The following is a 57671-nucleotide window of genomic DNA, read 5'->3' as shown; positions in this document are numbered from 1 at the left end:
CGCATGTCACTTCACGCCATCACGCTTGCCTGTCTCGATGTTCATTCGCCACGTCACATTCCGGACCTTCCGCGCGACCTTGACAGTCTCTGATCGGCTCTGCGCCCGAGCGTCGGCATCGACGGCGTGCGTGCCCCCGACAGGTCCCCGTATCGCTTCGATGGCAGCAAACCCCTCGCACTCCTTCGGGGCTGCAGAAGTTGAAATCGCTCGTTTCCAGTAAACCTGACCAGCAAAAGGAATGGTCTTCAATGCTCCGTATCTTGACGACGCGCCTTGCAAGGATCGCAGCGATCGCGATCATGCCCGTGGCGCTAAGCCTGTCCGCCTTCGCCGCCGACGCCCCCCTCCGCATTGCGGCTGATCCTGTCCCCCATACGGAGATATTGGCGTTCGTCCAGAAGCTGGCGCCCGATTTCCAGTTCAAGATCGTCGAGTTGAGCCAAGGCGTGAACCCGAACGAATTGCTTGCCAGTGGCGACGTCGATGCCAACTATTTTCAGCACGTTCCCTATCTGCGGTCGCAGGAACAGGCGCTGGGCCAGAAATTCGCAGTTGCCGCGACGGTTCACATCGAGCCGCTCGGGGTTTATTCCCGCAAGCACAAGAGCTTCGATGCGGTACCGGACGGTGCATCCGTGGCCGTGCCCAACAACGCCACCAATCTCAGCCGGGCGCTCTATCTGCTGCAGGCGCAGGGGCTAATCAAGCTGAAAGCAGGCTTCGATGCGCCGGACAAGCAGGCCGCCACGCCGCAGGACATCGCCGACAATCCAAAGCATCTCAAGATTCTCGAAATCGAGGCGGCGCAGTTGCCCCGCTCGCTTGACGACGTCGATCTTGCGGTCATCAACGGCAACTATGCCCTGGAGGCTGGCCTCAGTCCGGCCAAAGACTCTCTCGGGCTGGAAAAGGCAGATGGCAATCCCTACGCCAACGTCCTGGTCACCACCCCAAAGCTTGCCGATGATCCCAGGATCGCTCGCTTGTCCAAGCTGCTGACCTCACCGGAAGTCGCCAAATTCATCCGCGAGCACTATCAGGGCTCCGTCATTCCCGTGAACAATTGACACGGTCTGGCCCTGGTGGGCCGAGGCCCCGCCGGATTGCGGCGGGGCTTTGCCGTGGCGATCGGAAACCGTCATGATCCGTATTGAGAAGCTGCGTAAAGTCTACACGCAGGGCAGCCGCGAATTCGTCGCGCTGGACGACGTCACGCTCGATATTCCGAAGGGGGCAGTCTTCGGGGTGCTCGGACGCAGCGGGGCCGGCAAGAGCACGCTGATCCGGTGCCTCAATCTGCTCGAGCGGCCGACCGTTGGCCGCATCATCGTCGGTGGCCGCGACCTGACGGCCTTGCCGCCCAGCGAGTTGCGGCGCCAACGCCGGCGCATCGGCACGATCTTCCAGCACTTTCATTTGCTGCACTCGCGCAACGTTGCCGACAATGTCGCGGTGCCGCTGGAAATTCTTGGCGTCAAGCGCGAGGCTCGTCGACGCAGGGTCGAGGAACTTCTCGATCTGGTCGGTTTGGCGGAGAAGGCCCGGGCATTCCCGTCCCAGCTTTCCGGAGGGCAGAAGCAACGCGTCGGGATCGCGCGGGCCTTGGCCGCCGAGCCGGATGTCCTGCTGTCGGACGAGGCGACCAGCGCGCTCGATACCGAGACCACAGGCTCCATCCTGAACCTGCTGCGAGACGTCAACGCAAGACTTGGCGTCACCATCGTGCTGATTACCCATGAGCTCGGTGTCGTGAAGGCCATCTGCGATTCCGCTGCGCTGCTGAATGCGGGGCGGGTCGTCGAGGCAGGCCCGCTCACCACGCTCGTCGCCGATCCCACGTCGTTGCTGGGCCGCGCCCTGCTGCCCGACTGCGCGCTGACCGACAGGAGCGACGAAGCCATTGCGGAACTGACCTTCATCGATGCAGTCGAGGCCTCGCCGGTGCTCAGTACCTTGGCTCAGCAGCATTCCATCGGCGTGACATTGCTGGGTGGCGGGGTCGAAACCATCGCGGGACAGCGGGTGGGCCGCCTTCGGGTTGGCTTCCGTCGCCCCGAAGGAGGGCTCGATCTTGCGGGGGTCCTCGACTTCCTGAATGACCGCGGCGTTCGGGCGGAGCTGATATGACACCCCAGAGTTGGACCGAACTGTTGATGCTGGTGGCGAACGCGACCGGCGAAACCCTCTACATGGTCGCACTGTCCGCTCTGGTAACCATAGCGGTCGGACTGCCGCTCGGCGTGTTGTTGTTCGTGACCCGGCAGGGCGGGCTTGTGATTGCACCGTGGCTCAGCAGCTTGATCGGCCTTGTGGTCAATGTCGGGCGCTCGCTGCCTTTCGTCATTCTGCTGATCGCCCTGATACCGCTGACCCGATTGATCGTCGGCACCAGCCTGGGCAGCACGGCGGCGGTCGTGCCGCTGACCATTGGCGCCGTGCCGTTCTTCGCCCGCATCGTCGAGGCGGCGCTGGCGGAGGTGGAGAAAGGCAGGATCGAGGCGGTGCTCGCAATGGGGGGCACCTTGCGGCACGTGATCGAGAAGGTCCTCCTGCCGGAAGCATTGCCGGCGATCCTGGCAGGGGTGACCTTGACCGTGGTCATGCTGGTCGGTTTTTCGGCCATGGCCGGCGTCGTCGGCGGAGGCGGCCTTGGTGACCTCGCCATCCGTTACGGCTACCAGCGTTTCAACAATCAGGTGATGTTTGCCACCATCGTCGTGCTCGTCGTTCTGGTGCAGCTGCTCCAGACGCTCGGCGACCGTCTGGTCCGGGCTCTCGAACATCGCCGATGACCGCCTCGTCGAAACCGATCCGGACGAGAGCGGCATAAGGCCGCTGTCGTTCCCGGATCGTCATTCTTGTTCCCCTTATCGTTCAATCCCGCACATCGCCGACATGACGATCCGTCCAACGACGGCTATCGTATAGGCCATTGCCACTACGTCCATTACTGCCTCCAGGAGTTATGACATGACGACCCGCGTCCATGGGGCCCATTTGCCGACAGTCGATTTCTCGCGCTTCTATGGTGCTCCGCCCGAACGAGAGGCCTTCATCAAGGAATTGACCGGCGTTCTGCATGACCATGGCTTCTTCTACATGACCGGTCATGGCGTGCCCCAGAGCCTGATCGACGACGTGCTCGCTGCCTCGAAGCGTTTCTTTGCACTGCCCGAAGACGAGAAGCTGAAAATCGAGATGGTGAGATCGCCGCATTTCCGCGGCTATAACCGGGCCGGCTACGAGCGCACGCGAGGCGAACAGGATTGGCGCGAGCAGCTCGACATCAACACCGAAGGCGAGCCTGTCGAGGCGGGGCCGGATACGCCCTGGAACAGGCTGTACGGCCCGAACCAATGGCCGGAAGCCCTGCCGGAGCTGAGGCCGCTGCTCTTGCGCTATCAGGCGGAAGTCACGCGCATCGGCATCGACGTGCTGAGGGCCATTGCGCTTGCGCTCGGCCAGCCTGAGAATGCCTTTGCCGAGATCTACGAGCCCTCGCCCTCGCAGCTTCTCAAGATCATCCGCTACCCCGGCCGCGATGCCGCCGGCAGCGACCAGGGGGTCGGTGCGCACAAGGATGGCGGCTTCGTCACCGTCCTGCTGCAGGATACGACGCCGGGCCTGCGTATTCGCACCGAAGAAGGCGTCTGGATCGATGCGCCGCCCGTACCCGGCACCTTCGTCATCAACAGCGGCGAGCTCCTGGAAATGGCGACGAACGGCTTCGTGCGCGCCGACGTTCACGACGTCGTCACGCCGCCGCGCGGCACGGAACGCTTTTCGGTCGCCTTCTTCCTCGGTGCCCGCTATCACGCCAGGATACCGGTTATCCCGTTGCCGGACCAGCTTCGGGGCAGCGAGCGGGGCGTAACGGTCGATCCACTCAACCCGATCTTCCGGGAGGTGGGCATCAACCATCTCAAGAGCCGCCTGCGTTCCCATCCGGATGTTGCCGCCAAACATCATCCGGACCTGCTTCACCTCCTGGAAAAGGCGGGAACTGCGTAGCCCGCCGGCCTTTCGTGTGAGACTCCCCTCGGCTCTCCTGCACGGTACCCATGATCGGCAGGAGCCTGAGGCCGATAACAAGGGCCGCCTGGCCAACTCATCGCCGGTGGGGTGCCGCCGGCTTACAGTGACGCGGCCGGGCGGATGGCCTTCATCGCGACAAGTGGCGTGGCGACTATCGCACCGCTACGCTGCGTGAGAAATTGGGTGGTCGCCCGCGTCTGCACGCCAGCCATCCCGCGGCACGCTTTCGTCAGGGGAATTGATCCGCCAAATCTTCTGTTGCCAAAGCGGCGTCTCCTTCAAAGGCGTTTTAAAGTACGGATATCCGCCAGCGGAGTGCCGTCATTGCTTCGATTGATGCGGCAGCAAAGAAGTCGCAGGTCACGCCGGACATGCAAGGTGCCGAGGTGGACCGTGATCGCCTCGCCCGGATCGAGGTTCGCGAAGTAGGTGATGTCGCGTCGCGCAACGTTGCAGATCCGTGTTGGCGGCGGCGTGAGGGCCCACTCCGTCCTGTCGGCGAAGGCCAGAAAGCTCGTGAAATACAGAAAGCCGGCTCCGTTGAAATCTTGGCTCGGGCACGGCGTGAACTCCAAGCGCTCGAAGGTTATCCGAGGGTCATGGTCGGGGATGCGCGGCGCAAGTTGGGGCGGCGTCACGGCAGCAAATGGGGGCAGGCCTGCAACCTCAATGCGGGCAATCGAATGGTTGGAGGTCCCCGCCTTTCGATGCACGAAGACCGAGGTCAGGATGACCGAGCCGATGGAAGCGCCATCGATCGCCAGTTCATGGCAGCTGCGCATCTGCGTGCGCGAGATCCGCGACAGCGCGCTGCGGATATGCAGGACATCATTCTCCCGAGCCTTTTCGAAGGCCGCCTCGCAGACTTCCACCGAACGAAAGGCGGCATAGACGGGTGCACCGGCTGCGTCCCTGAAGTCGGGTACCGGCCGGCCGGCCATCTGCGCCAGCATCAGCCAGTGCCGATGCCCCAGTTCCTTGAGCAGCCAGGTCTCCGACAGGCCGTTCAAGGCCAGATGCGGCATGCCGAGGAGCACCGGGCCAAGGCCGGCCTGCGCCTTTTGCGGTTCGTGTGCGAGCGGTCGGTCGATCAGAATCGGAGCGTTCATGGGGAAGTGCCTTCAGACGGCCATTCGGGCAGGCGTCGAGCCCATCTCGTTCGCCCGTAGCGCCGCGAGATGATCGACTACGAAGCCGGCGTCCCGGCCGACGCTCAGGAAGCGCCCCGAACCCCAGGTCCAGAGCCAGGGCATGCCGACCACGTAAAGGCCTTGCACATCCGTCACGCCGCGCCGGTGGGCGGGATAGCCGGTCTCGTCGAGGAAGGGCAGGTCCACCCACGACCAATCCGAACGGAAGCCGGTGCTCCATATGATGCCGGTAATGCCGGCGGCTTCCAGGTCGAGGCTGCGTACCGGCTCGCCGGGTTGCCAGACGGGGCTGTAATGCGCCCCTTCCGGCGCGATGATGGCCTTCTCGGCGATGTGTCGGTCGATCAGCGCGCAGATGCCGTTATAAACCGCATCGGCGGCATCGAGGTTGCGGGCGAGGTCGTCGGCGAGTGTCAACCGCCCGTTCTCGATGCCGGTGAGACGGCCATGCAGGACCATGCCTTCGTTCGCAAAGCGGCGCAGGTCGATGTCGCGGCCGCCGCCTCGTCCGGTGAGGTAATGGTTGGCATTGCCTCGGACTTTCTCTCCGAGCGGATGGTCTTCGACCGTCATCTCGTACTGGCCGAGGTCATCGAGCCAGTCCACCGCATCGCGCCCGCGATAGAAGCGAGGGCAGCGCGGTGCACTGCCGACGACGAGATGCACGGTGCGGCCCGCCAGATGGAGATCCTCCGCGATCTGACAACCTGATTGGCCGGAACCGATGACCAGGATCTTGCCGGACGGCAACTGGTCGGGGTTCTTGTAGGCAGAGGAATGAATCTGGACGATACCCTTGGGGGCGCCGGCGGCCATGGCCGGGATTTTGGGAATGTGGTAGGCGCTGACGGCGAGGATGACGGCGTCCGCGGTGACATGGCCCTCGCTCGTCTCGACCAGGAACCCTTCGTCTCTCCGGGCCACGCGCGTGACGGCGACGCCCTCCCGGACCGGCACACCGGTCCGCCGTGCAAAGGCCTCGACATAGGCGACGATCTCTTCGCGCGGCATGAAACCGTGCGGCTCGGGGCCAGCATAGGGAAAGTCGGGCAGCTGGCATTGCCAGTTCGGGGTCACCAGACAGAAGGCATCCCAGCGCTGGCTGCGCCAGGTGTGGGCAATGCGGTTCTTCTCGAAGACGACATGGTCGATGCCATGCCGCTTGAGATGATAGCTCGCAGACAGGCCAGCCTGTCCGCCGCCGATCACGACGACGCTGTGATGGATGGGAAGAGGGGCACGCATGGGCAGCTCCTTCATTCGATAAAGGTGATGCAGGTGACGAAGGGGGCGCGGTTGTCGGCGAAGCGGCGGGCGCGGACCTCGATGTCGTGCAACTGCCCGAGCGCCCGCGCGCAGGGCACGCCGTATCGGGCTTCCACACGGCCGCTGGCGATGTTGAGGGCGGTGCGGCTGCGTTCGAGAAAGTCGGTGAGCGGATAGGAGCCACCTGGCGCGAAATAGTCCTTGATGACGAGGGAGGGGGAGTAGCAACTCACCTCCTCGCCATCAGGCCAGCGTATGACAAAGCGCATCTCAGGCATGCTGGCGGGCTCCAAGGGTTCGATAGACGGGTAGGTGGGCGCGTGCGGTATCGGCCCAGTTGTGCCGCGCGGCGATCGCCAGGCCACGCTGGACCAGCCTTTCGCGTTGAGGAGAACGCATGGCCGCGACCATCGCGTCCGCGATCGAGCCCGTTGACAGGGGATCGCACCAGATCACGTCGTCATCGGCGAGGTAGTCGGTGAAGGGCGCGATGTGCGAGGCGATGACCGGGATCCCGCATGCCATGGCCTCGATGACGGCAAGGCCGAATCCTTCCTTGAGGGAGGGAAAAGCCAGGGCCGAGGAGATCCTGTAGAGAGCAGCCATCTCCGCCTGGGGTATCGGTCCCGCCAGCACGACGGAGCCTGGCAGCAGGCGGGACTGGCCGAGGGCCAACCTGAATTCGGCCTGATAGGCGGCATGGTCGAGAACCGAGGCACCGCCCGCCAGCACGAGCTGGGAACCCGGCAAGACGGTCTGTGCCTGGCTGAATGCCTGCAGGATGCGGAGTGTGTTCTTGCGTTCCTCCACCCCGCCGACGCTCAGGAAGACGGGGCCTCGTCCAAGTCCGAGGCGACGCACCAGGCCTGATTCCGAGCCGTCCCTCTCAGGCTGGAAGAAGGCGGCATTGACGCCATTGCCGACCATTGTCGCGGCGATCCCCATGTCGCGGTCGAGCTTGCGGCGCCAATGCTCGCTGACGACGAAATGGCGGTCTGCGCCATGGATGGAGCGGGCCTGCAGCGCTGCGACGCGGGGATCCTCGAACCTGTCGACATGGTGCACGGTGCGGGCGAAAGAGTTAATCAGACGTTCCTTGCGCAGCGTCGCCAAGGCGTTGCCCGAAATGCCGTCATGCGCATGGAACACATCGAAGCGTCGGTGGGCATGGTCGCTGAAATAACGCAGATAGTCGGCAATGCGTGTTTCCACCATTCCGAAGGTATCCCCCTCGAAGGGGGAGGCGGGGACACAGGCGGTTTCGCACTGCGCCTTCCGGAAGAAGCCCGCTGCCCTCGCGTCCGGCGCATGTACGACCGCCTCATGACCGAGGGCCGCCAGGGCTTCTCCCAGAGCCAGGGCGTGCACGACTCCTCCGCGCGGATTGGTCGAGTGGGTGAGGATCGCGATGCGGAGCGGACCAGGGATGCTCACGCCGCAGCCTCCTGTCGTGGCAGGCCGAGCAGCGGATGGGCTGCATGGTTGCGGATGACTTCGCGGCGACCCTCCAGCGAGATAGCAACTTCGCGAGAGCCGTCGAAACATCCGACTGCAGCTGCAGCAATGTCGTGCTCGGCGAAGCGGTCGACGACGGCCTGCGCATCCGCCGGCCTGGTGGCGATCAGATAGCCGAAGCTCGGAAAGGTGGTAAGCCAACGTTCCATCGGGACATCGGGCGGCATGGGGACCGCGCCGAGATCGATATCGATGCCCACACCCGAACATTCGGCCAGCATGATCGTGGTACCCACGATGCCGCCCTGGCTGATGTCCTTGGCCGCATGGGCAAGACCGGCTTCGGCGAGGGCTGGCAGGATTTCAAGGTCAGTTCGTAGCCGAGCGGGCGGCGCATCCGTCGCTGCTTCCCAGTTGGAGAAGGGCTCGCGATAGCGTCCCCTCAAGTCGATGGCGACAATGAGCATGTCGCCCAGCCGCGCGCCGAAGCTCGTCAGGAGCTTGTCGGCGCGTCCGAGTATGGCGACGGAAAGTTGCCCACGGTCCGTCCTCACATTGGTATGGCCGCCGACGATCGGCACGCCATAGGCCCGCGCCGCTGCCCTCAGACCAGCCAGGACCGGAGCCGCGCCTTCCTCTCCGTCGGCCCACACGGCATCGACCACGGCGATAGGGCGTCCCCCCATTGCAGCCACGTCGGAGACGTTGACCATCACCCCACACCAGCCGGCGAACCAGGGGTCGTGCGCGACGAATTCGTTCATGAAACCTTCTATGGCGAAGAGGAGATGGCCGTCTTCGGCAGCTATGGCGGCACAATCGTCGCCGACGGGGACGGGCATGTCGGCAGAGAGGCCAAGGCTGGCCGCCACCGCGGCGATATCCTGCTTGCCGTTGATCCCCTTGTTGTCGCGAAGGGATGCTGCAAGCTCGGCGAGATCGATCGTCATCGCTACCTCCTCAAGCAGCCTTGCGGGCAAGGGCGCGAAAGCCCTGCTCGGCGTTTTCGAAGGGGCGATAGTGATCGAGGTCGGCCATCATCAGATGATGCCGGCGACCCAGGAGTTCGATCTCCTCGATGCTGCGCCAATGCAGCCGGCGAAAGAACAGCACATTCTGCTCCTGCACACGGGCAAGAAAGCGCCGGCACCCTCTCGCATGGGCTGATGAGACCGCGAGGCGGATGAGAGAGGCACCAAGGGCACCGACCTTGCGATAGTCGGCAGCGACGGCAAGGCGTGAGCCCCACCAGACACCGTCCGTCTCCTCGTGGATGCGGACCGTGCCGACGACCCGGTCGGCGGTGACTGCCAGCATCGAGAGTGCCACGATGGGAATGGCACATGCGTCGACGGCGTCGGTGTCATCCTCCCCGAACAGGCCCTGTTCCTCGCAAAAGACGGCGCGCCGCAGCGCCTTGGCCCCTACACGTTCCCAGCCCTGCGTGGCGAACTTGACCTGGAACTCGCTGGCGACGAACGGCTTGAATGGCTCGAAGATCATTTCGCCAGTCCCTTCTCATAGGCGGAAAGCGCCGAGCAGGCGCCACAGCGCCCGCAGCCGGCCTTGATGTCGGCGGCCTTCAGGCCGGCCTTCACGAGCATCGCCGACAGGGGGGCGAGGATGGCGTGCATGAAGGCGGGCGGCGGCGTGGGGTGGCTTTCGAGCGGGGTGCCGGAAATCGGCACGAAGGGCACCACGAAAGGATAGACGCCGATCGCCACCAGCTTCTCGCAGGTCGAGAGGACAGCCTCCGGCGTGTCGCCGAGCCCGGCCAGGATATAGGTCGAGACCTGGCCACGGCCGAAGACCGGCACGGCGGCGGCGAAGGACGACATGTATTTATCGATCGATACCTGCGCCTTGCCGGGCATGATGCGTGCGCGGACTTCCGGGGTGACCGCTTCAAGATGCATGCCGAGCGCGTCGACACCCGCTTCGCGCAGCCTGGCGAGCCAGGCGTCGTCCTCCGGTGGTTCGCACTGGGCCTGTATCGCGAGGTCGACGGCAGCCTTGATCGCTCGCGCGCTGTCGGCGAGGACTGCAGCACCGCGGTCCTCACCGCGCGGAGTGCCCGTCGTCATTACCATATGCCTGACACCGTCGAGTTCGACGGCTGCCTTCGCCACTTCCGCCAGCTGGGCCGGCGTCTTATGCGCGATGGTGCGACCGGCGGCGAGGGACTGGCCGATGGCGCAGAATTGGCAGGTCTTGGTGCGGCTCTGATAGCGAATGCAGGTCTGCAGCACGGTCGTAGCCAGCACATCTCGGCCGTGGAGTACCGCGATCTTGGAATAGGGGATACCGTCGGCCGTGGTCAGGTCATAGAAGCGCGGCCGCAGCGGGAAAGTGACCTGCCCGACAGGCCGACCCTCCCGGCTGATGCGGCTTCGGCCCAAGGCATCGGGCTTTTCCACGAGATAAGGGCTTTCGAAGGCCGGAGCGGTGTGGACGGGTACCATCACGGTCATGCCGTCGATGGTCATGGCCTTGTGGTCGGATGGTCCGGCGCCGCCCCTGCGGCTTTCATGTCCGGCCTTCGGATCAACCAGCCGCGCTCCGAAGGACTGCAATTCGTTGATCAGCTGCGTCGCCGGCAGGGTTGCTCGGTTCTCCATCGGACAGGCTCCTCGGATCGGGTTGTTCGGCAAGGGGGGCGGCGAATTCGAGGGGGCTGGCGGCGCGGCCGTCGAGCACAAGGTGCAGGAGCTCGGGGCGCGCATAGTGGCCGACCGAGTCCATCATTCGCTTGCGCTTGAGGATCAGGCTCATGTCGAGGTCGGCCAGGAGAATGCCCTCGCCCTCGGTAAGGGGCGGCACGACATGCCGGCCCTCGGGCGAGACGATTGCCGTCATGCAGCCGCCAGTGAGGCCGCGCTGCAGGCCCTCGTCCGGCGTGATCGAGGCGATCTGGGCCTGCGTCAGCCAGCCGGTGGCATTGACGACGAAGCAGCCGCTTTCAAGCGCGTGGTGGCGGATGGTGACTTCGATCTGCTCGGCGAAGATCGGTCCCACCAGCGAGCCGGGAAACTGCGCGATATGGATTTCCTCATGCTGGGCCATCAGGGCGTAGCGGGCGAGGGGATTGTAATGTTCCCAGCAGGCGAGGGCGCCGATGCGCCCGGCAGCAGTGTCGACCACCGCCAGGCCCGATCCGTCGCCCTGGCCCCAGATCATGCGCTCGTGGAAGGTTGGCGTGATCTTGCGCCGCTTGAGGCGCAGGGTGCCGTCGGCATCGAAGACGAGCTGGGTGTTGTAGAGCGAGCCGCGATCGCGCTCGTTGATGCCGAGGACCACGACGACGCCGTGCTGCCGGGCAGAGGCCGCCACGGCGTCGGTGGCCGGGCTAGGGACGGTGACGGCGTGCTCATAGAGGCGCAAATGCTCCTTGCCGGTGAGCACAGGGGGGAGCACGAAGGAGAAATAGGGATACCAGGGCACGAAGGTCTCGGGAAATACCACGAGTTCCGCGCCCTTGCCGGCCGCCTCCGCGATGGCGTTCAGTACCTTCGCGATGGTGCCTTCTCGCGAGGCGAGGTCAGGCGCGATCTGCACGGCAGCTGCCCTTATCGATGTCTTTGCGGTCATTCCTGATCCTCCGCTCGATTGGTCGGGCGGCGGGGCGGGCCCGCCGGCGCGGTGCCTCACAACGTCCAGGTGTCGAGGATGAAGGCGTTGTCCTTGCGGTGGAGCAGGATGAGGTCGAGCACGTCGAGCGGGCTGATCGGCTGGATGCCGGGAATGAGGGAGGGTTCGCCATGGCCATAGAGGGCCTGCAGGGCAAAGCGGCAGGCATAGGCCTTGCCGCCCTCGGCCAGGAACTTCTCGATCTGGTTGTTGAAGTTGAGATGCCCCGGAAAAGCCTCGTCCCCGAGCTTGGGAAAGCCACGCTGGACGCCCAGCGTCACGCCGGGCCCATAGAGGAGGACGGAGGTATCGAAGCCCTTGCGCTTGAGGCGCGTGGCCTGCAGCAGGTTGACGAAGCCGATGGAGCCTTCGAAGGCCACGGTGTGGAAGGTCACGAGGGCCTTCTCGCCCGGTCCGGCTTTGACGTCTTCGAAAAGCTTCTGCTCGTAGTCGACGAAATAATCGCCCTTCTGGTGCGCGGGCTTGGTGACGGCTGGCATGCTGAACTCCTCTATGGGCAGGACGCGCCCCTCGGCGGTCGCTCTCCCTGCAAGGCAATCATCGTGCCAACATTGAAACAGTCAATTATTTGCAGAAAGGCAATAAAATGCATTCAATTTTACTATCAATTTTCTCTTGATATGCCTGAATGAAACTGAAATCTGTGCGTATATTCGGTTCAAAATGCCTCGGATTCCAACAGGAGCCTTTCCTGCTAAGATGCAGTCAATTTTTTCTAAATTGACAGATGACAAGTAAGGAGGCATTCAATATACAGTCAATTTGTCAGGCGACTGGAGACTTGCATGAAGGATTGGCGACCCGACCTGGTTCGCGGCGACGGCCCGCTCTATCTTGCGATTGCCGACGCCATCGCGCAGGACATCGCACAGGGAATCCTCGCGGTGGGCGCGCGGCTCCCGCCTCAGCGCAAGCTCGCCGCAGCATTGGATATTGACTTTACCACCGTAGCGCGCGGCTATGTCGAGGCAGGCAAACGCGGGCTGATCGAGTCGATCGTCGGGCGCGGAAGCTTCGTGCGCAGCAATGCCACCCTGCGGGACGATGGCGACCCGCGGCGCCAGCAGCTTGCCGATTTCTCGATGAACATGCCGCCCGAGCCCGACGATCCCGAACTCGTCGCCCGCATGCAGGATGGTTTCGTCAGCGTCGCCCGGGATCTGTTGCCGCTGCTGCGCTATCAGGGGTTCGGGGGCGCGCCGATGGACAAGGATGCGGCGTCCGCCTGGCTCGGCCGTCGTGCCCTGGTACCTGCCCAAGAGCGAATCTTCGTCACGCCAGGTGCACATGCCGCCCTCGTCGGCATCTTCAGCCTGCTCGCGAGAACGGGAGATACGGTACTGTCCGAGGCGATCACCTATCCTGGCGTGCGCTCCATCACCGCACAGCTTGGCCTCAATCTCGTCGGCCTCGAAACCGATGGAGACGGCATCCTGCCCGAGGCTCTCGAGGAGGCCGTACAGCGTCATCGCCCCAAGGCGCTCTATCTCAATCCGACATTGCAGAATCCCACGACGATTACGATTCCCGAAAGGCGGCGTTCCGAGATTTGCGCCGTGGCGCGCCGGCATCGGCTGCCGATCATCGAAGACGATGCCTATGGCTTCATTCCAACCCACGGGCCGCCGCCCTTGGCCGCGATTGCGCCGGACATCTGCTGGCACATAGCGGGACTGGCCAAATGCATCGGTGCAGGTCTGCGCCTTGCTTATGTGGTGGCGCCCGATGCGCGCGCCGGCTGGTCCTTCAGCGCGGCGCTGCGAGCCCTCTCCGTCATGGCCTCGCCGGTGACGGTCGCCGTGGCTACGCGCTGGATCGAGGATGGCACGGCCGACACTATCCTGCGCTTCATCCGCGCGGAAGCCGCCGCTCGCGAGAGGCTGGCATCGCAATTCTTCGAACCGGGCACTTATCTCTCCGATCCCCTGAGCTTCAACATCTGGTTGCCGCTGGGCAATGGCTGGACGCGATCGGCTTTTGCCAGCTATGTCCGCCGCACCGGTATCGGCGTGGTCGTGAGCGATGTCTTCACCGTCGCAGGTGAGCCAAGCGAGATCGTGCGCGTCGGTCTGGGCGGACCGATAGGCCGCGAGCGGCTGCGTGCTGGATTGGAGTTCATGGCTCACGCGCTCGAGGGATCGCCGCAAACTGCCGCAGCTTTCTTCTAGCATTCCATCCAATGGAGAAATGCCGTCGATTTGGCTGACCGATTGGCTTTCGGCTGCGACAGTTGCAGTTTTGGGGCACGCTGCGAATAGCGCCGTCTACATTCCGGTGTACGTCCTGGGAATTGTCCAGGCGCTATACGAGATCGAGATAATGATGGGGGAGGCGCATTGCCATCATATCCTTACGTCGTACCACATTGGTCGGGTAACGGCTGTCCAGATTGCTGGTGTCGATATCTGCGCAGACGAGCGAAGTGCCCGGCCCCGCATTCGCTTCGCGTCGGGGGAATTCGAATGTGTCGGGACCAAATACGCCACTTCTGCCGGGGAAGCCGTTGAGTTCATCGGCAATGTTGGCAAAGGCGAAGAAGACATTGTTCTCACCGGCCCGCACCCGGAAATGATGCCAGTGGCTGGGGTCTGCCCCTGTCGGGATCGGATAGCTCTGACGTATCGCCGAACCAGGGTGACCGGCGTAGAAGCGCTCCCGCATTGCAGCTGGACATGCGATCAGATCACAGCCGCGCAGTGACAGAATGCGCGCTGCCTCGGGGAACATCGCGTCATGGCCGATCAGGAGGCCCAGCCGTCCCAGCCGCGTGTCGAAGACCCGCCAGTCCTCCCCTGGCGTTGCCCAGCCATGGTCCTCGGATGTCAGATGGATCTGGCGATAGCTGCCGATGAGCCCTTCGGGACCGGCGAGCACCGCCGCATTGTGGATGCGCCCGCCTGCCCTCTCTGCCATACCCGCTACGATGTAGATGTTCTCCCGTGCCGCTATCGAGAGCAGACGCTCCACGGCAGGCCCGGAGACGCTCTCGGCGAGGCCGTGCCCCAGTCCGGTGATCGAGCGCTCGGGAAAAACGATGAGGTCTGCATCGCGATCGTGCCTGGCGGCGACGACCATCGCCTCGATGCGTGCCAGATTATCTCCCACATCGTCGGAGGGAGCGAATTGCGCGACTGCAACACGGGATTTGCGGCCAGGCGGGAGAGGACGATGGCCATAGAGGCCGAAGAAATCCAGCGGGTTCCAGGCATAGGTGGTTGTTGGCAGTTCCTTGTAGAATTCGGGTCGGCGCTGTTCGAGCACTTTCCGCCCCAGCACGTCGTGGTCGCGCGCCAGTTCGAGGTCGATCGTTGTGTAGGCAATGCCGTCGCCCGCATCGATGATTGCGGCTATCGAGCCGTCAGGCCCGATCACGCAACTCCCTCCGCTGAACTGGACGGTGCGCTCCAGTCCCCAGCGGTTCGACTCGATCAGATAGCATCCGTTCTCGAAGGCGCGGCTGATCCAGTAAGGTGCCGGTGTGCGCTCGGCCAGCCAGTTGGAGACGTGACAGATGACGTCGGCTCCTTTCAGTGCGACGATGCGCGCGGTCTCGATGAAATGGATATCCATGCAGATCAGGAGTGCGATGCGTCCGATCGGCGTTTCGAAGACCTGGTGCCCGAGATCGCCGGGCGCGGACCATTTGGGTTCCGCGATGTAGGGATGCGTCTTGCGGTGCTTGCCGATCACACCGTCCGGTCCGATCAGCACCGCAGCGTTGTAGTAGAGCCTGTTCGAAGGCTCGATTTCTGGCATGCCGATCACGATGTAGCAGTCATGGGCCTGGGCGATGGCCTCGAAACGCGCGGTGGTGGCGCCGGGAATGGTTTCGACGAAGGGGGCGACCTCGGCCCGGTCGAACCAGCAATATCCGGTAGTCCCCATTTCCGGCGTGACGATCAGGCGGGCCCCTGCCTCGGCCGCCTCGGTCACGAGGGCAATCAGGCCAGCGATATTGCGCTCCTTCTCGAACATCGTCGGCTCGAACTGGACGGTGGCAACCTTGTGGAGGATGGGCATCTGGCACCTTCGGGCAGGACTATGGCGTCCGGCGCGCGGATACGCGCCGCGCAACCGGTTGGGATCTGGCAGGATGGGGAGGGCGTCAGCCCAGGAAGGACTTCTTGATGGAAGCGCCCAGCGTATATTTGGGATCGACCATGTTGCCGAGACGAACGCGCCCAGCCTGGGTCAGCAGCATATAGGCATCGATGTCTTCGAAGCCGTAGTCGGTCGCCATCCAGCGAACCAACTCGCGATAGGCGATGCGCGCGGCATCTTCCATTGGCCGGGAGGAGCCGATGGTCATGATGAAATCCCTGGTCTCGAGGCGCGGCCACTTGATGGTCCAGTTCTTGATCAGGTCGACCTGCACGGTGGTGACGGTCGGATGCTCGATCGCGACACCGCAGAGCTCGCCATCACCTTGCGCGGCGTGGCAGTCGCCGAGATAGAGAAGGGCGCCCTTTGTGTTGACGGGCAGATAGATCACCGCATCTACGCCGACATCGGGCAGATCCATGTTGCCACCGTAATAATCGGGTTGCAGGGCCGATATCGCCTCGATCTCCGGTGAAGTGCCGATCGTGCCGATGAAAGGTTCATAGGGCAGGGTGATCTTGTCGTTCCACTTCGTGCCCGTCTCGGCATCGATGTGGAGTTTCTTGACGCGCTCGGGCAGGGGCGGGTTGAGTAGCGCGGTGTCGGCCGTCCCCACCAGCCCGCCGAATTCGGGCATGATCAGCGTCGTACCGCATGGCTGGGGACCTCGCGGCACGATGCTCTTGATGTAGACGGCGAGCGTATCGCCCTTTTCCGCGCCATTCACGAAGATCGGCCCATTCTGCGGATTCAGATAGGGAAAATTGAGGATCTGCGTGGGTTTGTCGGTCTCATGCCGGATACGTCCCTCGAAGGCGTCGTGTGTCTCCGCGGAAATGACGGCGCCGGGATCAACCGAGAGCACGGGATCGACATAGGGACCGTAGACGTAATGGTATTTGCCCTGGTCGGTTTCGGTGATGGTGTGGGACGCTCCCGTCTTGCCTTTGGCGACGCCCTTGCGCGCCATGATGGATTGGTCGAGCCACGGCGTCTGGGTCGATGACATAGTCTTCTCCTTTTCGAGGTGTGGATCACACGGCGAGATGGCGGCGCATGGCCTCGCCGTCCGCGAGGGATTCCCGATCGAGCGCCGCGACGATGCGGCCCTTGTCCATGACGTAGCAGCGCTGTGCCATGGCCCGGATCATGTCGATGTTCTGCTCGACCAGGACGATGGTGACGCCGGTCGCCCGGTTGAGTTCGACCATGATGCTGGCGATGTCCTGGACGATGTTGGGCTGGATGCCCTCGGAGGGTTCGTCCAGGAGGATCAGGGAAGGTTCCGCTATCAGCACGCGGCCGATGGCCAATTGCTGTTGCTGCCCTCCCGACATGGTCCCTGCACGCTGGCTCCAGCGCTCGCGCAGGATCGGGAAATAGTCGAGTACGCGCCCGCTGCCGGCGTTGGCTGGTTTGCGCATCGCACCCACTGCCATGTTCTCGGCGACCGTCAGGCGGGGAAAGACATCCCGCCCTTGGGGCACATAGCCGATGCCCAGTCGCGCTCTTTTGTGGGCAGGCAGATCGTTGATGGGCGTACCGCGATAGATGATCGAGCCGTCCATGACGGGGACCAGGCCGATCAGGCTCTTCATCAGCGTGGACTTGCCCACGCCGTTGCGGCCGATGACGGCGACGATCTCGCCCTCGTGCACTTCGAGATCGAGGCCCTGCAGGACGGGCTTGCCGCCATAGCCGGCACGAAGTCCGAGAGTGGAGAGCAGGACTTCCTTACGCATGAGCTTGTCCCAGATAGATGGCCGCCACTCGCTCGTCTGCGACAATCGCGTCGATCGAGCCCTGGGCAAAGACCTGCCCCAGATGGAGAACGGTGACCTTGTGGGCGACCTGGCGGACGAAAGCCATGTCGTGTTCGACTGCCAGAACGGTCATGCCGTCGGCATTCAGGCGCTTGACCATCTCGCCGGTGGCGTGGGTCTCCTCCGGCGACATGCCTGCCGTCGGTTCGTCCAGGAGCAGGAGCCGGGGCTTGAGACTGATGGCCATGCCGATCTCCAGCCATTGCTTCTGGCCGTGGCTGAGATTGCCGGCGGCCTGGGCCGCCTCCGAGCCGAGATTAAGGAATTCCAGGAGGCGGTCGATCTCACCGGCCAGGGCGGACGGATCGAAATGATGCTGCATGGCGATCTGGAGATTCTGGCGGACACTCAGTGCCTTGAAGATGCCGGGCACCTGGAATTTCACGCTCATGCCGCGGCGGATCCGCTGGAACGGCTTGAGGGTCGTGATGTCCTCTCCCGCCAGCAATATGTGTCCATCGCTCGGAACATGCTCGCCGAGGATCAAGCGGAACAATGTGCTCTTGCCGGCACCGTTCGGGCCGATCAGGCAATGCACCTCGCCGGTTTCCAGGCGAAGATCGACATTGTTGGTGACGTGCAGGCCACCGAAATGTTTGTTGAGGGCCCGCGTTTCGAGCATCGGCATCAGGCTCCTCCTTCCTTGCGTCCGCGCAGGAGGCGCCCCAGCAGATCGGCGCCGGACAGGACGAGACCTCGCGGTGCGATCAGGACAGTGAGAACGAGCAGCAAGCCCATGACGACCAGGGCATACTGGCTGCCGTAGATCGTGAGAGTCTGGAATGCCGACAGCACGACCAGGGTGCCCACGAGAGTGGCGGTCAGATCGGAGCGTCCGCCGACGGCTACCCAGATCACGGGCAGTGCAGCCGCCGTCATGCCCATGCTGGATGGCGTGATGTACTGGCCCCAACTGGTATAGAGGACGCCGGAGAGCCCTGCGAGACCCGCCCCTATCACAAAGGCGCCCAGCTGATACTTGCGGATGTCGTAGCCGAGCATTTCCGCCCGTTCGGGGTTCTCCCGGATCGCGACGAGCACGTTGCCAAAGCGCGAATTCACCAGGATGCGCAGGCCCAGATAGGTCACGACGAGCAGGCCAAGCACGACATAATAGAGGCCGATGTCGGGAAACAGCACGATATTGCCGCCAGGCCAGGGAATGGTCAGAGCAGGCATGTTGCTCATGCCGTTGAAGCCGTTGAGGCGAGCCTTGCCGATGTGCCATTCCGGGCCGGCCGTCTGTGCCATGAAGCGCTCGAGCACCAACGTTACCGAAAGCGTGACGATGCCCAGGAAGACCCCTGTAATGCGGCCGAAATAGAGGAAATAGCCAAGCAAGGCAGCAAAGAAGGCCGCGAGGGCGACTGCCAGTACGACCGCAATCAGGGTAAAGCCGTAGTTCGCTCCGAAATTGATGGTGAGAATGCCATAGCTGTAGCCGGCTATGCCGAAGAAGGCCGTCTGTCCGAAGCTCAAGGCACCGCCATAGCCCCAGATGAGGCTGAGGCCGAGGGCCATGAAGGCCCAGGTGAAGAAATAGACCGTGTTACCGACCGTGTAGCCATCGCTGAAGGCCGGGTAGGCGCATGCCGCGGCCAACACCATGAGGAAGCCGATCCAGAATGACGGACCCCTTCCCATCGTCTGTGGACCTTCGAGGCAGCCCAGGAAACGCAGGAGACTGTTCATATGCCCGTCTCCCGGTCTCAGGCTCGTTCGCGCAGGATGAAGCCGGAAATGCCCTTGGGCAGAACCCGGATCACGATGATGACGGCGATCAGCAGCCCGATTTGCCCGAAGAGCTGGCCCTGCCAGGAGGTCATGCCCGACTTGACGATGGCAAGGATGGCCGCGGCCGGAGCCGTTCCAAGAAAGACGTCAGCGCCGCCGGCGACCACCGTGACGAAGGCCTCCATGATGAAGGTCGTGCCCATGGTCGGCACCAGCGTCATCGTCGGCGCATAGAGCCCGCCGGCCAGTCCGGCCAGGCCTGCTCCCAAAGCGAACGTCAGGCTGTAGACCAGACGCGTATCGATACCGAGAGCGGCCGCCATGTGCGGTACCTGGATCGTGGCCCGGGCCATCACCCCGAAACGTGTCCAGTTGAACAGGGCATAGAGGCCGACAAGCACCCCGATCGCCATGAAGAAGAGCACGACGCGATAGAGGGAATAGGAATAGCTCGCCATCTGAAAGCTGCCGAGAGGCGTCCCGACTCCCATCATCGTCGACCCAAGCACGATCAGCGTGCCTTGCGTGGCGATCAGGCTCAGGCCCCACGTCGCGACGATGGTGTCGAGCGGCCGGTGGTAGAGATGGCGGATGATGACGATTTCCACCAAGGCCCCCACGGCCGCCGACACCAGGGTACCCACGCAGATGGCCAAGGGAAGGGGAAGCCCCGCATGAGCCGCGGAAACCGTGACATAGGCGCCGCACATGATGAATTCGCCGTGGGCGAGATTGATCACGCCCATCATGCCGAAGATGACGGCGAGGCCGCAGGCGGAGAGAACCAGGAAGGCGAATGCGTCGCCGAACTGGTAGAGCGAGGAAAAGACAAATGTGCCGACATCCATCGGGAGGAACAACCCTGATTTCGAGATCCAGGCCGCCTGCAAGGCGGACGAGGGACCTGGAATGGGCGCCGCTACGGGAGCGGCGCTTCTTCCAGGCCAGACAGTTGCTGCCTAGCTTCAAGATTTCGGAGGGGGATTGGACGGGGTGTACTGCGCCTGCGGATCGTTCTTGGTGAGATCGCAGCCGGCATCGCCCAGCCAGTAGGGCTTGATGTCCTGCCAAACCTTGGGGAAGGTGATGGAATGGTCCGCCCCGACCTTCGCCAGATAGATCGTGTGGGACATGTGCTGGCTCTTGGGGTCGAGGCACACCTTGCCCTCCGGCGCATCCATGCACACGTCCCCCTGCGCAATGATCTTGCGCAAGTCGTCACGCTTGGTGGAGCCGTTGGCCCGTTCAACCATCTGCTTGTAGAGATAGACCGCCAGGTAGGAGTTTTCGGCCTCCTGGTTCACATAGGGCTCGCTCGGGAACTTCGCCTTGAACTTGGCGACGAAATCCTTGCTCGAAGGCGAGTCGATCTCCTCGATGTAGTTGGTGGTGACATACATGTCCTTCAGGCTCGGCGGCTTGAAGCGCTTGTGCTCATAGCCTTGGCCTACATTCACCGAGGACGCCATCGGCAAGCCGACATTCGCTGCCGCAGCCTGCTCGTAGTAGGAGGCCTGGGCCGTGCCGACCAGGAGTGTCACCACGAAATCGGGCTTGACCTTCTGGATGTTCTGGATCGACTGCGAGAACTGCGAGACGCCGAGCGGAATGAACTCCTCGCCGACCATCTCGCCGCCATTCTCCTTGACGATGTTGCGCACCCATTCGGCGGAGATCTGACCGAAATTGTAGTCGGCGGCGAGGGTGTAGACCTTCTTGCCGTACTTCTCCATCATCCAGGGGATGAGTGTGGAGAACTGCTGCTCGGGGACCGCCCCGGTAACGATCATATGGGCGTCGCAAACCCCGCCTTCATACTGGTTGTTGTAGAAGGCGAATCCGTCCAGTTGGTCGACGATCGGCCGATAGGCTTCGCGGGAAGCCGACGAGAAGCCGGCAAAGACAGCGTCGACTTTGTCTCGCTGCAGCACCCGGCGCATGAATTCCTGGTAGCGGGTGTTGTCGGACTGCGTATCGTAGACGACCAGTTCCAGCGGGCGCCCCGCGATGCCGCCCTTGGCGTTGATCTCGTCGGTGGCCAGTTGGATCGCGTGAACCTTGCCGATGGTGGCGACGGCGAAGTCGCCTGATTGATCTTCCAGTACGCCGAGCTTTATCGGGTCGGCTGCGAGCGCTTGGGACATGCCGAGCAAAAGTGTCCCTGTGAGGGTTGCGGCTCGCAGCCCCCTTTTGGTCTTCCCAGTCATGTGAGTTCTCCTCTGTCGACGCTTATTTTGTCTCGGCCCGCCGGCCGGAGGGCCCTTCGCGCACCGTTATTTTGGGCGTTGTCGCCCATCTGCCGAGGAACTCCTCGCAGTATTCTTCCAGGCTGATCCGCAAACGCATGCTTTCGCGCCGCAGCCGGTTGTAGGCTTCATCGTCATCGATGCCGGTCTGTGTCGTTAGCGTCAGCACGGCCTTGATCACCGAGCGGCGGCCACGCCGTCGTCGCTCCATGTCGTCGAGGCGGTTCTGCATATCATTGCGCAGCAGGAACTGATTCACGCCCAGGAACAGTGCGGTGTAGATGGCTGCGCTGTGCACCGGCTTGCGCAGGAAGGCCGTCGCACCGAGATTGACAAGACGCTTGAGCCGGCTCGGTGCCTCCACGCCCACCAGCCCGATGACTGGCACCGGTGGCAGGCGTGGATCACCCTCGGTCTCCAGGGGAAGAGTGCCGTCCAGATCGCCGTCCACGAAGAGGATATCCCGCTCCTGCTTCAAGCTTGTCATGTCGAAGTCGACGCGGCCATCGGCGACGATGAGGAACTCGCTGGTCACTCCCAATTTCGCGAGCGTTGTTTCGAGAGCTTCGACCGCGGTGCGGTTGGCGGTAACGATCAGGGCCCTGCTGCCGTTGAAGTTCTGGAGGAGGCGAGCAACCATCACTTTGCGATCCTCAAATTTGGCGTGTGGGAGACAACGGCATATCGTGGCGAGGACTGAACGAGGTAGGGGTCGGGCTGAATGGGGCCGGCCTCCTCGACGATCACATCAAGGCGCGCCTTTCGGTTCGAGCGGCCGATGCGTGGCGTGAGCCAGGCATGGAATGTCTGAGGATCGATCCAGACTTCGCCTTGCGGTGCTGTAAACCTCTGGCGAGCGACGGCGTTCTTGACGGCGAACACCTCGTCCGTACCTGCCGCCGACAATGCGCGTGCCAGCAACTGCACGGCGATATAGGAGGCCTCGGCATCGGCCGATGTGGCCGGGCCATTTGGGAAGGACCGGTCATAGGCCTTGGTGAATGCCTTGTTCGCTTGAGTCTCCAGTGAGGAGAAATAGACAGACGAACTCAGATGACCATCGACCATTTCTTGGCCGATCTCCTCCAGTTCCGGTTCGGAGAGCGTGCAGCTGGCGATGGGGATCTGCGCGGCCTGATCGATGCCGCGGGCTTGGCAAGCTGATCGAAACGCACGGAAGAAAGCATAGGCGCTCTCACCGATGAGGTTGTTGAACACGAAATCGGGACGGGCCGAGAGGATCGCGTCGACGACCTGGCCGAATTCGGTGTCGCCGATGGCGACATAGCGTTCCGCCAGAACTCTGCCGCCCTGTGCCGTCATGGCCTCGCGAAAGATGCGGTTGTTTTCCCAGGCCCAGATGTAGTTCGATCCGACGCAGAAGGCGTTCGAGCCGATATTGGCCAGCATGTAGCGTACGAGCGGAAGCACGTGCTGGTTGGGTGAAGCGCCCGTGTAGATGACATTGTTCGAGGTCTCGAACCCCTCATAGTGTGAGGGATACCACAGCAGGGCATCGTATTTTTCAAAACAGGGGATCACTTCCTTGCGGCTCGATGACGTATAGCACCCGATCACATGACGTATGCCGTCGCTGGTCATTTGCCGGCTATGCTCGGCATAGCGTGCCAGGTCACCTCCGGGGTTCACCACGACAGGCTCGAGCCGGAGATCCGGAAAGGACCGGGAGATTTCCTCGAAGGCCAGCAAGGCGCCGTTCAGCATGGAGCGCGCGACCACGCTATAGGAGCCGGTCGTCGAGAACATTACTCCGATGCGATGCCTTGTTGCCGACATAAGCCCATTCCAAAACAAAAAACGCCCAGCGGCTGGTCTGCCGTGGGCGTCCGTGCCACCAACCATACGCGTGCAGAGCGCACTCGCCTGTTGGAAATGTAATCAGATGTGGCGCGTAAATAGGCAGCTCTGCCCAGCGCTCTAAAATTAGGCTCCTCTAGATTTGATCATTTGTCAAGTCGTTAAATGTCGGCGCGGCTTCTTATCTGCCGGATTGGTTCCGGCACTTGCCGCCCGATCTGCCGGCGGCGATGAGCCGCTCGGGATCGGAACGCCAGACAAAGGGCTGGGACGGCTGACTATGCTCGCTGATGAAGTGCTTGATGGCGACGTGGGGAGAGGCGGCGGATTGGAAGGCGTCGTTCTTCAGGCGGTAGCGGCGCGGCTTGGTGACGAGGTCATCGACCTTGTTCGGTCGCGAATATACAGTAATTGCCACGGATTTTTATGAATAAAACCGCTGTGCGACTTTATGCGTTGCAGGAACCGGGCCTGAAAATAATATATTATATCGGCGTTTAGGAAGTTTTGATGAGTTCTTCGATTAAGAAAGCATGTAAAAACAAATAATTAAAGAAAAATGGCGATTCGGGGAAAGGTCATTTTTCTCTAATGTGCAAGAAAAAGGAAGCGCTTGCGATCATAGGTTCAAATCCGAGTACCCATGCCGCGCAACCAATTGCGGAAGTCAACTTCCTGTGCGGCATATGACGGAGCGGACTTCTTCACACCTCAAACAACCGTCCCGGACTCATGATGCCCTTGGGGTCAAAGAGACGCTTAACGCCTTCCGTCAGGGCTTTCTCCTCAGGTGCCAGGCCTTTGAGGTAGGAGCCAAGCTTGGCGCGGCCAATCCCGTGCTCGGCGCTGATCGAGCCTGCGAATTCAGGCAGGGCGGCGTAGACCACCTGCTCGCACCGCTTGAGAAAAGCTGGCTTGTCGCCCTCTGCCATGTGAGGCGGCGGGAGCACATTGTAGTGGAGGTTGCCATCGCCGACATGTCCATAGGCTACGGGAATGGCGTTGGGCTCGACCTGCGCCAGCGCAGCATCCGTTTTGGCGAGGAAGGCGGCGATGTCCGAAATCGGCACCGAGACATCTGTGCGCAGATGACGGCCGCGGCGGGCCTGCCCCTCCACCAGGTCCTCGCGGATGCGCCAGAGCGCACCGGCCTGCGCGCTGTTGGCAGCAACCGTGCCGTCGAGGACATGGCCTGCTTCCATCGCGCTCTCAAGAAAGCGTTGCATCAGGGCAGAGAGGTCGACCAGGCCGCTGGCCGAGGCCTCCATCAGCACATAGTGCGAGGATCTGGTTTCCAGGGGATGGCGCAAATCCGGCGTTGCCTCCTGCGCGAGTTCCACGCCGACATGGCCGATGAGCTCGAACGCCGAGAGCAGGTCGCTGAGATCTCGCCGGGCAAGTCCGTAGAGCGCGACGGCAGCTGCGGGGTTCTCTACCGCGAGGAAGGCCGTCTCCACTTGCGTCGGTTTGGGGAAGAGGCGCAGGCTCACCGCCGTGACGATGCCGAGTGTGCCTTCCGAACCGATGAGAAGCTGCTTGAGGTCGTAGCCGGTGTTGTTCTTGTGCAGCTTCCTCAGGCCGTTCCAGATCTGCCCGTCCGGCAGCACGGCCTCGATGCCGAGCACGAGATTGCGCGTCATGCCATAGCGCAGCACATTGAGGCCGCCGGCATTGGTGGCGACGTTGCCGCCGATCTGACAACTTCCCTGGGCGCCGAGCGCCAGGGGGAAGAGGCGCTCATGCTCGGAGGCGACGGCATGGAGATTGGCGAGGATGCAGCCTGCCTCCACCGTCATCGAGAAGTTGGCCGGGTCGATTTCGCGGATATGGTTCAGCCGTTCCAGGCTGACGACCACTTCTGTGCCGTCAGCCGAAGGCACCCCACCTGCGACAAGCCCGGTATGGCCGCCCTGGGGTACGACAGGAATGGCGGCGGCAGCGCATAGACGCACAATCTGCGCAACCTCCTCGACGGTGCGTGGGCGCAGGATAGCGCGAGCCCGTCCCTTCGCATCGCGCGGCCAGTCGGTGAGATAGCGCTCGGCCTGGTCGGGATCGGTGACAGGATCGAAAATGGCCAGATGGTCATCGATGGGGGGCATGGCTGGTTCGCCTGGGAGAGGGGGTGTCAGGTGGTCTACGTCGCGCTGCGCATAGTCGCCATCGCGTTTGGGATTTCCGGTGGTTCCACGGCGTTGCGGTTCGACCGATGCCGGCAGGGCGGCAGGCAGGACAAGGGTATCGAGCTGCGTGAGGAAGGTTCATCCGGGCCAGCGCCAAGGCAACGAGTTCTCAAATGCATGTATAGCCCCCATCGGCGTTGATGATTGAGCCCGTCAGCAAGCTCGATGCATCCGAGGCCAGGAACTGAACGACGGAGGCTATTTCACAAGGTTGCCCCAATCGCCCGGCAGGCGTCATGTCGAGCCAGCGCGACACCAAGCCAGGCTGGTTCTCGAGACCATGCAGGAGCGGCGTCTCGATATAGGTGGGTGCGACCGCATTCACCCGCACGCTGCGCTTGGCCCATTCGACCGCCAATGATTTTGTCAGGTGGTGCACGCCTGCCTTCGAGGCATTGTAGTGACATTGCGGCTGCGGGATGTTGACGATCTGGGCGGACATCGAGCCGATATTGATGATTGAGCCCGTCCCGGCCTCCAGCATCCGCCGGCCGAACCCGCGGCAGGTGCGAAACACGCCTGTCAGGTTGACGGCAATGACCTGGTCCCATTCCGCGTCGGTCATGTCCTCGGCGGGCGTGTTGGTCACGATCCCCGCGTTGCAGACCAATATGTCAAGCGGGGGCAAGGCGCTCGCCAATGCGTCGATCGACGCGCTGTCGGTGACATCCAGAACCTCCGCCCGTGCTTTGTGGCCCCTGGAACTCAGATCGAGTGCGGTGGCTTGTGCCCGCTCGCGCTTGATGTCGGTGCAGATCACTTCGGCTCCGGTCGCCGCGAGCGCCTCGGCGATAGCGGCTCCGATCCCTTGTCCTGCGCCGGTGACCAGCGCAAGCTTGCCCATCAGATCGTACTTCGCCCTATAGTCCATTCGTTCCTCCATCGGCTTGGCAGACAGGGTGACGGCTTGCTGCCATCAGCGTGCGAGGCAGCAGGGCAGCGCGGTTCGGCATGGCTATAACCCGCAGACTCGCAGCGCGGGTTTCCTCCGAACGGCAGCCCTGACATTCAGCAAAGAGGGCGTGACGGCCCTCGTTCACGCTGGGAGTTTCCAAGGGCCCGGGGTGTCGGACAGTCTGGCTCGCCCGCGGCTCAAAGCAGTCCTCGCCCTGCCAGATTGCGCATGAGCGAACGCGTGCCGAAGGTCCATGGTGCTGCTTCGTCGGAGTAGACGACAGTGTTTTGCAGCGTGCCCAGAAGCGGCGTCGAGATTGCCACGACATCGCCCTTTGCGTGCGTGAAGCCCGAACCCTTTTCTGCGCGATCCTGCGTGGGCGCGAACATGGTCCCCAGAAACAGCATGAAGCCGTCCGGATATTGGTGGGACTTGTTCAATGTCTGCGAGACCAGACTGGCGGGCTTGCGGCTGATTTCCGCCATGTTGGAATGTGCCGACATGCGGAAGCCGTCTGTTCCCGCAACCGACATGGTCAGGGTCGCAGTCTCGATATCGGCGAGCGTAAAGTTGTCGTCGAACAGCCGGATGAATGGACCGATGGCGCAGGAGGCGTTGTTGTCCTTGGCTTTGCCGAGAAGGAGGGCAGACCGTCCCTCGACGTCGCGCAGGTTCACGTCATTGCCGAGCGTCGCGCCGCGGATAGTGCCCTTGCTGTCGACGGCCAGCACTATTTCGGGTTCGGGGTTGTTCCAGTTCGAGATCCGGTTCACCCCGATCTGTGCGCCCGGGCCCACGGCCGACATTGACTGTGACTTGGTGAAGACTTCGGCGTCCGGGCCTATGCCCACCTCGAGATATTGCGACCACAGCCCTTCGGCGATCAGCGCGGCCTTTACCTCCGCGGCCTTCGCCGAACCCGCCTCGATGTTCGACAGGCTCCCGCCGATTGCCGCTCCTATCCGCCGGCGCAGTTCGTCCGCGCGGCCCGGATCGCCGGACGTACGCTCATCGATCACGCGCTCCACCATGCTTTGCGCGAAGGTCACCCCGCAGGCCTTCAGGGCCTGGAAGTCGGCCGGGGCGAGGAGGCAAGGGCGGTTCGAATGATAGCCCATCTCGGCCGGATCGAGGAGCAGGTCCTGCGGCACTCCGATCGCCTCGCCGGTGAGAGCATCGAAGCGACCCGCAGGATCGGTATCAAGAAAATCGGCCATGGAGACCACGCTCTCGGTCACATCGATGAGGGTACCGTCGCGCAGTATGACGATCGAAGGGCCCTTGCCTGGCCGCCATACGCGGCCAACGAGTTTCCCGGCTTCGGGCGAAGTGGGCAGCATTGAACGTTTCCTCGTTATATCTAGCAAAACTACATATAGCGGAAGACATTGGTCAAGCGCTTTGAGAGAGGTGCCCGGCGTTCTCCCCTTCCTTCGGCTATACGGGTAAATGAATTTAATCTAATATAATCAATTATTTGTATAAAATATCTGTTTCTGCTCTTCGCCATTTTGTCAGCCCCTCCTCCAAGATTTCTCTTGCCAATATGTAGTGATGCTATATCACTCTGGGCACGGGCAGCGATAGCTCACAGCGGGAGGTGGCGAAGATACGTCATGACAAACCAGAGCCCCTACGACCTGATTTCCCAGATGGATGGCATGCTCTTCATTGAAGGTGCGTTCCGAAAAGGCGGGGGCGGGCGTCTTCCCGTCGAGAACCCGGCGACAGGCGAGATCATCGGCCAGATCGCCGCGGCAACGAAGGCCGAGGTCGAGGAAGCCGTCCTCGCCGCACGCCGTGCTTTCCGTCCCTGGGCGAGGCAGCTGCCCAAGGTGCGCGCGGCCGCGCTTCATCGGCTTGGGGATGCGATCGCAGCCGATGCTCTGGCGATGGCAAGGATCATGACGGCCGAGCAGGGAAAGCCCGTCAACGAGGCAAAAGGCGAGATCCTCAAGCTCGCCGAGGCCTGTCATTTCTATGCCGAGGAAGCCACTCGCGTTCATGGCGAGATCATCCCGAACGACCAGCCTGGATTCCAGAGCCTCGTCGTACGCGAGCCGATCGGCGTGGTTGGCGCCATCACTCCGTGGAACTATCCGGCCGAGCTCGTGGGCTGGAAGCTTTGCGCGAGCCTGGCGTCGGGCTGTACGATCGTCATCAAGCCCGCCGAGATTACGCCGTTCACCGCGCTCGCCATTGCCGCCAAATGCGCCGAGGCGGGAATCCCGGCAGGGGTGGTCAATGTGCTGACGGGCAAGGGGTCGCAGGTCGGACAGGCGCTGGTGGAGCACCCTCAGGTCGACAAGATCGCCTTCACCGGATCGAGTGCGGTTGGCCTGCATATCCAGCAAAGCTGCCCGCAGGTGAAGCGCCTGTCCCTGGAACTCGGCGGCAACTGTCCGATGGTCGTGACGGCAAGCGCCGATGTCGCGGCAGCGGTCAAGGGCGCGGCGCGGCGCAGCTTCCGAAACTGCGGCCAGATCTGCATCGCGATCAACCGCATCTATGTCCACCGCTCCGTCTATGAGGACTTCCTCACGGGACTGGGCAGGGCGGCCGAGGCGCTCAGCGTCCACAATGGGCTCGAACGGCCCGACGCCGATCTGGGGGCGATGGCTTCGGGCGAGCCGCTGGCCAAGACGCGGGCACATCTGGACGACGCACTGGCCAGGGGCGCACGACTGGTCGCGGGCGGCAAGGCGCCCGAGGGCGCCGACTATGCCAAGGGGCATTTCTTCCGTCCGTCCGTGGTGGCCGACTGCACGCACCAGATGCTGGTGATGACCGAGGAGACCTTCGGCCCGCTGGTCGGTGTTGCCGTTTACGACGAGCTGTCCGAGGCGATCGCCTTGGCCAATGACACGCCCTACGGATTGGCTTCCTATGTCTATGCACGCGACCTGACCGAGATCCAGACCCTGTCTGCGGGCCTGGATTACGGCAATGTAGCGATCAACAATGTCGATGCCGGGATCATGAACGCTCCCTATGGGGGACGTAAGCAGAGCGGTGTCGGTTATGAACATGGTCGCGAGGGGCTGCTTGAATACTTCAATTTCAAGCATGTCCGGCTGCATCACGGTGTGGGGGCTTGAGCGATGCAGGCGCTGTTGGGAATCGACATCGGCACCTCCGGGTGCAAGGCGTTGTTGATTGCGGCCGATGGCGCCGTCATCGCGGCGCAAACCGAGACTTATCCGCTATCGCAACCGCATCCGGGATGGTCGGAACAGGATCCTGAACTCTGGGTCGAAGGTGCGCGCAAGGCGGTTGCCGGCGCGCTGGCCAAGGCGCCAGAGATCGAGATCTCGTGCATCGGCCTTTCCGGCCAGATGCACGGGCTCACGCCGCTGGACGAGGGACATCGGGTGCTGCGGCCGGCAATCCTCTGGAATGACCAGCGCAACGGCGCCGAATGCGCCGCGATCACCGAGGCGGCTGGGGGGCTCGAAGGGGTACTGGCCGCCACGAACAACCGGATGCTGGTCGGCTATACCGGGGGCAAGATCCTGTGGATGCGCAATCACGAGCCGGAGCTGTTCGCGCGCATGAAGGTGATGCTCAATCCCAAGGATTATCTGCGTCTGCGGCTGACGGGGGAGGTCGCGTCGGAGGTCTCGGATGCTTCCGGCACGGGGCTCTTCGATGTGCGGCGGCGCCAGTGGGCCAAGGGCTTGATCGAAGTGGCAGGGATCGATCCGGCCCTGCTGCCGCCGGTCTTTGAATCGCAGGTGATCACCGGGCGGGTCTCGGCCGTCGGTGCCGATCTGTTCGGGTTGCCCGAAGGCATACCGGTCGCCGGTGGCGGGGGCGATGCCGTCATTCAGACGATCGGATCCGGCGTGATTGCCCCCGGCGAATTGCAGTCGACGATCGGAACGGCCGGCATTCTTGCCGCGGCACTCGACTCGCCGCAGGACAACCCGGACGGCAGGTTGCAGGTATTCTGCAATGTTGCGCCGGACAAATGGCATTGCATGGGCGTTTCGCTGAACGCCGGCGGGGCGATGGGCTGGTTTCGCGAGACGCTGTGGGCTGGGGCAGACCGTGCGCTGACCTCGTTTGATCAGATCGTGGCGGAGGCGGCACAGAGTCCCGCCGGCGGGCGCGGCCTGCTATTCCTGCCTTATCTCAACGGGGAACGCTGCCCGCACCCCGATCCGGGGGCAAGAGGTGCCTTTGTCGGGCTGACCGCTCGGCATAGGCGTGGCGATCTTGCGCGTGCTGTGATGGAAGGCGTTGTCCACGCTTTTGCCGATATGCACGCGCTGATGAAGCCGATGGGCATCGACGGGCAAATTGTGAAGGCATCGGGAGGCGGTGCGCGCTCGCCACTCTGGCGTCAGATTCAGGCCGACATGTTCGGCTGCGATGTGGTGACGACCGACGGCGCAGCCGAGGGGGCCGCCTTCGGAGCGGCGCTTGTCGCGGGCCTGGCGATTGGCGTGTGGTCCGATGCGGCAAGTGCGGCGCGCAGTTGCCGCGACCTGACGCGGGAACGGCCAGATCCGGGCACTGCCCAGGTCTATGCCCGCGCCCACCGCGCCTATCGCAACCTGTATCCAGCATTGAGCGAAACCTTCGGTGCGCTCGGCGAAGCCATTTTTGACCAGTAGCCGTAGGAACTCGCGACATGCCGATTTACGCCGCATTCATTTTCGATCTCGATGGCACTTTGATCGACAGTGCGCCCGACATAGCCGCGGCCCTCAGCAAAGGCTTTGCCGCCAATGGCTGGCCGGAACTCGATCCGCGCTATGTGGAGCAATTCATCGGCAACGGACCGAGGCGCCTGATCCTCGATATCCTTGAGGACAAGGGCATCGCCTATGACGGGGAGGCGGTCGAGCGGGCGTTCGAAGGATATCTGCAGGCCTATCTTGACGATCCCGCAGGCAGGACGCAGTTTTTCTCACATGTCCCGGAGGATCTGGCGGCCTTGCGCCAGGCGGGCGCGCGGCTTGGCATCTGCACCAACAAGAACCACGCAGTGACCGGCAAGGTCCTGGAGCAGCTTGGCTTGGCGGACCTCTTCGATGCGGCGATTGGTGCGGATGCGGTGCCTGCTTCCAAGCCGGATCCGGGCCATCTCATGGCTGTCGCCGAAGCGATGGCGCTCAAGCCCGGTAGCTGGGCCTATGTCGGCGACACGAATGTCGATCGCGCGACGGCTGAGGCGGCGGGTGTGCCATTCTACGTTGTTCCGTGGGGAGCTGGCGCCTCGGTCGACGTTCCCACCGGTCATCGGTTGACCCGCCTGGCCGATCTGTTGCAGCACGATCCAAGACCCACCGCCGCCGAATAGCGGCAAGGAGAGTGCCAGATGACCGTCAGCCTGCTGCAACGTATCCTACAAGAACGCGAGGAGATGCATCCGGCTGAGCGGCGGGTCGCCGCCTTCGTCAGCGCCTCACCCTCGGAGGTGCTGCACATGAGCATGGCGCGCTTGTCCGAGACCTGCTCGGTGAGCGACCCGACGATCATGCGGTTTTGCCGCCGCTTCGGCTTCGAAGGCTATCAGGAATTCAAGCTGCATTTGGCGCAGAGCCTCGTGCCTTCGGCACCCTTCGCCTACGAACAGATCATTCCTGATGACAGCATCGACAACATCGTGCGCAAGACCTGCCGGAACTCGCTGAACGCGATCCAGAGACTGGCCGAGGATCTGGTGCCCGAACAGGTGGCGGAAGCCGCGCGTGTGCTTCAGGCAGCAAACTGGACCGGAATCTATGCAGCCGGAATTTCCGAGGTGAACGCGCTCGACGCCGAGCACAAGTTCCAACGCCTCGGCATGCGGTGCCAGGCCCTCCTGGGCAGGCAACGCCAATGGATGCATGCCGAAAGGGCCAGGCCCGGCGAAGTCGCGCTGATCTTCTCGCAATCGGGACATACCAAGCAGATGGTCGAAGTCGCCATCGCTGCGCGGGCACGCGGCGCACGCGTGGTCTCGATCGCCGCCGGCGAGAGCCCGCTGGCACGGGTCACGGATGCCATGGTCGCCGTCCTGCCCTACGACCGGACGGAACTGATGACGCCGCTGGCATCGCGTCTCAACCACCATCTGGTCACCAACATGCTGGTGACCGCCATTGCCATTTCGAGCGGCAGCCAGTTCCCCGACCAGCTGCCTGCACTCGACAATTGGCTGACAGACAAGATTTGAAACCCTGAAGAGGCGCGGCGAAACCTTGCGCCAGAGGAGGAAGAATGAGCGCGCAGGACGAAGCCAAGAAGGTCGCGGGCCGACGCGTGATCCAGGAATTCGTGCGCGACGGCATGAAGCTGGGCCTGGGATCGGGCACGACGTCGCATTTCTTCGTGCGCGAGCTTGGCAAGCATGTTGCCGCAGGAATGAAACTGACCTGCACAACGACGTCCCGTTCGACGATCGACGTCGCGCGTGGGGTGGGTATCGAGATCACCGATCCCAACGATATCGGCGAACTCGATCTGACCATCGATGGGCCGGACGAAATCGATCACAAGTTCAATATGATCAAAGGCGGTGGGGCCTGCCTCCTGTGGGAAAAAATCGTCGCCCACGCCTCCAGGCGAATGATCTGCATCTGCGACGAGACCAAGATCGTCGATTGCCTGGGAGGGTTTCCCCTGCCGGTGGAAGTGGTGCAGTTCGCCTGGAAGCAGACCGAGCGCATGGTGGGGCGTATGCTCGCCGATCACGGGATTAAAGATGTCAGGATTGAGCGCCGCGTACGGGACGGGCAGCCCGTCGTGACGGACAGCGGCAACTTCATTCTCGATTGCCATTGCGGTCCGATCATAGCCGATCCCGCACCATTGGAGCTCGAGTTGAACCGCATACCCGGCGTGGTCGAGAACGGTCTTTTCACCCGCGAGGCAGTAGGAATGGTCGTGGGCTGTTTCGATGGAACATCCTACGTGAAGATGCGGTGATCTAGTAAAACTCCGCATAGGAAAGGGATCGGTGTTATCCGCTCTTTTTCGAAGCGAAACCAAAAACCCTTACATCCTATTGTAATAAAATAGGAAAATCTAAAAACTTCAAAATTTCATGGCACAAGTTGCGCGGCAGCTATCACGGCGCGTCGCGCGACCAGTTGACAGTTGAACTCAATATCTAGTAATACTACATGCGCCAAAAAACAGCATCAGGGAGAGCAAAATGGAGATCCGAGGGGGAATTAGCCGGCGTAACGTGCTTGCGGGCGGAGCGGCGATCGGGCTGGGGATGATGACGGGGCAGGGCGCATTCGCCGCGCAAAGCCGCCTGTCGATCCCCTATTCGAACAAGAGCCTCGACTACTACTTCTTCGTGATCCAGGAAGAAGCGGTGAAGCGCGCCGTCAAGGAAAGCTCCGGCGAGTTCCAGGCGACCAACGCGAATTTCGACAACACCCGGCAGCTCGAGCAATGGCAGAGCCTGCTGCTTTCACGCCCGTCGGCGATCATCTCCGATCCGATCGACAGCCAGGCCATCGTCTCCGCCATCCGGCGCTACAACCAGCAATCGATCCCGGTCGGCATCATCGATACGCCGGCGGATGGCGGGAAAGTTGCCATCACCGTGAGCTTCGACAATTTCCAGGGTGGCGTCATGGCCGCCGAGGAGATCGTCAAGCGCCTGGTCAAGAAACACGGAAGCCCCAAGGGCACGGTGCTGAACTGCTATGGCGCGCTCGCTTCGGTCGCCTGGCGCCTGCGCAAGGAAGGCATGGACTCGGTCTTTGCGAAATATCCTGACATCAAATATCTGGCGCGCCCCACCGAGGGGCAGCTCGAGCAGATGCTGTCCGTGACGCTCTCCACGCTTTCCGAGCATCCCGACCTCGACGCCGTGCATGCGCCCTCCGACTCGCCTTCCCGTGGCATCGTCACCGCGCTGCAGCAGAAGGGACGCTGGAAGAAGGTGGGCGAGGACGGCCATGTCATCTTCATCAATATCGACGGCGAGCCGGTCGCGCTCAAATGGATCCAGGAAGGCTATATGGATGCCTGCGTGTCGCAGGATCCGATCGCCTATGGCGAAATCGCGGTCGAGATGATCGTGAAGCATGCCCTGAAGGGCGAGGATGTGCCGCTCGGCACTTATGAGAACAAGAAATATTTCTGGGAGAAGGGCGATCTCGTCGCCGGCAAGACCGGCCCCACCTTGATCATCCCGGCTTTCGTCATCAATGGCGACAACGCCAACGACCGGCGCCACTGGGGAGCGGTTGCCGAAAAGGACTGGGGTATCGCCTACCGATAGTTCCCGAATCTGGTTTTCCGGGGCGCAAATAGCCGCCCCGGCTCACACAATGATCTGGGAGGGGCGATATGACGGCGCATGATTTGCGTGGGTCCACAACTGCGCAAGACGAGATCCTGCGGATCGACAACGTCACGAAGAGCTATGGACCGGTCAGGGCACTGCGCGGAGTGTCGCTCAGCATCCGCCGCGGTACGATCCATGGCCTTCTTGGCGAGAACGGTGCCGGCAAGTCCACGCTGGTCGGGATCATTTCCGGCCAGCGCTCGCCAACCTCCGGACAAATCGTCATGGACGGCCGGCCGCTCCACCATGTCGACGTCAAGACGATGGAGCAGGCCGGTGTTTTCCTGGTGACCCAGGAGCCCATGATCATCGACAACCTGACCGCCGCCGAGAATCTGATGCTGGGCATCTGGCCGGTGAAGAACGGCTTTGTCGACTGGAAGGCCCTGCGTCAGGACGCGTTACGAATACTCGAAGGCTCCGGCATCGACGCCAATGCGCCGGCCGGCCGCCTGGATGCCGTCGCAAGGCGCAAGCTCAATATCCTGCGGGCGATGTTTTCGGGCGGCAAGGTCATCATCCTTGACGAACCGACGGCTGCGCTGACCGTCGCCGACAGGCGCGTGCTTTTCGACTTCATGCGTCGTTTGAAGAGCGATGGCGTCACCTTCATCTTCATCTCCCACTACAATGACGAGATCCTGGAGATCTGCGATGCGGTGTCGGTGCTTCGGGACGGTGGTCTTGCCGGCGGTTCCGAGGACGTCGCCTCCCTCTCCTCCGAGCAACTGACCGAGCTCGTGCTGGGCCGTGGACTGACCCTGTTCCAGCGGGACCGACGCGATCATGCCGGCAAGGCGCCTCACGTGTCGCTGCGCGACGTCAAGGGCCGGTACCTGTCCCTCAAGGCAATGGATATCGCGGCGGGCGAGGTCGTGGGCTTGACCGGCCTGCCGGGGGCGGGGGCGAAAGAACTGGCCCGGGCGATATTCGGTTTGCACCCGGCCAGTGGCACGATCGCCATCGATGGCACACAGCGCAGGCTGCCCCGAACCCCTCGCGCCGCTCTCGATGCGGGGATCGCCTTTCTGTCGGATGACCGCCGCAGGGACGGTGCCGTCGGAAAAATGTCGATCGGACAGAATATTGCCTTGTCCTCGCTGCCGGCGCGCGCGCGCATGGGCTACATCGATCGCGCCGCCGAAGCCGAGATCATCGACCGCTATTTCAAGGCAATGGATGTCAAGGCACCCAATCCGGACTATGCGGTCGATACACTCAGCGGCGGCAACCAGCAAAAGGTCTGCCTTGGCCGCGTGCTTGCCACCGAGCCGCGTCTGTTGATCGTCGACGAACCCACCCGAGGCATCGATGTGGGCGTCAAGCAGGACGTGCTGCGGATCATCGACGAACTCAGTGCCGCCGGTGTTTCGGTCATCATCGTCTCGACCGACACCGACGAATTGGTACGTGCCGTCGACCGCGTCTGCATCTTCGAGCACGGCCAGATCAAGGAAACCCTCACGGGAGAAGCCATCACCGTCGAACGCCTGCGTTCTTCGGTGCAGGCCTGACGCGTCCGGAGAACAGGAGAGTTTGGTATGAGCAAGGCAACTGTCAATGGTACGGTCACCCCGCCTGCCGCCAAGTTGAACCGTGACGCAATTCTGGGGTGGGTCCTCCACAATATCGTCTGGATCTGGCTCATCGCGCTGGTCGCCATTTTCGGTGCGTTCAACGACTACTTCCTGACCGTCATGAATCTTCAGAACGTGATGGTGCAGGCAACCGTCCTGGGAATGCTCGGGCTTGCGGTGGCCCTGCCGCTTCTGGTGGCGGAGATCGACCTGTCCATTCCCGCCAATGCAGGCTTTTCGGCGGCCGTGGGGGCTCTTGCCTATTCCGATCTCGGGATGCCATGGCTGATCGCCGCGCTGATGGGCCTGGCGGTCGCCACCCTGATCGGTTTTTTCAATGGCATCTGCATCACGCGCCTGAAAATGGTGTCGCTGATCGAGACCTTGTCGATGATGATCATCCTGCAAGGGGCCCTGCTCGCGCTGACACAAGGCAAGACGCTGACCAACATGTCGGACGGGTATGTCTGGATCGGGCAGGCCATGGTGGGCGGCTGGCCAATCATGCCGGTCGTGTTCGTAATGGCGCTGGTCATGATCGCCGTCGTCCTGCACCGCACGGTGCTGGGGCGTTCGATCTATGCGGTTGGCGGCAATCCTGTCGCGTCGAATTCGGCGGGAATTCGGGTCGGCCGTGTCAAGGTCATCACCTACACGATGTCGGGGTTCCTTGCCGGTCTGGCTGGGTTCTTGCTGGCATCATGGCAGATGGCGATCACCTCGAACCAGGGATCGAGCTATCTGCTCTATGCCATCGCGGCGCCGATCATCGGCGGCGTCAGCGTCTTCGGTGGACGCGGCAATGTGCGTGGTGTTCTGGGCGGCGTCCTGCTGTTGACCGTCATCCAAGTGGGCCTCGCCATCATCAACGTTCCCTCCTTCTATGTGGGCATGATCGGAGGCGTGATGATCTTCATCGCCGTGGCTATCGATGCCTTCCGCGTTCGTTATTTTGGCTGACATTGCGCGATCACGAGCGAGCACCATGATCTTTGTCCCACATGGCAGGCACCTGATCGCAGGCGAAGGGATAGCCGCGGAGGCCATCTTCGAAAACGAGCCTCTTGCCGACGCTGGAACGCCAGGCAGGCCGCTTGTTGATGAACGGCTATCCGACCGGGGTCGACGCTACGGACGCGATGATGCATGGCCGGCCTTATCCGGCCAGCACGAATTTCGGGACCATCTCGGTTGGCGCGATGTCGATCCGCCGCTTTCTCGGACCGGTCTGCCATCAGAATGTCTGGCGCGACATCATGCCGTTGGACCTCGTCTGGAGATCTCGTTCAACAGTTCAACCTTCCTTTGAAGAAACGATACGAGGAAACGCAATGCCTGATCGCGAGCATTCAGATTCGGTGGCTGAAGTGACCCACGGCTCCCAAGGTTCTCTTGATGCCGTCGACAAACAGATCGGTAAAGACGAGTCCCTGGCGATCCTGGAACGCCTGGATCGCATCGAGCGCCATCTTGCGTTTCTTGTGGCCCGTCAGCCCGGCAGTTTTGGCGACACGGATCGCGGTGAGCGAAAATGACTTCCGGTTCGGGAAGCTGACGGCGATAGAGAATGTAGTGGTGGCGGGCCTGGTGCGGGACATACCCGTAAGGCAGCGGCGGCGCTCGAGGCCTTGAAACGGATGGGCCTGGAGCCGGTGGCCAGCGGAGCGGCCGTCGGGAGGCCAGCACAAGCGGATCGATTTTGCCCGCCCCATCGCGGCGTGCCCGCAAGTGGCTTTGCTTTAGGCTGACTGCCTAGGAGGCCTTCTCTCATCAGAATTCCTATTCATATGAATTCGAATGCCCCGGCAATGGCTTGCGAGGTGGGATTCAGGGTCGCGCTCTTCGCGCCGTCGAGGCGAAAGGTGAGGGGGGCTGCCGATACAGGGTGGAAAGATCGATATGGAAGCTCGTGCGATCATCCCCCTTTTCCAGATCGCGAAGGCTCGGATTGCAGGCCGGGTTCAGGCGCACACAGAGCGGGATCGCCGAACGATCGAATGCCGGTGCGAAAACATCAACACCCCTTGATGGAAGTGGGGGGACTTCTGGGCCTCAGTTCGGTTTGACAGTATATTCTCATAAAAATCAGAATAATTTCCAGAAATGCTTCATAATTTATTGTAATTCTTCGATTTTTCGAGTCTCAAAAATGATGTGCCAAATTTGCAACATGAAGTTGTTAAAATTCGCCATAGTGACGATAAATTGCCATATTTTGTTGTCTCGAGACCCAAAGTGCGATCACCTTAAGGAATGGTTCTTTGGAATCTTTTCGGGGGCGCAAAAACGCGCTCACGGTCTCGCAATCGATTGAAGTGCTGCAAAGCGCTTCTAATCAGAAATCGCACTATCTCGGAGGTCATCAAATGACCATAAGGTCTCTTCTCCTCGGCGCATCTGCCGGACTCGCTATAATCGGTGCCGCTCAGGCCGCTGATTTGCCCATGACCAAGGGTGAAGCCGTCGAATATGTGAAGGTCTGCACGGCCTTCGGTCCGGGCTTTTTCTATATTCCCGGCACCGATACCTGCCTGAAGATCGGCGGCGAAATTCGCGCCGATTATCGCGCTTTTGCCGGTAATGGTTTCAGCCGCAACGACGATCGTTCGGCCTTCAACACCCAGGCCCGCATCTGGTTCGATGCCCGTACGGAGACCGACTGGGGTCTGCTGCGTTCCTATTTTCAGATCAATGCCGACTCGCATCCGATCAGCAATCAGGGCCGCGGCGGCATCTATAACGACAACCGTTTCACCATCGACAAGGCCTTCATCCAGTTCGGTGGTCTGACCGCTGGTTACGCCCATTCCTTCTTCGGCTTCTACGACAACGAGTATGGCGACACCATCTGGGCGCCGTATTATGCAGAGCAGAACACAGTCAACTTGATCGCCTACACCGCTCAGTTCGGCGGTGGCTTCAGCGCCACGCTGTCGATCGAAGACGGCCGCGATCATCGCGTCGGCGGGACGAGTACGCCGGTTGATATCAACGGGACGCTCTATGGTTACCGTGAAGGTGGTCAGCAGGTTCCCGATGTCGTCGCCCAGTTGCGTTGGGATCAATCCTGGGGCTCCATCGCCGTTCAGGCGGCTGGTCATCAGTCTCGTTCGGGAACGAACTACGAGGACGATGACGGCAATGAGGTGATCGTTCGTCGCAGCAACAAGTACGGCTATGCCGTCGGTGCCACCGGCTTGATCAAGATCCCTGCGATCGACAACGGTCACTTCATCGTTGAAGGTCAGTATGCGGATGGTGCGCTCGACTATCTGGGCGCAGGCGCCACTTGGATTGCAAACTCCGATTCCTTCGTGAACAGCCGTGGTCGAATTGACCGTGGCAAGGGCTGGTCGATCACGGCGGAACTCGGCGGCAATATCACCCCGGTTCTGGGTGCCAACCTCGTCGGTTCTTACATCGATACGCAGTATGACCGCTATCTGGGCAACGGCCAATACGGCCTGAAGGAATACACGATCGCAGGTAACCTGACCTACACGATCGTCAAGGGCCTGACCGTTGCCGGTGAAGTGGCCTGGACCCACGGCAAGTTGGACAATGGCGTCATCGACGATGGCGAATTGAGCGGCCGCAGCAAGTACAATGTCTTGCAGGGCGGTGTTCGCCTCAAGCGGACTTTCTGAGTCTAGTTAGCTAGGTTCTGATTGAAGGCCCAATGTAAATTGGGCCTTCTTTGCATCTATACTAGATAATTCTCCGTGGTGAATGGTCATGTTCATTCGTGACGCTAGGAGCTATGTGAGCCATTTAATGATCTAAACGTTGATTGAGTTCTGGCGTAACGGAACAATTTGTGTATCAATGGGGTTCTGGTTCGCGAGACCAGAAAACCATATCTGACTTCCAAACTTTCCTTTCGAAATGGCCCGGCTTTGTCCGGGCCATTTTTTGTTATGGGAACGCGCAACCGTGAAACATGCGGACTATTGCTCAGTACCGAAATGTGATGGCGCATGTTTGTCATCGTCGATCGGCCTTGGATGTTTGATCCCAGGTTTTGATGGAGCATCCTTTCGCTCGAAACGAGACGGTCCGTCGAGCGATATGGACTGGTCAAGCGAGCTCAAGGGCACTGGCCAAGCGCTAGGGACCGACCAAAAGACCATCGCAAGTGGAAAAAGAGATCCTTGTCGCTGGCCTGCCAGCGGGTCCGAAGGCGTCTGAATTGACGGTATTGTCGGCCTTATCAAGTGCAGTACGGACATACTGCGTCGTCCGCGAAGCGGTGGCCATTTCGCGTCGCGATATAGGTCGTCGATATGTTCAGCTGGGGCGGGAAGGGGGCGATGAAAGGTGCAGCACTCCGGCACTGTTCGCCATAAGGCGCCTGCGTTTTCACCCGATCTGCGAAGCTTATTGCCTAGCCGGGACGATCACAACGCGCCCGAGAATGGAATTGCCTTCGGCATAGGCGTGGGCCTCAGGGGCGGCTGCAAGTGGAAACGTCCTGTCCACGATCACCTTGAGATCCCCCGTTGTTGCCAACTCCAGCATCCTGGAAACTGTGAGGTAGACATCCGGCTTTTCCAATTGCGTTCCCATGAAGACGCCGAAAAGCGATTGGTTCGCCTGTAGTGCTGACCACAGATCAATACTGAGTTGCGAACCGCCGGCGTTACCCACGAATATCAGACGCCCTTCGGGCCGGAGCGCCGCCAGGGAACCTTGCAGGGTGGCTCCCACCGGGTCCAGGACGAGATCCACGCCACGACCTTGTGTCAGACGCATGACCGTATCGACGACGTCGGCCGAGCGATGATCGATCGCATGATCGAGACCGAGCTCGACAAGGCGTTCGGCCCTCTCGAGCCCGGAGACCGTTGCAAGCACGGTCGCGCCTGCCAGATGGGCGAGCTGGATGGCGGCAAGCCCGACGCCGCCGGCGCCTGCCTGGACGAGGACAGTTTCGCCACGCTTCAAACCGCCCCGCGCGAAGAGGCAGTGATGAGCGGTCCCGAATGCGATAGGCAGGGCTGCGGCAGCGGCCACATCGAGTCCCTCCGGCACAGGCCAGGTCCGGCTGGCGACAACGGCACGCAGCTCCGCATGCGATCCGGCGAGGTCGAAGCTCGTCACCTTTTGGCCCACCTTGCGATTCTTCACGTCTTCCCCGATCGCGATAATTTCGCCGGCGGCGGCGTAGCCGACGACGAAGGCCGGGTGGGGTGGAGGCGTGGATGCGCGATTGATCAGGTCGCCGCCCTCGATAGCGGCGGCTTCGACGCGGATCAGGACGCCATCGTTTGGACAAACCGGATCGGGCACATCCGCATAGCGAAGGACGTCGGGCGGGCCGGGGTGGTCATAGATGGCTGCTTTCATGGTTCCCTCGCTGCTCCGCAGCCCGCTTGGCGGGTGGTTGGCGCATAAGCCGCATCGATCCATGCCTCCGCTCGCCGGAACGAGCATCCGGGCATAGCATTCATCGCTGACGTCACAAGGCTTCCCTGTGAGGTGGAGGTGGCGAGATTCCAGATACGGATCGCTCTGGATTCGAAGCGAAACTCGCCATCCCGGCTCCGGATCAGCCTTTGCTCGGCACAGGCGTTTTGAGCAGTTGCTGCTCCCAGAGGAAGGCAATGCCGCTGCCGGCAGCATGCTGTACCAGCACCTCCGAAAGCTCCGCGGCATGCTCTGTACGGGCCCAGTCGCGCTGCCATTCCGAAGCCACTGCCAGCCAGGTCATCATATTCGCACCGGCCATGATCATGCGCTGGATAGCGACCTCGTGGGCCTCGACCGAAGTGCCGCCGGACGCATCAGTGACAACCGTCACGTCCCAGCCTTCGCCGAGCGCCTGGATCGTCGGCATCGCAACGCAGATCTCGGTCCACAAGCCCGCGATGATCAACTGCTTGCGGCCGGTGGCCTTGACGGCGTCGACTACCTTCCGGTCTTCCCAGGTGTTGATGAACGTCCTGTCGATCACTTCCTGGCCGGGGAAGACGTCGGTGATCTGGGGGAAGATGACACCGCCCCGGTCTGCGATCACACTCGTTAGGATGGTAGGAACGCCAAAGGCCTTGGCTGCCTTGGCCAGAGCCGTCGAATTGTTGACCACCATGTGAGGATCGTGGCTGTTCAGGTTCGCGAGCTGGTACGGCTGATGGTCGATCAGAACGAGGACTGAATCTTCGGGCCGAAGAAGCGAGTCAAGGCCGTTACGAAAGGTCATTATTGCGTCCTTTGCTGCCGCTTTGTGCGGCATTGGTTTTGCGGGAGACACGCGCCGGCGGGCGATATTTGCCGGCCGCAATTTGCCGTTCCTCTTCGTGATGCGGTAGTGCCATAGTCCGCCACGCCGTGTCGCGAAATGAGGAACGCCGAGTTGGACATCGAAGATCTACGGACATTCGTCGCAGTGGCCGATGCAGGGGGCGTATCGGCGGCCGCGCGCCGGCTCGGCGTCTCCAAGTCGATCGTCAGCCGGCGTCTCTTCCGGATTGAAGCGGAGCTTGGCGTCCAGCTTCTTTCACGAACGACCCGCGGCGCGGCACTCACGGAAGCGGGAACCACGTTCAGAGACCATGCGGCCAGAGCCAGCGCTGAAATCGATACGGCCAGGGAGGCGATCCTCCCCACCGGTGAGTTGCGCGGCGGCCTGAGGGTTGCCATGCCGCTTACTTTCGGCGCCACCCATTTCGCTCCTGTGCTCGCGGAAATGGCGCGCCTGCACCCGAAGCTTCAGATCCATACTTCCTACAGCGATCGCTTCGTCGATCTCATCGCAGAGGGTTTCGATTGCGCGATCCGGGGCGCCTACCTTCAGGACTCCAACCTGGTCGCGAAGCGTGTCGGGCCGATCCATGGCAAGCTTGTCGCAAGCCCGGATTATATCGAGTTGCATGGATCACCCGAGACTCCGGGCGAGCTCGTCGCCCATCAGGCCCTCATGCAGGGAACTGAGGCCTGGCAGTTCATGGATGGCGACAAGATCGTCACGGTTCAGCCGCAAGGCAGGTTCAAGGCCGACAGCGCCATAGCACTTGCCGCCGCGGCAGCAGCAGGTCTCGGCATCGCCTGGCTCCCCGATTGCATCACATATGAATATGTGGCGTCCGGCGCTCTGGTTCCGATCATGACACGCTATCCGGTACCGCCGGGCGCCGCCTATGTCGTCCGCCCGCCGGGGCAGTATCCCACGCGGAAAGTACGGGTGCTCACGCAGATGCTGATCGAGTATTTCAAACGCAACCCCGATCTTTGGGGCCTTGACGGTTAGGTCTCGATGGTTCGGCCAACCGCTCCTATCGTACCATGTCGAGGGACGTCGCGGTTTCGGTCATTGTCGTGCGCCACGGCATGAGACCTGGCTGCGGATCCCTACTCAATAGAATCAGGATTTTACGAGCGCAGGTTCAAATCGGGGAGCCCCCTGCAACCGGTTGCAATTCGTGAAACCGACTCCGATCGCCGCCTCAACTTCATCAAAAGTGAGTCGGAAACCCTATTCACATCGTCCGGTACCTGCGGATAGCTTCTGACGAAATTGCACGACAATCCCAACCCACGTAGTCTGACAAGGTTGCGATGCGTCGTCTCACACATGGGGACATCTGTGGAATTGCGTCATTTGCGTTACTTTGTGGCAGTCGCCGAAGAGCTCAGCTTCACAGCAGCAGCCACGCGCCTAGGTGTCTCCCAACCGCCTCTGAGCACACAGATCCAGGACCTGGAATATGAACTGAAGACGCAACTCTTCGTCCGCAACAAGCGACGCGTGGAACTGACGGCGGCCGGCGTGGCTTTTCGCAACTATGCTGGGGCCATTCTCGCGCAGGTCGACGAGGCCGTGGAGAAAACCTATGCCATTGGCCGTGGCCAGGTCGGAGAGCTTGACCTTGCTACGACAGGTTCCGTGCTTCTCGGGCCTCTTGCGGGATTGATTGCTCGGTTCCAGGCGGGCATGCCCCATGTCCTCGTGCGTATCCAGGAAATGCCGCCGCTCGAGCAGGAGCTCGCGCTCCATGCCCGCAAGATCGATATCAGCTTTCTGCGCGGACCAACGGGCGATCCCGCCCTTGTGACGGAGCTTGCCTGGCCCGAAAAGGTTGGCCTTGCCTTGCCCCAATCGCATCCACTGGCGGGCAATGGCGAAATTGCACTTGCCGACTTGCGGGACGAAAAATTCGTGTTCCTGCGCCTGAAAGATTCCCGATTTGCGCGATATCTCAGGGATTGCTGTGTCGAAGCGGGCTTTGCTCCCAATATTTCCCAGCAAGTGGTCGAGTCCCATTCCTTGCTGAGCTTGGTCGCAGCGGGCCTTGGCATTGCGCTTGTGCCGGAGGCGGTACGGGAATTGGCGCGCCCGGGTATCATCTACAGGCGCCTCGTCGAGCCTGCGCCGGTTGCCGATGTCATGATGCTCTATCGTGACGACCGCAGTGCCGCTGTCGATCGCTTCCTGAACGAAACGCGCGACTATTTCCGGCAGTGACGACAGGCCATTACCCGGGTCGGTTCGGCTCCTTGTTCGGCCCTCCGTCCGGCGTGCAAGAGCGGCATCGGGATTCCAGATAACATGCCGATAAATATGTTCGGAGTATAATTCTATCCGAAGGATATATTGGACGTATAAATATTCTCTCGACATAACGCGCCTGCATCTCGGGAAATCAGGGAGGTCGCAGTGGACTCGATCGCTGGGACGGCGCAGCGCCTGTGGGAACTCGGCGGTCACGAAAACGGTGACGCGGGGCGGGGAACGCCTGCGCTCTTGAACGGCGGCTATGAGATCTCAGCTGGCCATGGTTGCGTGCAGGCGGTCCTCCGAGCCGTGTCGATCCTCAAATGCATCGCGCAGGATCCCCATGGCATGACGCTGCGCGAAATTGTTCGAGGCACGAATTTGGCGCCCTCGACCGCCCATCGTCTGCTGACGACGCTGCAAAGTGAGGGTTTCGTGCAGTTCAAGCCGGAAGCATCGCGCTGGCTGGTCGGTCATGGTGCTCATCTGGTCGGCGTCGCCTTTCTTGCGCAATGATGCTGGCCGCCTGCCTGACGTCGCGCGCTGATATGATCGAGGGTTGCGCGGAGCGATACTTCTGCATTCCACGATGTGAAAACACCCGGCCAATCATTGGCTTTTGTGCTCTAACTTGCTGGCAAGCAGTCGCTTCCTTGCACGATGGTGCTCCTGATGCGGTTCGCTCGCGCAAGTTCGGCAAGGCCATTCACAGGCCTTCTGCCCCGAACGGTTGAGGCGGGGCGGGTTTGATCGGGGGAATCCCGCGGGCCGAAGCAAGGGAGGCGGTGTCATGAAGCTGGACGTCATTGGACTGGGATCATGGGAGCGCCCATGGCGGGCCATCTGATCGAGGGCGGGCACGAGCTTCATCGGGGTACCGGCAGGAAGGTTCCCCAACGCCTGGTCGAGCTGGGCGCTGCTGGCTGTGAGCTGGCCGAGAAGGCCGGCATCGTTTTCATCGTGGCGTCGAGCCGGATCGCCGGTAAGATCGTTGCCGACATGAGTTCGATTTCATCGCTCGCAATCTCGGAAGATGGTCGACTGGTCACCGAGGCTTTCGTGTCGGCTTGCGTCCGGAAAGAAACGCAGCAGCCGCGCGAAAAAATCGACTCCGATGCCTACCGGAGCGGACAAATCCCGCTGCGATCAGATTGTTCGAACAGCCCTGCCTGCCTTCAGAGTTTCCCGAGTTTCCGACACTTCCCGCCTATCAGCTTATCCAGACAGTAGGGATCGCGCATGAGCGACGAGATTAAGGACACCAATCCGGCCGAAACCCGAGAGTGGCTCGAGTCGCTTGACGGCGTCATCGAGGTCGAGGGCCCGGACCGAGCCCATTTTCTGCTCGACCAGGTCATGGCAGGCGCCCGCCGACGTGGGACGCCGGTGCCCTATTCGGCCAACACGCCCTATCTCAACACCATCCCGGCCGACAAGCAGCCCGCCCATCCCGGTGACCGCGCCATCGAGCACCACATTCGCTCGATCATCCGCTGGAACGCGATGGCGATCGTGCTGCGCGCCAACAAGACCTCGTCCGAGCTCGGCGGCCATATCGCCAGCTTCCAGTCGTCGGCGCTGCTCTACGACACCGGCTACATGCATTTCTGGCACGCGCCGACCAAGGATCACGGCGGCGACCTCATCTATGTGCAGGGCCATGTCTCGCCCGGCATCTATGCCCGCTCCTTCGTGGAGGGGCGCCTCAGCGAGGAGCAGCTGCTTGCCTTCCGCCAGGAGGTCGACGGCAAGGGGCTGTCGTCCTATCCCCACCCCTGGCTGATGCCCGACTACTGGCAGTTCCCCACGGTCTCCATGGGGCTGGGGCCGCTGATGGCGATCTATCAGGCGCGCTTCCTGAAATATCTCCATAATCGCGGCTTTGCCGACACCGCTCCGCGCAAGGTCTGGGCCTTCCTCGGCGACGGCGAGATGGACGAGCCGGAATCGACCGGCGCCATCTCCCTCGCCGCGCGCGAAAAACTCGACAACCTCATCTTCGTCATCAACTGCAACCTGCAGCGCCTCGACGGGCCGGTGCGCGGCAACGGCAAGGTGATCCAGGAGCTGGAAGCCCAGTTCAAGGGCGCCGGCTGGAACGTGATCAAGGTGATCTGGGGCTCGGGCTGGGACGATCTTCTCGCCCGGGATAGCAGCGGCGCGCTGCTCAAGATCATGAGCGAGACGGTCGACGGCGAATATCAGGACTACAAGTCCAAGAACGGCGCCTATGTCCGCGAGCATTTCTTCGGCAAGTCGCCGGAAACCGCCGCCATGGTCAAGGACTGGACGGACGACCAGATCTGGGCGCTGGTGCGCGGCGGCCACGACCCCCTCAAGGTCTATGCCGCCTACAAGGCCGCCAGCGAGCACAAGGGCCAGCCGACGCTGATCCTGGCCAAGACCGTCAAGGGCTATGGCATGGGCGAGGCGGGTGAAGGCCAGAACATCACCCATCAGCAAAAGAAGATGGGCGAGCATTCCCTCAAGGAGTTCCGCGACCGTTTCGGCCTCACCGAGATCACCGACGAGAAGCTCGCCGAGATCCCCTTCATCCGCTTCGAGGAGGGCAGCAAGGAGCTTGCCTATCTCAGCCAGCGCCGCGCCGCGCTCGGCGGTTTGCTGCCCTCGCGCCGGGCAAAATCGACGGCGCTGGAAGTGCCGCCGCTCTCGGCCTTCGATGCACAGCTCAAATCCACCGAAGGCCGCGAGATCTCGACCACCATGGCCTTCGTGCGCGTGCTCAACACGCTGCTGCGCGACAAGCAGATTGGCAAGCGCGTCGTGCCGATCGTGCCCGACGAGAGCCGCACCTTCGGCATGGAGGGCATGTTCCGGCAATTCGGCATCTTCAGCCAGGTCGGCCAGCTCTACCGGCCCGAGGATGCCAATCAGCTGATGTTCTACAAGGAGGACAAATCGGGCCAGCTCCTGCAGGAGGGCATCAACGAGGCCGGTGCGATGTCGTCATGGATCGCGGCCGCGACGTCCTATTCGACCTCGGACGCGCCGATGATCCCCTTCTACATCTATTATTCGATGTTCGGCTTCCAGCGCATCGGGGACTTGGCCTGGGCGGCCGGCGACATGCGGGCCCGCGGCTTCCTGGTGGGCGGCACCGCCGGGCGCACCACGCTGAACGGCGAAGGCCTGCAGCATGAGGACGGCCATTCGCACCTGATCTCAGGCACGATCCCCAACTGCCTCTCCTATGATCCGACCTTCGCCTATGAGGTCGCCGTCATCGTCCAGGACGGCTTGCGGCGCATGTATGCCGAGCAGGAAGACGTCTTCTACTACCTCACCGTGATGAACGAGAACTACGAGCATCCGGCCATGCCTGCCGGCGCCGAGGAGGGCATCGTCAAGGGGATGTACCTGTTCAGGCAGGCTCAGAAGCAGACGACCCTGCGCGTCCAGCTCCTGGGCTCGGGCACGATCCTGCGGGAAGTCATCGCTGCGGCCGAGCTGCTTGCCACCGATTTCGGCGTCGAAGCCGACATCTGGAGCTGCCCGAGCTTCACCGAGCTGCGCCGCGAGGCCGTCGCGGTCGAGCGCTGGAACCTGCTCAATCCCGAGGCGGCGCCGAGGAAGAGCTATGTCGAAACCTGTCTGGGGGGCCGGCAGGGACCGGTAATCGCCGCCACCGACTATATGCGCCTGTACGCCGACCAGATCCGGACCTGGGTGCCCGGCCGCTACCGCGTCCTGGGCACGGACGGCTTCGGCCGCTCGGATTATCGCCGCCGCCTGCGGCATTTCTTCGAGGTCGACCGGCACTGGGTCGCAGTCGCCGCGCTCAAGAGCCTGGCCGAGGAGGGGGCGGTGAAGCCTGCGCTCGTCGCCGAGGCCATCCGCAAATACGGGCTCGATCCGTCCAAGGCCAATCCCGCCACCGTCTGAACCGGTCGCGCCCCGGGACCTGGCAGCCGCACAGGTGGCCGTCAGGTCCCGGCGCACCGCACACCATTTTGCCGATCCATCACGCGCCATCAGCCCAAACGGGCCAACCGTCTTCAGGAGGAACTCCCGTGCCCACCGAGATCAAAGTTCCAGATATCGGCGACTTCAAGGACGTCCCTGTCATCGAAATCCTCGTCAATGTGGGCGACAAGGTGAATGTCGACGACCCGCTGGTGTCGCTCGAATCCGATAAGGCGACCATGGAGGTCCCCTCGACCGCAGCCGGCATCGTCGAGCAGATCCTGGTCAAGCTCGGCGACAAGGTCAGCGAGGGCGCGCCTCTGGTCGTGGTCCAGGCCGGGGAAGGCGGCATGGCCCAGCCGCCGTCCCTCGTCGAACAGCAGGAGCCGGCCCCCGCCGCTGCGCCTGCGCCCGCAGCGGCGGCTCCGGCGTCCGCTCCCGCACCGACCCGCGGCGCCATCGCCGATTTCTCCGGCGTGCATGCCAGCCCGTCGGTGCGCCGCCTGGCGCGCGAGCTCTCGGTGGACCTCAACCAGCTCAAGGGCACCGGCGAGAAAGGGCGCATCACCCTCGAGGATGTGCGCGCCTTCCTCAAGGGACCGGCTCCGGCCGCTTCGGCACCGGCTGCGGCGGGTGCGGGCATTCCCGAAATTCCCGCCGTCGATTTCTCCAAGTTCGGCCCGATCGAGACCAAGCCGCTCTCGCGCATCAAGCGGCTCTCCGGCCCCCATCTGCACCGGGCCTGGCTCAACGTGCCTCACGTCACCCACAATGACGAGGCTGACATCACCGACATCGAGGCCTACCGCAAGGAGCTGGATGCCGCAGCCAAGGAGAAGGGCTTCCGCGTCACCCTGCTCGCCTTCCTGATCAAGGCCTCGGTTTCGGCCCTGCGTGCCTTCCCGGAATTCAACGCCTCGCTCTCGCCGGAAAAGGACGCCCTGATCTACAAGAAGTTCTACAATATCGGCATCGCCGTCGACACGCCCGACGGCCTCGTCGTTCCAGTGATCAAGGATGCCGACCGCAAGGGCATCCACGAGATCAGCAGGGAGATGGGCGACATCTCCAAGAAGGCGCGCGACGGCAAGCTCGGTCCCGCCGACATGAGCGGCGGCACCTTCTCGATCTCCTCGCTGGGCGGGATCGGCGGCACCGCCTTCACCCCGATCGTGAATGCGCCCGAGGTGGCCATCCTGGGCGTGGTGCGCTCGAAGATGGCGCCGGTCTGGGATGGCACCGAGTTCAAGCCGCGCCTGATGCTGCCGGTTTCCCTTTCCTATGATCACCGGGTGATCGACGGGGCGCTCGCGGCCCGCTTCGCCCGGCATTTGTGCACCTCGCTCGAGGATGTTCGGCGGCTGATCCTCTGACCGGCCGGATTTCGCAACACTCGGGAGAGACACAATGAGCAATGGAAACCAAGTCCGCGTCCCCGATATCGGCGACTTCAAGGGCGTGCCCGTTATCGAGATCCATGTGAAGCCGGGCGACCAGGTCCAGGCCGACGATCCCCTGGTCTCGCTGGAATCCGACAAGGCGACGATGGAAGTGCCCGCGCCGGCGGCGGGCACGATCGCCGAGGTCACGGTCAAGATCGGCGACAAGGTCAGCGAAGGCGACGTCATCGTGACGATGGCCGGCGCGGCGGCAGCTGCTGCCCCGGCGGCGGCTCCCAGCGAGGCGCCTAAGGCGGCAGCGCCCGCACCCGCTTCCCAACCCGCCAGCGGCGGCAAGGGCGACATCCATGGCGAAGTCGTGGTGCTGGGCGGTGGTCCCGGCGGCTACACGGCCGCATTCCGGGCCGCTGACCTCGGCAAGCAGGTGGTGCTGATCGAGCGCTGGCCGCAGCTCGGCGGCGTCTGCCTGAATGTCGGCTGCATTCCCTCCAAGGCGCTGCTCCATGCCGCAAAGGTGATTTCCGAAAGCCAGGACATGGGGGCCCACGGTATTACCTTCGCGGCGCCCGAGGTCGACATCGACAAGCTGCGCGGCTGGAAGGACAGCGTGATCAGGAAGCTGACGGGCGGCCTCGGCGGCCTCGCCAAGCAGCGCAAGGTCACCGTCGTCACCGGCACCGGCCGCTTCACCGCGCCCGACCGTATCGAGGTGCAGGGCGAGGACGGTACCAAGTCGGTCAGCTTCGAGCATGCCATCATCGCAGCCGGTTCGGAGCCGGTGGTGCTGCCCTTCATCCCGCAGGACGATCCGCGGGTGATCGATTCCACCGGTGCCCTGGCGCTTGATAACGTTCCCAAGCGCCTGCTCGTCGTCGGCGGCGGCATCATCGGGCTCGAAATGGCCACGGTCTACCAGGCATTGGGATCCAAGGTCACTATCGTCGAACTGATGGACCAGATCATCCCCGGCGCCGACAAGGACATCGTCACGCCGCTGATGAAGCGCGTCTCCAAGCAATTCGAGGCGATCCATCTCAAGGCCAAGGTCACCAAGGTCGAGGCCGGGCCGGACGGGCTGACCGTCTCGTTCGAGGGCGGCAGCGCCCCGGCGACCGATCGCTTCGACAAGATCCTGGTCGCGGTCGGCCGCCGCCCCAACGGGCGCCTGATCGGAGCGGAAAATGCCGGCGTCGCCGTCGACGAACGCGGTTTCATTGCCGTCGACAAGCAGATGCGCACCAACGTCCCGCACATCTTCGCCATCGGCGATGTGGTCGGCCAGCCGATGCTCGCCCACAAGGCCGTGCATGAAGGCAAGGTCGCGGCCGAGAACGCGGCGGGACACAAGGCCTTCTTCGACGCCAAGGTGATCCCCTCGGTGGCCTATACCGACCCCGAGGTCGCCTGGGTCGGCCTGACCGAGAACGAGGCCAAGGCGCGCGGCGTCAAATATGGCAAGGGCGTCTTCCCCTGGGCCGCCTCTGGCCGCGCCCTCTCGCTTGGGCGGGACGAGGGCATGACCAAGGTGCTGTTCGAGGAGGGCTCGGAGCGCATCATCGGCTGCGGCATCGTCGGCACCAATGCGGGCGACCTCATTGCCGAGGCGGCGCTCGCCATCGAGATGGGTGCGGATGCGGTCGATATCGGCGCGACGATCCATCCCCATCCAACCCTGTCGGAAACGATCGGGATGGCCGCCGAGGCCTTCGAAGGCACGATTACCGATCTCTACATGCCTAGGAAGCGTTGAGAGCATCGCCGTTGAAGCATAGCCGGGCGTCCTGACCTTGTCCTGACGGCCCGGCCCCCGCGCAACAGCCTGCCTGCAAGGCGCCCGCTTGGGCGTCGATGGTGGAGTGCGCCCTGAAGACAAGGGCGGGAGCGAGCCGGAAGGCCCTTCCCGCCGAACACATCGAGTTCAATCAATCGGAGGACGTCGTGGACGAGCAACTGGTCAAAGCTGCCCTGGATTACCATCGCTATCCCATTGCTGGAAAAATCACCGTCCTGCCGACCAAGGACATGACGACACAGCGCGATCTCGCTTTGGCTTATTCGCCCGGCGTCGCCGCCGCGTGCCTCGCCATCAAGGACAATCCGCAGGAAGCCTCCAGCCTGACGGCGCGCGCCAATCTGGTGGCCGTCATCTCCAACGGCACGGCCGTGCTCGGCCTCGGCAACATAGGAGCGCTCGCCGGCAAGCCGGTGATGGAGGGCAAGGGCTGCCTGTTCAAGAAGTTCGCCGGTATCGACGTGTTCGACATCGAGATCGACGAAACCGATCCCGACAAGCTGGTCGACATCATTGCCAGCCTCGAACCGACCTTCGGCGGCATCAATCTGGAGGATATCAAGGCGCCCGAATGCTTCATCGTCGAGACGAAGCTGCGCGAGCGCATGGGGATTCCGGTCTTCCATGACGACCAGCATGGCACGGCCATCGTCGCGGCGGCCGCGATCCTCAACGGCCTGGAAGTGGTCGGCAAGAAGATCGAGGAGGCCAGGCTGGTCTGTTCGGGCGCCGGGGCTGCGGCTCTCGCCTGCCTCGATCTGCTCGTCCATCTCGGGCTGCGTAAGGAAAACGTCTTCGTCACCGACAGCAAGGGCGTCGTCTACAAGGGACGCACCGCCTCGATGGATGAGAGCAAGGCCCGCTATGCCCGCGAGACGCAGGCACGCACCCTCGCCGACATCGTGGCAGGCGCCGACATCTTCCTCGGTCTCTCGATGGCCGGCGTCCTCAAGCCGGAAATGGTGGCGGGCATGGCCGAACGGCCGCTCATCCTGGCACTTGCCAATCCCGAGCCCGAAATCCGGCCCGAACTGGCCCGGCAGGTGAGGCCGGACGCCATCGTGGCGACCGGACGGTCGGACTACCCCAACCAGGTCAACAACGTCCTGTGCTTCCCCTTCATTTTCCGGGGCGCGCTGGATGTGGGCGCAAGCACCATCAACGAGGCGATGAAGCTGGCGGCCGTCCGCGCCATCGCCGAACTCGCGCGGGTCGAGCAGTCCGATGTCGTGGCCGCTGCCTATGGCACCCATGATCTCAGCTTCGGTCCGGACTATCTCATTCCCAAGCCGTTCGATCCGCGGCTGATCGTCAAGGTGGCCTCGGCGGTGGCCGAGGCCGCCGTCGCCAGCGGCGTCGCGGCCAGGCCGATCGAGGATTTCGACGCCTATCGGCGTTCCCTCGAGCGTTTCGTCTATACCTCAGGCACGGTGATGCAGCCGGTGTTCGCGGCGGCGGTCGAGGCCGGTGCCAAACGCATCGCCTATGCCGAGGGCGAGGACGATCGGGTGCTGCGCGCAGCCCAGATCGCCCTCGACGAGCGTATCGCCTCGCCCGTCCTGATCGGGCGACCCGATGTCATTGCCCGCCGCGTGCGGGAACTGGGCCTGCGCATCCGGCCCGGCAAGGATGTCGAGGTCGTCGAGGTCGGCGACGATGCAGCCATGGGCGGCACCTCGACGGCAGCGCGGCTGCTGGCCGCAGGCGAGGTCGAGGGCATGCTGTGCGGCATGGCCGGCGCCTATGCCGATCACCTTGGCCCGATCGGCAGGATCGTCGGCCTGCGGGCGGATGCGCATGCCTTCGCCGCCATGGGCCTGCTGCAACTGCCGCGCCACACGGTGTTCGTCTGCGACCCCTTCATTCATCGCGATCCCTCGGCGGACGAAATCGCCGAGATGACGGTGCTCGCGGCTATGGAACTGCGCCGTTTCGGCCAGGTGCCTCGCGCGGCCTTGTTGTCCCATGCCGATGACGACGGCAGCGACGATCCATCGGTGCGCAAGATGCGCGCTGCGCTCGCGCGCATTCTGGAACTCGCGCCGGAGCTGGAGGTGGAGGGCGGATTGCAAGCCGATACGGCTCTCAGCCGTGCCGCCCTGGCCAGGGTCCGGCCCGGCACGAGGCTGACGGACGCTGCCAACCTCCTGGTCATGCCGAACCGGGATGCGGCCAACATCACCTTTAACGCCTTGAAGGTGATTGCGGGGCAGGGCGTCTCGGTCGGCCCCATCCTGCTGGGCGCGGCCAAGCCCGCCCATATCCTCACGCCGGCGACGACGGTGCGCGGCATCGTGAACATGACCACGCTGGCGGCGGCGGCAGGGTAGGGCGCCGCACGGTCATCGCAGTCGTTCACTCTCTTGATTTTTCAGAGTTTGTGCTGCCCCTCGCCCCGCTCCTTGCGGGGAGAGGGGCAAGGGTAAGGGACGACGCACCCCTTCAAAAACGAAGCCTCCCGTCGCGGGTAGCGGCGGGAGGCCTGGAATTCAGCCGATCCACGAAAGACCAATCAGGGCAGGCGGATCTCGTAAGGCTCGGGGAAGTGGAATTCCTCGAGATTGTTGCCGTCCCCCGCCCGGTCGACGACGAGGAAATCCTGCGACTCGCCGAGCGGCGTCAGCACGCCATGCCAGAGATTGGCCGGATAGTTCACGCCCTGGCCCGGGCTGGTCAAGAAGACGCGGGGCGTTCCCGGTCGGCCGCCCTCATCCGGCGCGACCACCACCAGGAAGGGGCGCGGTGACAGGGGGAAGAAGGCCTGGCTGCCGAAAGGATGACGTTCCACCATCGTAAGCTTCAAGGGCAGGGCATAGGGCGTGCCCTTGAAGATGTTGATGATGACATGGCCGCCCGGCCCCTTGGCTTCGGCCCGGGCGAGGGCGTGGTAACGCTCGCAGCGCCCGCCATTGATCGGATAATGAGCGGCACCGTCGGTCTCGATCACCTCGCCGAAAGGCGCGAAGGCCTCGCGCGTGAGGGGCTCGACGAGAAGGATGCTCATCGCCGCAATTCCCCGCCGAGCTTCATGTGGCGGTTGACGTCCTTGTAGAGCAAATAACGGAAATTGCTGGGGCCGCCTGCATAGCAGGCCTGCGGGCAGAAGGCGCGCAGCCACATGAAATCGCCGGCCTCGACCTCGACCCAGTCCTGGTTGAGCCGATAGACTGCCTTGCCTTCCAGGACATAGAGCCCGTGCTCCATGACGTGGGTCTCGGCGAACGGAATGACCGCGCCCGGCGCCAGCGTCACGATGGTCACATGCATGTCATGGCGCATGTCCTCGGGATCGACGAAGCGCGTGGTCGCCCAGCGGCCCTCGGTATCCGGCATCGGGCTGGGCGCAATGTCGCGCTCATTGGCAAAGATCGGCTCGGGCTTTGCTATGCCGGCTACGTGCTCGTAGCTCTTGCGGACCCAATGGAAGCGGACGAGCTTGTCGCTCTGGTTGCGCACGCGCCAATCGCTGCCGCAGGGAATATAGGCGTAGCCGCCCGGCGTCATCGTATGGGCCTTGCCGTCGAGCGTGACCGTCAGCTCGCCCTCGACGACGAACAGCACGCCCTGTGCGCCCTCGTCCAGTTCCGGCTTGTCGCTGCCGCCACCCGGGGCGACTTCCACGATGTATTGGGAAAAGGTTTCGGAGAAGCCGGAGAGCGGGCGAGCGATCACCCAGCAACGAGTCTTGTCCCAAAGCGGCAGATAGCTCGTCACGATGTCGCTATAGACACCTTTGGGGATGACGGCATAGGCCTCCGTGAATACGGCACGGCCTGTCAGGAGTTGAGTTTGAGGAGGCAGCCCGCCAGTCGGGGAAAAATACGATCGGACTGTCATTATTCTATCCTTAGACCCGTTAGTTGATATTTCTTATACTTCAGAATTTGCGTTACTTGGGAACGATATCTGCCGATGATGCTTTGAACTACGTTCGAAGCATCTTGATCGCGGACGCGTAAACAAGCGCATACCAATGGTTCGTAATCCGAATATCGGGCAAATGCGAGTCGTCCGTTGCAAAATCCCGACGAATTTCACGATATGGAATCTGCAAGATCATGCGAAGTCGAACCCTTTCCCAATGAAGCATTCTGAGTAACCATAATAGAAATCAACAGGCTCGACCCACAGCATCGAGCGTATTCCGGTGTTGGGAGGCTGGGTCGTCGCAGCCGATCGTCTGTCTGCCGGCATATGGGCGTCCATGAAGAGACGCGACACACCGGCATCTCTTGCCCACGCAGGGCCGGCACTGGACAGCCGGCTCTGCGGGCCCCGGTCCTGACCCGCCTCGGGTCGGTGACGGACCGATAAACAAGAACGCGTGAAGGAGGAAACCGGCTTGAGTTCCACATCGATCGGCACGGCTGCCCCAGCTTTGCAGCGCCCTGAAGACGAGAATCTGGGCATCGGCGCCAACCTGGCCTATGGCCTGCAGCACGTCCTGACCATGTATGGCGGCATCGTTGCCGTGCCGCTGATCGTCGGCCAGGCGGCCGGCCTGGCGCCCGAGGAGGTCGGCATGCTGATCACCGCCTCGCTGTTCGCGGGCGGCCTTGCCACCATCCTGCAGACCCTGGGCCTGCCCCTGTTCGGCTGCCGCCTGCCTTTGGTGCAGGGCGTCTCCTTTGCCGGCGTCGCCACCATGGTGGCCATCGTCGTCAGCCCCACCGGCGGCGGCCTGCCGGCCGTGCTCGGCGCGGTCATGGCCGCCTCCCTGCTCGGGCTTCTGATCACCCCGGTCTTCTCCAAGATCACCCAGTTCTTCCCGCCCCTGGTCACCGGCATCGTCATCACCACCATCGGCCTCACCCTGATGCCGGTGGCGGCACGCTGGGCCATGGGCGGCAATCCCAAGGCCCCCGATTTCGGCAGCATGCCCAATATCGCGCTCGCCGGTGCCACGCTCGGCATCGTGCTGCTCCTGAGCAAGCTCGGCAACGCTGCGATCTCCCGCCTGTCGATCCTGCTCGCCATGGTGATCGGCACCGCCATCGCCATGGCCTTCGGCATGACCGATTTCTCCAAGGTCGCCAGCGGCCCCACCGCGGCCCTGCCCAGCCTGTTCCATTTCGGCTGGCCGACCTTCCAGATCGCCGCCGTCGTCTCGATGTTCATCGTCATCATCGTCACCCTGGTGGAAACCTCGGCCGACATCCTGGCCGTCGGCGAGATCATCGGCACCAAGGTCGACTCGCGCCGCCTCGGCGACGGCCTGCGCGCCGACATGCTCTCCTCGACCCTGGCGCCGATCTTCGGCTCCTTCACCCAGAGCGCCTTTGCCCAGAATGTCGGCCTGATCGCCGTCACCGGCATCAAGAGCCGCTTCGTGGTCGCAACCGCCGGCCTCATCCTGGTGACGCTCGGCCTGCTGCCGGTGATGGGGCGGGTGATCGCCGCCGTGCCGCCCGCGGTGCTGGGCGGGGCCGGCATCGTGCTGTTCGGCACCGTGGCGGCCAGCGGCATCCGCTCGCTCTCCAAGGTCGACTACACCAACAACATGAACCTCATCATCGTGGCGACCTCGATCGGCTTCGGCATGATCCCGATCGCCGCACCCCAGTTCTACGAGCACTTCCCGTCCTGGTTCGTCACCATCTTCCATTCCGGCATCAGCTCGGCCGCGCTGATGGCGATCACGCTGAACCTGGTGTTCAACCATTTCAGGGCCGGCAATTCCGACCAGCAATCGGTGTTCGTCGCCGGCATGGAGCGCACTCTGCGCTACCAGGACATCTCGATGCTGCATGAGGGCGACTATTTCCTCAACGGCAAGCTCTATGATGCAAATGGCAGCGAGGTGAAGGTCGAGGAACAGGGCCACCATTGA

The 57671-nt window shown here is 62.6% G+C and carries 49 protein-coding genes and 1 pseudogene; 24 read left to right on the top strand and 26 right to left on the bottom strand.

Features of this window, described 5'->3' with window-relative positions; all coding sequences use genetic code 11:
* Positions 1–200 precede the first annotated feature (200 nt).
* From ACTJKX_RS24305 to ACTJKX_RS24290, 4 genes are all read left to right on the top strand, one after another.
* Positions 201–1070 carry a MetQ/NlpA family ABC transporter substrate-binding protein gene (locus ACTJKX_RS24305; protein WP_440726795.1) on the top strand — a complete coding sequence of 290 codons (870 nt, stop codon included), beginning with the start codon at positions 201–203 and terminating at the stop codon, positions 1068–1070.
* Positions 1071–1143: 73 nt separating this feature from the next.
* Complete coding sequence (locus ACTJKX_RS24300) at positions 1144–2130, top strand: methionine ABC transporter ATP-binding protein (protein WP_311940219.1); 987 nt, start codon at positions 1144–1146, stop codon at positions 2128–2130.
* Positions 2127–2795: a methionine ABC transporter permease gene (locus tag ACTJKX_RS24295; protein ID WP_311940221.1), complete on the top strand. Its 669-nt coding sequence runs from the start codon at positions 2127–2129 to the stop codon at positions 2793–2795. The genes ACTJKX_RS24300 and ACTJKX_RS24295 overlap by 4 nt, the downstream gene beginning before the upstream one ends.
* 178 nt (positions 2796–2973) lie before the next feature.
* On the top strand, positions 2974–4014 hold the full coding sequence (locus ACTJKX_RS24290; RefSeq protein WP_440726794.1) for an isopenicillin N synthase family dioxygenase: 1041 nt from the start codon (positions 2974–2976) through the stop codon (positions 4012–4014).
* Between the two features lie 302 nt (positions 4015–4316).
* Here ACTJKX_RS24290 and ACTJKX_RS24285 read toward each other — a convergent pair whose 3' ends face one another.
* Genes ACTJKX_RS24285 through ACTJKX_RS24245 form a run of 9 tightly spaced genes read right to left on the bottom strand, consistent with a single transcriptional unit; the run spans position 4317 to position 12037 of the window.
* Positions 4317–5147: a Pnap_2097 family protein gene (locus tag ACTJKX_RS24285; protein ID WP_440726793.1), complete on the bottom strand. Its 831-nt coding sequence runs from the start codon at positions 5145–5147 to the stop codon at positions 4317–4319.
* Between the two features lie 12 nt (positions 5148–5159).
* Entirely contained in the window at positions 5160–6434 is a 1275-nt protein-coding gene (locus ACTJKX_RS24280) for an MSMEG_0569 family flavin-dependent oxidoreductase (protein WP_440726792.1), read from the bottom strand.
* A gap of 11 nt (positions 6435–6445) precedes the next feature.
* Positions 6446–6733 carry an MSMEG_0570 family nitrogen starvation response protein gene (locus ACTJKX_RS24275; protein WP_440726791.1) on the bottom strand — a complete coding sequence of 96 codons (288 nt, stop codon included), beginning with the start codon at positions 6731–6733 and terminating at the stop codon, positions 6446–6448.
* Positions 6726–7889 carry an MSMEG_0565 family glycosyltransferase gene (locus tag ACTJKX_RS24270; protein ID WP_440726790.1) on the bottom strand — a complete coding sequence of 388 codons (1164 nt, stop codon included), beginning with the start codon at positions 7887–7889 and terminating at the stop codon, positions 6726–6728. The genes ACTJKX_RS24275 and ACTJKX_RS24270 overlap by 8 nt, the downstream gene beginning before the upstream one ends.
* Complete coding sequence (locus ACTJKX_RS24265) at positions 7886–8860, bottom strand: sll0787 family AIR synthase-like protein (protein WP_440726789.1); 975 nt, start codon at positions 8858–8860, stop codon at positions 7886–7888. Before ACTJKX_RS24265 ends, ACTJKX_RS24270 begins: the two co-directional genes overlap by 4 nt.
* 10 nt (positions 8861–8870) lie before the next feature.
* Positions 8871–9413 carry an MSMEG_0567/Sll0786 family nitrogen starvation N-acetyltransferase gene (locus ACTJKX_RS24260; RefSeq protein WP_440726788.1) on the bottom strand — a complete coding sequence of 181 codons (543 nt, stop codon included), beginning with the start codon at positions 9411–9413 and terminating at the stop codon, positions 8871–8873.
* Complete coding sequence (locus tag ACTJKX_RS24255) at positions 9410–10528, bottom strand: MSMEG_0568 family radical SAM protein (protein WP_415085365.1); 1119 nt, start codon at positions 10526–10528, stop codon at positions 9410–9412. Before ACTJKX_RS24255 ends, ACTJKX_RS24260 begins: the two co-directional genes overlap by 4 nt.
* Positions 10455–11498 carry a Nit6803 family nitrilase gene (locus tag ACTJKX_RS24250; RefSeq protein WP_440726787.1) on the bottom strand — a complete coding sequence of 348 codons (1044 nt, stop codon included), beginning with the start codon at positions 11496–11498 and terminating at the stop codon, positions 10455–10457. Before ACTJKX_RS24250 ends, ACTJKX_RS24255 begins: the two co-directional genes overlap by 74 nt.
* A 56-nt stretch (positions 11499–11554) precedes the next feature.
* Positions 11555–12037 (bottom strand): MSMEG_0572/Sll0783 family nitrogen starvation response protein, encoded by a 483-nt coding sequence (locus tag ACTJKX_RS24245; protein ID WP_311940241.1) that lies wholly within the window; start codon positions 12035–12037, stop codon positions 11555–11557.
* Positions 12038–12343: 306 nt separating this feature from the next.
* On the opposite strand from ACTJKX_RS24245, the gene ACTJKX_RS24240 reads away from it, so the two are divergent.
* Entirely contained in the window at positions 12344–13726 is a 1383-nt protein-coding gene (locus ACTJKX_RS24240; protein ID WP_440726786.1) for a PLP-dependent aminotransferase family protein, read from the top strand.
* A gap of 133 nt (positions 13727–13859) precedes the next feature.
* On the opposite strand, the gene ACTJKX_RS24235 is transcribed toward ACTJKX_RS24240, so the two are convergent.
* The 13 genes from ACTJKX_RS24235 to ACTJKX_RS24175 all read right to left on the bottom strand — a co-directional run bounded on the left by ACTJKX_RS24235 (position 13860) and on the right by ACTJKX_RS24175 (position 27698).
* Positions 13860–15578 (bottom strand): nitrilase-related carbon-nitrogen hydrolase, encoded by a 1719-nt coding sequence (locus ACTJKX_RS24235; protein ID WP_440726785.1) that lies wholly within the window; start codon positions 15576–15578, stop codon positions 13860–13862.
* An 85-nt stretch (positions 15579–15663) separates the two neighbouring features.
* Positions 15664–16668, bottom strand: a complete 1005-nt coding sequence (locus ACTJKX_RS24230) for an acetamidase/formamidase family protein (RefSeq protein WP_440726784.1) — start codon at positions 16666–16668, stop codon at positions 15664–15666.
* A gap of 25 nt (positions 16669–16693) precedes the next feature.
* Positions 16694–17401, bottom strand: a complete 708-nt coding sequence (locus tag ACTJKX_RS24225) for an ABC transporter ATP-binding protein (RefSeq protein ID WP_440726783.1) — start codon at positions 17399–17401, stop codon at positions 16694–16696.
* The gene (locus ACTJKX_RS24220; protein WP_311940251.1) at positions 17394–18110 is read right to left on the bottom strand and encodes an ABC transporter ATP-binding protein; all 717 of its coding nucleotides are present in this window, start codon (positions 18108–18110) and stop codon (positions 17394–17396) included. Before ACTJKX_RS24220 ends, ACTJKX_RS24225 begins: the two co-directional genes overlap by 8 nt.
* Complete coding sequence (locus ACTJKX_RS24215; RefSeq protein WP_367626346.1) at positions 18110–19174, bottom strand: branched-chain amino acid ABC transporter permease; 1065 nt, start codon at positions 19172–19174, stop codon at positions 18110–18112. Before ACTJKX_RS24215 ends, ACTJKX_RS24220 begins: the two co-directional genes overlap by 1 nt.
* A gap of 17 nt (positions 19175–19191) precedes the next feature.
* Complete coding sequence (locus ACTJKX_RS24210) at positions 19192–20064, bottom strand: ABC transporter permease subunit (protein ID WP_440726782.1); 873 nt, start codon at positions 20062–20064, stop codon at positions 19192–19194.
* 117 nt (positions 20065–20181) lie between these two features.
* Entirely contained in the window at positions 20182–21423 is a 1242-nt protein-coding gene (locus ACTJKX_RS24205) for an urea ABC transporter substrate-binding protein (RefSeq protein WP_311940256.1), read from the bottom strand.
* A 22-nt stretch (positions 21424–21445) separates the two neighbouring features.
* Positions 21446–22102 (bottom strand): ANTAR domain-containing response regulator, encoded by a 657-nt coding sequence (locus ACTJKX_RS24200; protein ID WP_440726781.1) that lies wholly within the window; start codon positions 22100–22102, stop codon positions 21446–21448.
* Positions 22102–23259, bottom strand: a complete 1158-nt coding sequence (locus ACTJKX_RS24195; RefSeq protein ID WP_440726780.1) for a transporter substrate-binding domain-containing protein — start codon at positions 23257–23259, stop codon at positions 22102–22104. Before ACTJKX_RS24195 ends, ACTJKX_RS24200 begins: the two co-directional genes overlap by 1 nt.
* 202 nt (positions 23260–23461) lie before the next feature.
* On the bottom strand, positions 23462–23698 hold the full coding sequence (locus ACTJKX_RS24190) for a hypothetical protein (protein ID WP_394314948.1): 237 nt from the start codon (positions 23696–23698) through the stop codon (positions 23462–23464).
* A 286-nt stretch (positions 23699–23984) separates the two neighbouring features.
* A complete protein-coding gene (locus ACTJKX_RS24185; RefSeq protein WP_394314949.1) occupies positions 23985–25382 on the bottom strand; it encodes an FAD-binding oxidoreductase in 1398 nt (465 codons plus the stop codon).
* A gap of 190 nt (positions 25383–25572) precedes the next feature.
* Positions 25573–26334 carry an SDR family NAD(P)-dependent oxidoreductase gene (locus ACTJKX_RS24180; protein WP_440726779.1) on the bottom strand — a complete coding sequence of 254 codons (762 nt, stop codon included), beginning with the start codon at positions 26332–26334 and terminating at the stop codon, positions 25573–25575.
* 221 nt (positions 26335–26555) lie between these two features.
* A complete protein-coding gene (locus tag ACTJKX_RS24175; protein WP_440726778.1) occupies positions 26556–27698 on the bottom strand; it encodes a fumarylacetoacetate hydrolase family protein in 1143 nt (380 codons plus the stop codon).
* A gap of 276 nt (positions 27699–27974) precedes the next feature.
* Between ACTJKX_RS24175 and ACTJKX_RS24170 the strand changes: the two genes are divergently transcribed.
* The 10 genes and pseudogenes from ACTJKX_RS24170 to ACTJKX_RS24125 all read left to right on the top strand — a co-directional run bounded on the left by ACTJKX_RS24170 (position 27975) and on the right by ACTJKX_RS24125 (position 39881).
* A complete protein-coding gene (locus tag ACTJKX_RS24170) occupies positions 27975–29456 on the top strand; it encodes an aldehyde dehydrogenase family protein (protein ID WP_440726777.1) in 1482 nt (493 codons plus the stop codon).
* A gap of 3 nt (positions 29457–29459) precedes the next feature.
* Positions 29460–30977 (top strand): xylulokinase, encoded by a 1518-nt coding sequence (gene xylB, locus ACTJKX_RS24165; protein WP_440726776.1) that lies wholly within the window; start codon positions 29460–29462, stop codon positions 30975–30977.
* Positions 30978–30994: 17 nt separating this feature from the next.
* Positions 30995–31666 carry an HAD-IA family hydrolase gene (locus ACTJKX_RS24160; protein ID WP_440726775.1) on the top strand — a complete coding sequence of 224 codons (672 nt, stop codon included), beginning with the start codon at positions 30995–30997 and terminating at the stop codon, positions 31664–31666.
* Positions 31667–31684: 18 nt separating this feature from the next.
* Positions 31685–32524: a MurR/RpiR family transcriptional regulator gene (locus ACTJKX_RS24155; protein ID WP_394314953.1), complete on the top strand. Its 840-nt coding sequence runs from the start codon at positions 31685–31687 to the stop codon at positions 32522–32524.
* Between the two features lie 44 nt (positions 32525–32568).
* On the top strand, positions 32569–33276 hold the full coding sequence (gene rpiA / locus ACTJKX_RS24150) for a ribose 5-phosphate isomerase A (RefSeq protein ID WP_394314954.1): 708 nt from the start codon (positions 32569–32571) through the stop codon (positions 33274–33276).
* Between the two features lie 229 nt (positions 33277–33505).
* On the top strand, positions 33506–34591 hold the full coding sequence (locus tag ACTJKX_RS24145; protein WP_311940274.1) for a sugar ABC transporter substrate-binding protein: 1086 nt from the start codon (positions 33506–33508) through the stop codon (positions 34589–34591).
* A 68-nt stretch (positions 34592–34659) separates the two neighbouring features.
* Positions 34660–36171 carry a sugar ABC transporter ATP-binding protein gene (locus tag ACTJKX_RS24140; protein WP_440726774.1) on the top strand — a complete coding sequence of 504 codons (1512 nt, stop codon included), beginning with the start codon at positions 34660–34662 and terminating at the stop codon, positions 36169–36171.
* Between the two features lie 27 nt (positions 36172–36198).
* Positions 36199–37194: an ABC transporter permease gene (locus ACTJKX_RS24135; protein ID WP_394314956.1), complete on the top strand. Its 996-nt coding sequence runs from the start codon at positions 36199–36201 to the stop codon at positions 37192–37194.
* Positions 37195–37295: 101 nt separating this feature from the next.
* Positions 37296–37505 (top strand): annotated as a pseudogene (locus tag ACTJKX_RS24130) (aldehyde dehydrogenase (NADP(+))); the annotation flags it as partial.
* Between the two features lie 1173 nt (positions 37506–38678).
* Positions 38679–39881, top strand: coding sequence for a porin (locus tag ACTJKX_RS24125; RefSeq protein WP_415085396.1), 1203 nt, complete (start codon positions 38679–38681; stop codon positions 39879–39881).
* Positions 39882–40611: 730 nt separating this feature from the next.
* Here ACTJKX_RS24125 and ACTJKX_RS24120 read toward each other — a convergent pair.
* Both ACTJKX_RS24120 and ACTJKX_RS24115 read right to left on the bottom strand, forming a co-directional pair.
* Positions 40612–41580 carry a quinone oxidoreductase family protein gene (locus ACTJKX_RS24120; RefSeq protein WP_440726773.1) on the bottom strand — a complete coding sequence of 323 codons (969 nt, stop codon included), beginning with the start codon at positions 41578–41580 and terminating at the stop codon, positions 40612–40614.
* A 202-nt stretch (positions 41581–41782) separates the two neighbouring features.
* Positions 41783–42433 carry a hydrolase gene (locus tag ACTJKX_RS24115; protein WP_394314959.1) on the bottom strand — a complete coding sequence of 217 codons (651 nt, stop codon included), beginning with the start codon at positions 42431–42433 and terminating at the stop codon, positions 41783–41785.
* A 153-nt stretch (positions 42434–42586) separates the two neighbouring features.
* On the opposite strand from ACTJKX_RS24115, the gene ACTJKX_RS24110 reads away from it, so the two are divergent.
* The 8 genes from ACTJKX_RS24110 to ACTJKX_RS24075 all read left to right on the top strand — a co-directional run bounded on the left by ACTJKX_RS24110 (position 42587) and on the right by ACTJKX_RS24075 (position 54171).
* On the top strand, positions 42587–43480 hold the full coding sequence (locus ACTJKX_RS24110; protein ID WP_394314960.1) for a LysR family transcriptional regulator: 894 nt from the start codon (positions 42587–42589) through the stop codon (positions 43478–43480).
* A 336-nt stretch (positions 43481–43816) separates the two neighbouring features.
* The gene (locus tag ACTJKX_RS24105; RefSeq protein ID WP_440726803.1) at positions 43817–44695 is read left to right on the top strand and encodes a LysR family transcriptional regulator; all 879 of its coding nucleotides are present in this window, start codon (positions 43817–43819) and stop codon (positions 44693–44695) included.
* A 192-nt stretch (positions 44696–44887) separates the two neighbouring features.
* Positions 44888–45241, top strand: coding sequence for a helix-turn-helix domain-containing protein (locus tag ACTJKX_RS24100; protein WP_415085404.1), 354 nt, complete (start codon positions 44888–44890; stop codon positions 45239–45241).
* A gap of 315 nt (positions 45242–45556) precedes the next feature.
* Positions 45557–45955: a hypothetical protein gene (locus tag ACTJKX_RS24095; RefSeq protein WP_311940290.1), complete on the top strand. Its 399-nt coding sequence runs from the start codon at positions 45557–45559 to the stop codon at positions 45953–45955.
* 9 nt (positions 45956–45964) lie between these two features.
* Positions 45965–48628, top strand: coding sequence for a pyruvate dehydrogenase (acetyl-transferring), homodimeric type (gene aceE, locus ACTJKX_RS24090; protein ID WP_440726772.1), 2664 nt, complete (start codon positions 45965–45967; stop codon positions 48626–48628).
* A gap of 128 nt (positions 48629–48756) precedes the next feature.
* A complete protein-coding gene (gene aceF / locus ACTJKX_RS24085) occupies positions 48757–50022 on the top strand; it encodes a dihydrolipoyllysine-residue acetyltransferase (RefSeq protein ID WP_440726771.1) in 1266 nt (421 codons plus the stop codon).
* Between the two features lie 34 nt (positions 50023–50056).
* Entirely contained in the window at positions 50057–51799 is a 1743-nt protein-coding gene (gene lpdA, locus ACTJKX_RS24080) for a dihydrolipoyl dehydrogenase (RefSeq protein ID WP_440726770.1), read from the top strand.
* Positions 51800–51912: 113 nt separating this feature from the next.
* Positions 51913–54171, top strand: a complete 2259-nt coding sequence (locus ACTJKX_RS24075; RefSeq protein ID WP_440726802.1) for an NADP-dependent malic enzyme — start codon at positions 51913–51915, stop codon at positions 54169–54171.
* Positions 54172–54353: 182 nt separating this feature from the next.
* Here the strand turns inward: ACTJKX_RS24075 and ACTJKX_RS24070 are convergent, their stop codons facing one another.
* Both ACTJKX_RS24070 and ACTJKX_RS24065 read right to left on the bottom strand, forming a co-directional pair.
* On the bottom strand, positions 54354–54845 hold the full coding sequence (locus tag ACTJKX_RS24070; RefSeq protein ID WP_440726769.1) for an ureidoglycolate lyase: 492 nt from the start codon (positions 54843–54845) through the stop codon (positions 54354–54356).
* Positions 54842–55678, bottom strand: coding sequence for a bifunctional allantoicase/(S)-ureidoglycine aminohydrolase (locus ACTJKX_RS24065; protein ID WP_367626327.1), 837 nt, complete (start codon positions 55676–55678; stop codon positions 54842–54844). Before ACTJKX_RS24065 ends, ACTJKX_RS24070 begins: the two co-directional genes overlap by 4 nt.
* 505 nt (positions 55679–56183) lie before the next feature.
* On the opposite strand from ACTJKX_RS24065, the gene ACTJKX_RS24060 reads away from it, so the two are divergent.
* Positions 56184–57671, top strand: a complete 1488-nt coding sequence (locus ACTJKX_RS24060; protein ID WP_440725151.1) for a nucleobase:cation symporter-2 family protein — start codon at positions 56184–56186, stop codon at positions 57669–57671.

The sequence above is a fragment of the Labrys sp. 22185 genome (genome assembly GCF_052045555.1).
Lineage (GTDB): Bacteria > Pseudomonadota > Alphaproteobacteria > Rhizobiales > Labraceae > Labrys > Labrys neptuniae.
Note: the sequence above shows the minus strand (reverse complement) of the source record. Positions and strands in the feature narration are given on the sequence as shown.

Coding starts and splice junctions, on each gene's coding strand:
- ACTJKX_RS24300 (WP_311940219.1), top strand. CDS start 1,144: ATGATCCGTATTGAGAAGCTGCGTAAAGTCTACACGCAGGGCAGCCGC.
- ACTJKX_RS24295 (WP_311940221.1), top strand. CDS start 2,127: ATGACACCCCAGAGTTGGACCGAACTGTTGATGCTGGTGGCGAACGCG.
- ACTJKX_RS24290 (WP_440726794.1), top strand. CDS start 2,974: ATGACGACCCGCGTCCATGGGGCCCATTTGCCGACAGTCGATTTCTCG.
- ACTJKX_RS24285 (WP_440726793.1), bottom strand. CDS start 5,147: ATGAACGCTCCGATTCTGATCGACCGACCGCTCGCACACGAACCGCAA.
- ACTJKX_RS24280 (WP_440726792.1), bottom strand. CDS start 6,434: ATGCGTGCCCCTCTTCCCATCCATCACAGCGTCGTCGTGATCGGCGGC.
- ACTJKX_RS24275 (WP_440726791.1), bottom strand. CDS start 6,733: ATGCCTGAGATGCGCTTTGTCATACGCTGGCCTGATGGCGAGGAGGTG.
- ACTJKX_RS24265 (WP_440726789.1), bottom strand. CDS start 8,860: ATGACGATCGATCTCGCCGAGCTTGCAGCATCCCTTCGCGACAACAAG.
- ACTJKX_RS24260 (WP_440726788.1), bottom strand. CDS start 9,413: ATGATCTTCGAGCCATTCAAGCCGTTCGTCGCCAGCGAGTTCCAGGTC.
- ACTJKX_RS24255 (WP_415085365.1), bottom strand. CDS start 10,528: ATGGAGAACCGAGCAACCCTGCCGGCGACGCAGCTGATCAACGAATTG.
- ACTJKX_RS24250 (WP_440726787.1), bottom strand. CDS start 11,498: ATGACCGCAAAGACATCGATAAGGGCAGCTGCCGTGCAGATCGCGCCT.
- ACTJKX_RS24245 (WP_311940241.1), bottom strand. CDS start 12,037: ATGCCAGCCGTCACCAAGCCCGCGCACCAGAAGGGCGATTATTTCGTC.
- ACTJKX_RS24240 (WP_440726786.1), top strand. CDS start 12,344: ATGAAGGATTGGCGACCCGACCTGGTTCGCGGCGACGGCCCGCTCTAT.
- ACTJKX_RS24235 (WP_440726785.1), bottom strand. CDS start 15,578: ATGCCCATCCTCCACAAGGTTGCCACCGTCCAGTTCGAGCCGACGATG.
- ACTJKX_RS24230 (WP_440726784.1), bottom strand. CDS start 16,668: ATGTCATCGACCCAGACGCCGTGGCTCGACCAATCCATCATGGCGCGC.
- ACTJKX_RS24225 (WP_440726783.1), bottom strand. CDS start 17,401: ATGCGTAAGGAAGTCCTGCTCTCCACTCTCGGACTTCGTGCCGGCTAT.
- ACTJKX_RS24220 (WP_311940251.1), bottom strand. CDS start 18,110: ATGCCGATGCTCGAAACGCGGGCCCTCAACAAACATTTCGGTGGCCTG.
- ACTJKX_RS24215 (WP_367626346.1), bottom strand. CDS start 19,174: ATGAACAGTCTCCTGCGTTTCCTGGGCTGCCTCGAAGGTCCACAGACG.
- ACTJKX_RS24210 (WP_440726782.1), bottom strand. CDS start 20,064: ATGGATGTCGGCACATTTGTCTTTTCCTCGCTCTACCAGTTCGGCGAC.
- ACTJKX_RS24205 (WP_311940256.1), bottom strand. CDS start 21,423: ATGACTGGGAAGACCAAAAGGGGGCTGCGAGCCGCAACCCTCACAGGG.
- ACTJKX_RS24200 (WP_440726781.1), bottom strand. CDS start 22,102: ATGGTTGCTCGCCTCCTCCAGAACTTCAACGGCAGCAGGGCCCTGATC.
- ACTJKX_RS24195 (WP_440726780.1), bottom strand. CDS start 23,259: ATGTCGGCAACAAGGCATCGCATCGGAGTAATGTTCTCGACGACCGGC.
- ACTJKX_RS24185 (WP_394314949.1), bottom strand. CDS start 25,382: ATGCCCCCCATCGATGACCATCTGGCCATTTTCGATCCTGTCACCGAT.
- ACTJKX_RS24180 (WP_440726779.1), bottom strand. CDS start 26,334: ATGGACTATAGGGCGAAGTACGATCTGATGGGCAAGCTTGCGCTGGTC.
- ACTJKX_RS24175 (WP_440726778.1), bottom strand. CDS start 27,698: ATGCTGCCCACTTCGCCCGAAGCCGGGAAACTCGTTGGCCGCGTATGG.
- ACTJKX_RS24170 (WP_440726777.1), top strand. CDS start 27,975: ATGACAAACCAGAGCCCCTACGACCTGATTTCCCAGATGGATGGCATG.
- xylB (WP_440726776.1), top strand. CDS start 29,460: ATGCAGGCGCTGTTGGGAATCGACATCGGCACCTCCGGGTGCAAGGCG.
- ACTJKX_RS24160 (WP_440726775.1), top strand. CDS start 30,995: ATGCCGATTTACGCCGCATTCATTTTCGATCTCGATGGCACTTTGATC.
- ACTJKX_RS24155 (WP_394314953.1), top strand. CDS start 31,685: ATGACCGTCAGCCTGCTGCAACGTATCCTACAAGAACGCGAGGAGATG.
- rpiA (WP_394314954.1), top strand. CDS start 32,569: ATGAGCGCGCAGGACGAAGCCAAGAAGGTCGCGGGCCGACGCGTGATC.
- ACTJKX_RS24145 (WP_311940274.1), top strand. CDS start 33,506: ATGGAGATCCGAGGGGGAATTAGCCGGCGTAACGTGCTTGCGGGCGGA.
- ACTJKX_RS24140 (WP_440726774.1), top strand. CDS start 34,660: ATGACGGCGCATGATTTGCGTGGGTCCACAACTGCGCAAGACGAGATC.
- ACTJKX_RS24135 (WP_394314956.1), top strand. CDS start 36,199: ATGAGCAAGGCAACTGTCAATGGTACGGTCACCCCGCCTGCCGCCAAG.
- ACTJKX_RS24125 (WP_415085396.1), top strand. CDS start 38,679: ATGACCAAGGGTGAAGCCGTCGAATATGTGAAGGTCTGCACGGCCTTC.
- ACTJKX_RS24120 (WP_440726773.1), bottom strand. CDS start 41,580: ATGAAAGCAGCCATCTATGACCACCCCGGCCCGCCCGACGTCCTTCGC.
- ACTJKX_RS24115 (WP_394314959.1), bottom strand. CDS start 42,433: ATGACCTTTCGTAACGGCCTTGACTCGCTTCTTCGGCCCGAAGATTCA.
- ACTJKX_RS24095 (WP_311940290.1), top strand. CDS start 45,557: ATGGCGGGCCATCTGATCGAGGGCGGGCACGAGCTTCATCGGGGTACC.
- aceE (WP_440726772.1), top strand. CDS start 45,965: ATGAGCGACGAGATTAAGGACACCAATCCGGCCGAAACCCGAGAGTGG.
- lpdA (WP_440726770.1), top strand. CDS start 50,057: ATGAGCAATGGAAACCAAGTCCGCGTCCCCGATATCGGCGACTTCAAG.
- ACTJKX_RS24070 (WP_440726769.1), bottom strand. CDS start 54,845: ATGAGCATCCTTCTCGTCGAGCCCCTCACGCGCGAGGCCTTCGCGCCT.
- ACTJKX_RS24065 (WP_367626327.1), bottom strand. CDS start 55,678: ATGACAGTCCGATCGTATTTTTCCCCGACTGGCGGGCTGCCTCCTCAA.